Annotated in this window: 68 protein-coding genes and 2 pseudogenes (2 of these 70 running past the window's edge); 46 read left to right on the top strand and 24 right to left on the bottom strand. The window is 41.3% G+C overall.

Features of this window, described 5'->3' with window-relative positions; all coding sequences use genetic code 11:
* On the bottom strand, positions 1 to 232 hold the 5' portion of the coding sequence (locus AB3N61_RS09575; RefSeq protein WP_020771671.1) for a hypothetical protein. Its footprint begins 104 nt before the window's first position; the window shows 232 of its 336 coding nt (coding positions 1–232); its start codon is at positions 230 to 232; its stop codon lies beyond the left edge, outside the window.
* Complete coding sequence (gene lipA, locus AB3N61_RS09570; RefSeq protein ID WP_020771618.1) at positions 217 to 1,122, bottom strand: lipoyl synthase; 906 nt, start codon at positions 1,120 to 1,122, stop codon at positions 217 to 219. Before lipA ends, AB3N61_RS09575 begins: the two co-directional genes overlap by 16 nt.
* Positions 1,123 to 1,225: 103 nt before the next feature.
* Here lipA and AB3N61_RS09565 point away from each other — a divergent pair, with 103 nt between their 5' ends.
* Genes AB3N61_RS09565 through AB3N61_RS09555 form a run of 3 tightly spaced genes read left to right on the top strand, consistent with a single transcriptional unit; the run spans position 1,226 to position 4,430 of the window.
* Positions 1,226 to 1,981 (top strand): pseudouridine synthase, encoded by a 756-nt coding sequence (locus AB3N61_RS09565; RefSeq protein ID WP_367897456.1) that lies wholly within the window; start codon positions 1,226 to 1,228, stop codon positions 1,979 to 1,981.
* On the top strand, positions 1,978 to 3,387 hold the full coding sequence (locus AB3N61_RS09560; RefSeq protein ID WP_367897455.1) for an MBOAT family O-acyltransferase: 1,410 nt from the start codon (positions 1,978 to 1,980) through the stop codon (positions 3,385 to 3,387). The genes AB3N61_RS09565 and AB3N61_RS09560 overlap by 4 nt, the downstream gene beginning before the upstream one ends.
* 8 nt (positions 3,388 to 3,395) lie before the next feature.
* On the top strand, positions 3,396 to 4,430 hold the full coding sequence (locus AB3N61_RS09555) for a DUF1574 domain-containing protein (protein WP_367897454.1): 1,035 nt from the start codon (positions 3,396 to 3,398) through the stop codon (positions 4,428 to 4,430).
* A 106-nt stretch (positions 4,431 to 4,536) separates the two neighbouring features.
* On the opposite strand, the gene fsa is transcribed toward AB3N61_RS09555, so the two are convergent.
* The 5 genes from fsa to purN all read right to left on the bottom strand — a co-directional run bounded on the left by fsa (position 4,537) and on the right by purN (position 8,799).
* A complete protein-coding gene (fsa, locus tag AB3N61_RS09550) occupies positions 4,537 to 5,181 on the bottom strand; it encodes a fructose-6-phosphate aldolase (RefSeq protein ID WP_367897453.1) in 645 nt (214 codons plus the stop codon).
* Positions 5,182 to 5,250: 69 nt separating this feature from the next.
* Positions 5,251 to 5,961, bottom strand: coding sequence for a hypothetical protein (locus tag AB3N61_RS09545; protein ID WP_020771639.1), 711 nt, complete (start codon positions 5,959 to 5,961; stop codon positions 5,251 to 5,253).
* Positions 5,962 to 5,995: 34 nt separating this feature from the next.
* Complete coding sequence (locus AB3N61_RS09540) at positions 5,996 to 6,628, bottom strand: hypothetical protein (RefSeq protein WP_020771565.1); 633 nt, start codon at positions 6,626 to 6,628, stop codon at positions 5,996 to 5,998.
* Between the two features lies 1 nt (position 6,629).
* Positions 6,630 to 8,171 (bottom strand): bifunctional phosphoribosylaminoimidazolecarboxamide formyltransferase/IMP cyclohydrolase, encoded by a 1,542-nt coding sequence (gene purH, locus AB3N61_RS09535; RefSeq protein WP_020771547.1) that lies wholly within the window; start codon positions 8,169 to 8,171, stop codon positions 6,630 to 6,632.
* 1 nt (position 8,172) lies between these two features.
* A complete protein-coding gene (gene purN, locus AB3N61_RS09530; protein ID WP_367897452.1) occupies positions 8,173 to 8,799 on the bottom strand; it encodes a phosphoribosylglycinamide formyltransferase in 627 nt (208 codons plus the stop codon).
* A gap of 86 nt (positions 8,800 to 8,885) precedes the next feature.
* On the opposite strand from purN, the gene fliS reads away from it, so the two are divergent.
* Genes fliS through AB3N61_RS09515 form a run of 3 tightly spaced genes read left to right on the top strand, consistent with a single transcriptional unit; the run spans position 8,886 to position 10,240 of the window.
* Positions 8,886 to 9,338, top strand: a complete 453-nt coding sequence (fliS, locus tag AB3N61_RS09525) for a flagellar export chaperone FliS (RefSeq protein WP_036091165.1) — start codon at positions 8,886 to 8,888, stop codon at positions 9,336 to 9,338.
* Positions 9,339 to 9,344: 6 nt separating this feature from the next.
* On the top strand, positions 9,345 to 9,779 hold the full coding sequence (locus AB3N61_RS09520; protein WP_367897451.1) for a hypothetical protein: 435 nt from the start codon (positions 9,345 to 9,347) through the stop codon (positions 9,777 to 9,779).
* Complete coding sequence (locus AB3N61_RS09515; RefSeq protein ID WP_367897450.1) at positions 9,758 to 10,240, top strand: molecular chaperone DnaJ; 483 nt, start codon at positions 9,758 to 9,760, stop codon at positions 10,238 to 10,240. The genes AB3N61_RS09520 and AB3N61_RS09515 overlap by 22 nt, the downstream gene beginning before the upstream one ends.
* On the opposite strand, the gene AB3N61_RS09510 is transcribed toward AB3N61_RS09515, so the two are convergent.
* Genes AB3N61_RS09510 through AB3N61_RS09500 form a run of 3 tightly spaced genes read right to left on the bottom strand, consistent with a single transcriptional unit; the run spans position 10,237 to position 11,981 of the window.
* Positions 10,237 to 10,752: an LIC11661 family lipoprotein gene (locus AB3N61_RS09510; protein ID WP_020771574.1), complete on the bottom strand. Its 516-nt coding sequence runs from the start codon at positions 10,750 to 10,752 to the stop codon at positions 10,237 to 10,239. The two genes, AB3N61_RS09515 and AB3N61_RS09510, sit on opposite strands and share 4 nt — an antisense overlap.
* A complete protein-coding gene (locus tag AB3N61_RS09505) occupies positions 10,753 to 11,304 on the bottom strand; it encodes an HNH endonuclease (RefSeq protein WP_020771602.1) in 552 nt (183 codons plus the stop codon).
* Positions 11,305 to 11,351: 47 nt separating this feature from the next.
* Positions 11,352 to 11,981 (bottom strand): DedA family protein, encoded by a 630-nt coding sequence (locus AB3N61_RS09500; protein ID WP_020771566.1) that lies wholly within the window; start codon positions 11,979 to 11,981, stop codon positions 11,352 to 11,354.
* Positions 11,982 to 12,103: 122 nt separating this feature from the next.
* Between AB3N61_RS09500 and AB3N61_RS09495 the strand changes: the two genes are divergently transcribed.
* Positions 12,104 to 13,252 (top strand): deoxyguanosinetriphosphate triphosphohydrolase, encoded by a 1,149-nt coding sequence (locus AB3N61_RS09495; RefSeq protein WP_367897449.1) that lies wholly within the window; start codon positions 12,104 to 12,106, stop codon positions 13,250 to 13,252.
* Between the two features lie 157 nt (positions 13,253 to 13,409).
* Here AB3N61_RS09495 and AB3N61_RS09490 read toward each other — a convergent pair whose 3' ends face one another.
* Both AB3N61_RS09490 and AB3N61_RS09485 read right to left on the bottom strand, forming a co-directional pair.
* Complete coding sequence (locus AB3N61_RS09490; protein ID WP_367897448.1) at positions 13,410 to 14,522, bottom strand: cysteine desulfurase family protein; 1,113 nt, start codon at positions 14,520 to 14,522, stop codon at positions 13,410 to 13,412.
* The gene (locus tag AB3N61_RS09485; protein ID WP_367897447.1) at positions 14,509 to 15,957 is read right to left on the bottom strand and encodes a hypothetical protein; all 1,449 of its coding nucleotides are present in this window, start codon (positions 15,955 to 15,957) and stop codon (positions 14,509 to 14,511) included. The genes AB3N61_RS09490 and AB3N61_RS09485 overlap by 14 nt, the downstream gene beginning before the upstream one ends.
* A gap of 115 nt (positions 15,958 to 16,072) precedes the next feature.
* Between AB3N61_RS09485 and AB3N61_RS09480 the strand changes: the two genes are divergently transcribed.
* The 3 genes from AB3N61_RS09480 to AB3N61_RS09470 are packed head-to-tail and all read left to right on the top strand — an operon-like array spanning position 16,073 to position 19,697.
* Complete coding sequence (locus AB3N61_RS09480) at positions 16,073 to 18,088, top strand: tetratricopeptide repeat protein (RefSeq protein ID WP_367897446.1); 2,016 nt, start codon at positions 16,073 to 16,075, stop codon at positions 18,086 to 18,088.
* A gap of 17 nt (positions 18,089 to 18,105) precedes the next feature.
* Positions 18,106 to 18,915, top strand: a complete 810-nt coding sequence (locus AB3N61_RS09475; protein ID WP_367897445.1) for a hypothetical protein — start codon at positions 18,106 to 18,108, stop codon at positions 18,913 to 18,915.
* A gap of 17 nt (positions 18,916 to 18,932) precedes the next feature.
* Positions 18,933 to 19,697, top strand: a complete 765-nt coding sequence (locus AB3N61_RS09470) for an enoyl-CoA hydratase/isomerase family protein (RefSeq protein WP_367897444.1) — start codon at positions 18,933 to 18,935, stop codon at positions 19,695 to 19,697.
* Positions 19,698 to 19,759: 62 nt separating this feature from the next.
* Here AB3N61_RS09470 and AB3N61_RS09465 read toward each other — a convergent pair whose 3' ends face one another.
* Both AB3N61_RS09465 and AB3N61_RS09460 read right to left on the bottom strand, forming a co-directional pair.
* The gene (locus tag AB3N61_RS09465) at positions 19,760 to 21,454 is read right to left on the bottom strand and encodes an FAD-binding oxidoreductase (protein ID WP_367897443.1); all 1,695 of its coding nucleotides are present in this window, start codon (positions 21,452 to 21,454) and stop codon (positions 19,760 to 19,762) included.
* 132 nt (positions 21,455 to 21,586) lie between these two features.
* Positions 21,587 to 23,596, bottom strand: a complete 2,010-nt coding sequence (locus AB3N61_RS09460; protein WP_367897442.1) for a SpoIIE family protein phosphatase — start codon at positions 23,594 to 23,596, stop codon at positions 21,587 to 21,589.
* 157 nt (positions 23,597 to 23,753) lie between these two features.
* On the opposite strand from AB3N61_RS09460, the gene AB3N61_RS09455 reads away from it, so the two are divergent.
* The 3 genes from AB3N61_RS09455 to AB3N61_RS09445 all read left to right on the top strand — a co-directional run bounded on the left by AB3N61_RS09455 (position 23,754) and on the right by AB3N61_RS09445 (position 28,535).
* Positions 23,754 to 25,388 (top strand): glycerol-3-phosphate dehydrogenase/oxidase, encoded by a 1,635-nt coding sequence (locus AB3N61_RS09455; protein WP_367897441.1) that lies wholly within the window; start codon positions 23,754 to 23,756, stop codon positions 25,386 to 25,388.
* Positions 25,389 to 25,428: 40 nt separating this feature from the next.
* The gene (locus AB3N61_RS09450) at positions 25,429 to 26,541 is read left to right on the top strand and encodes an AraC family transcriptional regulator (protein ID WP_020771584.1); all 1,113 of its coding nucleotides are present in this window, start codon (positions 25,429 to 25,431) and stop codon (positions 26,539 to 26,541) included.
* 80 nt (positions 26,542 to 26,621) lie between these two features.
* Positions 26,622 to 28,535, top strand: coding sequence for an AMP-dependent synthetase/ligase (locus AB3N61_RS09445; protein WP_367897440.1), 1,914 nt, complete (start codon positions 26,622 to 26,624; stop codon positions 28,533 to 28,535).
* A 322-nt stretch (positions 28,536 to 28,857) separates the two neighbouring features.
* Here AB3N61_RS09445 and AB3N61_RS09440 read toward each other — a convergent pair whose 3' ends face one another.
* Positions 28,858 to 29,436: a TetR/AcrR family transcriptional regulator gene (locus AB3N61_RS09440; RefSeq protein ID WP_020771550.1), complete on the bottom strand. Its 579-nt coding sequence runs from the start codon at positions 29,434 to 29,436 to the stop codon at positions 28,858 to 28,860.
* Positions 29,437 to 29,544: 108 nt separating this feature from the next.
* Positions 29,545 to 30,552 (bottom strand): patatin-like phospholipase family protein, encoded by a 1,008-nt coding sequence (locus AB3N61_RS09435; RefSeq protein WP_020771615.1) that lies wholly within the window; start codon positions 30,550 to 30,552, stop codon positions 29,545 to 29,547.
* A gap of 95 nt (positions 30,553 to 30,647) precedes the next feature.
* Here AB3N61_RS09435 and AB3N61_RS09430 point away from each other — a divergent pair, with 95 nt between their 5' ends.
* The gene (locus tag AB3N61_RS09430; protein ID WP_367897439.1) at positions 30,648 to 31,109 is read left to right on the top strand and encodes a PaaI family thioesterase; all 462 of its coding nucleotides are present in this window, start codon (positions 30,648 to 30,650) and stop codon (positions 31,107 to 31,109) included.
* Positions 31,110 to 31,112: 3 nt separating this feature from the next.
* Here the strand turns inward: AB3N61_RS09430 and AB3N61_RS09425 are convergent, their stop codons facing one another.
* Complete coding sequence (locus AB3N61_RS09425) at positions 31,113 to 31,961, bottom strand: hypothetical protein (RefSeq protein WP_367897438.1); 849 nt, start codon at positions 31,959 to 31,961, stop codon at positions 31,113 to 31,115.
* A 74-nt stretch (positions 31,962 to 32,035) separates the two neighbouring features.
* Between AB3N61_RS09425 and AB3N61_RS09420 the strand changes: the two genes are divergently transcribed.
* From AB3N61_RS09420 to AB3N61_RS09410, 3 genes are read left to right on the top strand one after another with little or no spacing between them, the layout of a single operon-like run.
* Positions 32,036 to 32,527 carry an NYN domain-containing protein gene (locus tag AB3N61_RS09420; protein WP_020771628.1) on the top strand — a complete coding sequence of 164 codons (492 nt, stop codon included), beginning with the start codon at positions 32,036 to 32,038 and terminating at the stop codon, positions 32,525 to 32,527.
* Between the two features lie 4 nt (positions 32,528 to 32,531).
* Entirely contained in the window at positions 32,532 to 34,031 is a 1,500-nt protein-coding gene (locus AB3N61_RS09415; protein ID WP_020771562.1) for an MBOAT family O-acyltransferase, read from the top strand.
* A gap of 14 nt (positions 34,032 to 34,045) precedes the next feature.
* Positions 34,046 to 35,140 carry a DUF1574 domain-containing protein gene (locus tag AB3N61_RS09410; protein WP_367897437.1) on the top strand — a complete coding sequence of 365 codons (1,095 nt, stop codon included), beginning with the start codon at positions 34,046 to 34,048 and terminating at the stop codon, positions 35,138 to 35,140.
* Here the strand turns inward: AB3N61_RS09410 and AB3N61_RS09405 are convergent.
* The 3 genes from AB3N61_RS09405 to AB3N61_RS09395 all read right to left on the bottom strand — a co-directional run bounded on the left by AB3N61_RS09405 (position 35,128) and on the right by AB3N61_RS09395 (position 37,706).
* The gene (locus AB3N61_RS09405) at positions 35,128 to 35,856 is read right to left on the bottom strand and encodes an SIR2 family NAD-dependent protein deacylase (protein ID WP_020771621.1); all 729 of its coding nucleotides are present in this window, start codon (positions 35,854 to 35,856) and stop codon (positions 35,128 to 35,130) included. The two genes, AB3N61_RS09410 and AB3N61_RS09405, sit on opposite strands and share 13 nt — an antisense overlap.
* 1 nt (position 35,857) lies before the next feature.
* A complete protein-coding gene (locus AB3N61_RS09400) occupies positions 35,858 to 36,400 on the bottom strand; it encodes a DJ-1 family glyoxalase III (protein ID WP_367897436.1) in 543 nt (180 codons plus the stop codon).
* Between the two features lie 145 nt (positions 36,401 to 36,545).
* A complete protein-coding gene (locus AB3N61_RS09395) occupies positions 36,546 to 37,706 on the bottom strand; it encodes a glycosyltransferase (RefSeq protein ID WP_367897435.1) in 1,161 nt (386 codons plus the stop codon).
* A 293-nt stretch (positions 37,707 to 37,999) separates the two neighbouring features.
* Between AB3N61_RS09395 and AB3N61_RS09390 the strand changes: the two genes are divergently transcribed.
* On the top strand, positions 38,000 to 38,848 hold the full coding sequence (locus AB3N61_RS09390; protein WP_367897434.1) for a pectate lyase: 849 nt from the start codon (positions 38,000 to 38,002) through the stop codon (positions 38,846 to 38,848).
* A gap of 22 nt (positions 38,849 to 38,870) precedes the next feature.
* Here the strand turns inward: AB3N61_RS09390 and AB3N61_RS09385 are convergent.
* Positions 38,871 to 39,245 (bottom strand): annotated as a pseudogene (locus AB3N61_RS09385) (hypothetical protein); the annotation flags it as partial.
* On the opposite strand from AB3N61_RS09385, the pseudogene AB3N61_RS09380 reads away from it, so the two are divergent.
* From AB3N61_RS09380 to AB3N61_RS09245, 28 genes and pseudogenes are all read left to right on the top strand, one after another.
* Positions 39,178 to 39,720 (top strand): annotated as a pseudogene (locus AB3N61_RS09380) (pentapeptide repeat-containing protein); the annotation flags it as partial. The pseudogenes AB3N61_RS09385 and AB3N61_RS09380 overlap by 68 nt on opposite strands.
* Before the next feature lie 32 nt (positions 39,721 to 39,752).
* Complete coding sequence (locus AB3N61_RS09375) at positions 39,753 to 39,992, top strand: hypothetical protein (protein WP_367897433.1); 240 nt, start codon at positions 39,753 to 39,755, stop codon at positions 39,990 to 39,992.
* Complete coding sequence (locus AB3N61_RS09370; RefSeq protein WP_367897432.1) at positions 39,989 to 40,303, top strand: hypothetical protein; 315 nt, start codon at positions 39,989 to 39,991, stop codon at positions 40,301 to 40,303. Before AB3N61_RS09375 ends, AB3N61_RS09370 begins: the two co-directional genes overlap by 4 nt.
* 400 nt (positions 40,304 to 40,703) lie before the next feature.
* Positions 40,704 to 41,000, top strand: a complete 297-nt coding sequence (locus AB3N61_RS09365; protein WP_367897431.1) for a hypothetical protein — start codon at positions 40,704 to 40,706, stop codon at positions 40,998 to 41,000.
* Positions 40,997 to 41,227, top strand: a complete 231-nt coding sequence (locus AB3N61_RS09360; protein ID WP_367897430.1) for a hypothetical protein — start codon at positions 40,997 to 40,999, stop codon at positions 41,225 to 41,227. Before AB3N61_RS09365 ends, AB3N61_RS09360 begins: the two co-directional genes overlap by 4 nt.
* Positions 41,224 to 41,565 carry a hypothetical protein gene (locus tag AB3N61_RS09355; RefSeq protein ID WP_367897429.1) on the top strand — a complete coding sequence of 114 codons (342 nt, stop codon included), beginning with the start codon at positions 41,224 to 41,226 and terminating at the stop codon, positions 41,563 to 41,565. Before AB3N61_RS09360 ends, AB3N61_RS09355 begins: the two co-directional genes overlap by 4 nt.
* A gap of 165 nt (positions 41,566 to 41,730) precedes the next feature.
* A complete protein-coding gene (locus tag AB3N61_RS09350) occupies positions 41,731 to 42,009 on the top strand; it encodes a hypothetical protein (protein ID WP_367897428.1) in 279 nt (92 codons plus the stop codon).
* The gene (locus AB3N61_RS09345) at positions 42,006 to 42,218 is read left to right on the top strand and encodes a hypothetical protein (RefSeq protein WP_367897427.1); all 213 of its coding nucleotides are present in this window, start codon (positions 42,006 to 42,008) and stop codon (positions 42,216 to 42,218) included. Before AB3N61_RS09350 ends, AB3N61_RS09345 begins: the two co-directional genes overlap by 4 nt.
* Positions 42,218 to 42,529, top strand: a complete 312-nt coding sequence (locus AB3N61_RS09340) for a hypothetical protein (RefSeq protein ID WP_367897426.1) — start codon at positions 42,218 to 42,220, stop codon at positions 42,527 to 42,529. The genes AB3N61_RS09345 and AB3N61_RS09340 overlap by 1 nt, the downstream gene beginning before the upstream one ends.
* Positions 42,501 to 42,890 (top strand): hypothetical protein, encoded by a 390-nt coding sequence (locus tag AB3N61_RS09335; RefSeq protein ID WP_367897425.1) that lies wholly within the window; start codon positions 42,501 to 42,503, stop codon positions 42,888 to 42,890. The genes AB3N61_RS09340 and AB3N61_RS09335 overlap by 29 nt, the downstream gene beginning before the upstream one ends.
* Positions 42,891 to 42,928: 38 nt before the next feature.
* Positions 42,929 to 43,549 carry a hypothetical protein gene (locus tag AB3N61_RS09330; RefSeq protein WP_367897424.1) on the top strand — a complete coding sequence of 207 codons (621 nt, stop codon included), beginning with the start codon at positions 42,929 to 42,931 and terminating at the stop codon, positions 43,547 to 43,549.
* Positions 43,546 to 44,025 carry a hypothetical protein gene (locus AB3N61_RS09325; protein ID WP_367897423.1) on the top strand — a complete coding sequence of 160 codons (480 nt, stop codon included), beginning with the start codon at positions 43,546 to 43,548 and terminating at the stop codon, positions 44,023 to 44,025. Before AB3N61_RS09330 ends, AB3N61_RS09325 begins: the two co-directional genes overlap by 4 nt.
* A 145-nt stretch (positions 44,026 to 44,170) precedes the next feature.
* Positions 44,171 to 44,983 carry a hypothetical protein gene (locus tag AB3N61_RS09320; protein ID WP_367897422.1) on the top strand — a complete coding sequence of 271 codons (813 nt, stop codon included), beginning with the start codon at positions 44,171 to 44,173 and terminating at the stop codon, positions 44,981 to 44,983.
* Positions 44,980 to 45,243, top strand: coding sequence for a hypothetical protein (locus AB3N61_RS09315; RefSeq protein WP_367897421.1), 264 nt, complete (start codon positions 44,980 to 44,982; stop codon positions 45,241 to 45,243). Before AB3N61_RS09320 ends, AB3N61_RS09315 begins: the two co-directional genes overlap by 4 nt.
* Complete coding sequence (locus tag AB3N61_RS09310) at positions 45,197 to 45,556, top strand: hypothetical protein (protein WP_367897420.1); 360 nt, start codon at positions 45,197 to 45,199, stop codon at positions 45,554 to 45,556. Before AB3N61_RS09315 ends, AB3N61_RS09310 begins: the two co-directional genes overlap by 47 nt.
* Positions 45,557 to 45,560: 4 nt before the next feature.
* Positions 45,561 to 45,752, top strand: a complete 192-nt coding sequence (locus AB3N61_RS09305; RefSeq protein ID WP_367897419.1) for a hypothetical protein — start codon at positions 45,561 to 45,563, stop codon at positions 45,750 to 45,752.
* Positions 45,753 to 45,758: 6 nt separating this feature from the next.
* Positions 45,759 to 46,226, top strand: a complete 468-nt coding sequence (locus tag AB3N61_RS09300) for a hypothetical protein (RefSeq protein ID WP_367897418.1) — start codon at positions 45,759 to 45,761, stop codon at positions 46,224 to 46,226.
* Positions 46,227 to 46,261: 35 nt separating this feature from the next.
* Complete coding sequence (locus AB3N61_RS09295) at positions 46,262 to 46,738, top strand: hypothetical protein (protein ID WP_367897417.1); 477 nt, start codon at positions 46,262 to 46,264, stop codon at positions 46,736 to 46,738.
* 50 nt (positions 46,739 to 46,788) lie between these two features.
* Positions 46,789 to 47,451 carry a hypothetical protein gene (locus AB3N61_RS09290; RefSeq protein ID WP_367897416.1) on the top strand — a complete coding sequence of 221 codons (663 nt, stop codon included), beginning with the start codon at positions 46,789 to 46,791 and terminating at the stop codon, positions 47,449 to 47,451.
* 54 nt (positions 47,452 to 47,505) lie between these two features.
* Positions 47,506 to 47,925 (top strand): hypothetical protein, encoded by a 420-nt coding sequence (locus AB3N61_RS09285; protein ID WP_367897415.1) that lies wholly within the window; start codon positions 47,506 to 47,508, stop codon positions 47,923 to 47,925.
* On the top strand, positions 47,912 to 48,619 hold the full coding sequence (locus AB3N61_RS09280; RefSeq protein WP_367897414.1) for a hypothetical protein: 708 nt from the start codon (positions 47,912 to 47,914) through the stop codon (positions 48,617 to 48,619). The genes AB3N61_RS09285 and AB3N61_RS09280 overlap by 14 nt, the downstream gene beginning before the upstream one ends.
* The gene (locus tag AB3N61_RS09275; protein ID WP_367897413.1) at positions 48,616 to 49,092 is read left to right on the top strand and encodes a hypothetical protein; all 477 of its coding nucleotides are present in this window, start codon (positions 48,616 to 48,618) and stop codon (positions 49,090 to 49,092) included. The genes AB3N61_RS09280 and AB3N61_RS09275 overlap by 4 nt, the downstream gene beginning before the upstream one ends.
* Before the next feature lie 2 nt (positions 49,093 to 49,094).
* Positions 49,095 to 49,487 (top strand): M15 family metallopeptidase, encoded by a 393-nt coding sequence (locus AB3N61_RS09270; protein ID WP_367897412.1) that lies wholly within the window; start codon positions 49,095 to 49,097, stop codon positions 49,485 to 49,487.
* 175 nt (positions 49,488 to 49,662) lie between these two features.
* Complete coding sequence (locus AB3N61_RS09265; RefSeq protein ID WP_367897411.1) at positions 49,663 to 50,370, top strand: hypothetical protein; 708 nt, start codon at positions 49,663 to 49,665, stop codon at positions 50,368 to 50,370.
* Complete coding sequence (locus tag AB3N61_RS09260) at positions 50,371 to 50,619, top strand: hypothetical protein (protein WP_367897410.1); 249 nt, start codon at positions 50,371 to 50,373, stop codon at positions 50,617 to 50,619. It begins immediately after the preceding gene.
* Complete coding sequence (locus AB3N61_RS09255) at positions 50,619 to 50,825, top strand: hypothetical protein (RefSeq protein WP_367897409.1); 207 nt, start codon at positions 50,619 to 50,621, stop codon at positions 50,823 to 50,825. Before AB3N61_RS09260 ends, AB3N61_RS09255 begins: the two co-directional genes overlap by 1 nt.
* 59 nt (positions 50,826 to 50,884) lie before the next feature.
* Positions 50,885 to 51,076: a hypothetical protein gene (locus AB3N61_RS09250; protein ID WP_367897408.1), complete on the top strand. Its 192-nt coding sequence runs from the start codon at positions 50,885 to 50,887 to the stop codon at positions 51,074 to 51,076.
* 409 nt (positions 51,077 to 51,485) lie between these two features.
* A complete protein-coding gene (locus tag AB3N61_RS09245) occupies positions 51,486 to 52,148 on the top strand; it encodes a hypothetical protein (RefSeq protein ID WP_367897407.1) in 663 nt (220 codons plus the stop codon).
* A gap of 95 nt (positions 52,149 to 52,243) precedes the next feature.
* Here AB3N61_RS09245 and AB3N61_RS09240 read toward each other — a convergent pair whose 3' ends face one another.
* From AB3N61_RS09240 to AB3N61_RS09230, 3 genes are all read right to left on the bottom strand, one after another.
* A complete protein-coding gene (locus tag AB3N61_RS09240) occupies positions 52,244 to 52,525 on the bottom strand; it encodes a hypothetical protein (protein WP_020771569.1) in 282 nt (93 codons plus the stop codon).
* A gap of 126 nt (positions 52,526 to 52,651) precedes the next feature.
* Positions 52,652 to 54,199, bottom strand: a complete 1,548-nt coding sequence (locus AB3N61_RS09235) for a methyl-accepting chemotaxis protein (protein ID WP_367897406.1) — start codon at positions 54,197 to 54,199, stop codon at positions 52,652 to 52,654.
* 103 nt (positions 54,200 to 54,302) lie between these two features.
* On the bottom strand, positions 54,303 to 54,466 hold the end of the coding sequence (locus AB3N61_RS09230; RefSeq protein WP_020771555.1) for an SCO family protein. Its footprint extends 394 nt past the window's final position; the window shows 164 of its 558 coding nt (coding positions 395–558); the start codon falls outside the window, past its right edge; its stop codon occupies positions 54,303 to 54,305.

Below are 54,466 nucleotides of genomic sequence, written 5' to 3'. Positions count from 1 at the left end.
AATTCACTAACAGTTTACTTCTGCCGAATTTTTGGATCTCTCCCCATTCTACTCGGAAACCCGGGATCAAACTAATGGAATCGAATAGGATGTCTTTGATCTCCATTTTTGAAACATGGCCGTTTTGTTTGGAAAGATAAGAAAGTATAGAATGGAAGATGATCTTTTTCATCTCCGAAGATTCCGGAATATCCGGAAATTTATCTTTGAATCTTTTTAGTTTTCGAACCACGGCACTTGCTCGTCCGCGTGATAAGAACTTCTGACCAAAGGCCCTGAGAATACGGTTCGAAATCCCAATGCTTTTCCGAATTCTTTCAGATCTTTGAACACTTCCGGACGAATATATTCGCTGACAGGAAGATGTGTTGGAGTCGGCTGCAAATATTGTCCTAAGGTCACCATTTGTACTCCCACGGATCTGAGATCTTTCAGGGTCTGATGGACTTCTTCTAATGTTTCTCCAAGTCCTAGTATCAATCCACTTTTCGTTAAAAATCCTCTTTCTGATGCGTGATGGAGAACGTCCAAAGACCTTTCGTATTTTTTGGCGGGAGCCACAGTGGGAAATAATCTCTCCACAGTTTCTAGGTTATGATTGAATATATCAGGTCTGGAAGAATAGACGATCTCTAAATTTTCTTCCCTCATTTTGAAGTCCGGGACTAAAATTTCAATTTTACATTCCGGCAATCTTTCCCGGATCAACTCTATTGTTTTTTTGTAATGAGCTGCTCCACCGTCCGGCAAATCATCCCTGTTTACGGAAGTGATGACTATATGTTTGAGGCCTAAGGCCTTTGCGGATTCTGCCACTCGTAAGGGTTCTTCAGGATCTAATGCGAGCGGCTTTCCGAAGGCCACATCGCAGTAGGAGCAACGTCTTGTGCAGATATCTCCGGCAAGCATGTAAGTGGCGGTTTTTCTAGACCAACAATGATTCAGGTTGGGACAAGAAGCGCTTTCACAGACTGTATTGAGTTTTCCTCCCTCTACGGAACCACGGACAAAGTCGACCGGGTTCTCCTTTTCGCGGAAAGGAAGCCTTACTTTTAACCAATCCGGTTTTTCTGGTGCGGGTTGGTACGCGTTGGATCTGGGCTTCTTTTTGAGAGGATTCACCCTTAAAGCCTCCGTCTGAGTCTCCAAAGAGTCAAGTGTTTTGGGTAGCCGGAAATCGGTGGGTGTCCGAATCTGGAGGGATCGGTCGAGGCCGGGGGCAAGTTTGGGCGAAAAAAGCGCGAAAGAAAAAACGGGGAAAGAATCCTCCAAAGAGATCCGGATCAACCGATTCTTGGCAGATTGTGGCCTAGGTTCTCGCAGAAAGGTGGAAGAATTGATCCTCTCTGGCAAAGTGAAAGTCAACGGAGTCGTCGAAAAAAATCTAAGCACCAAGATCCGGGTAGATTCTGATATAGTTCAGGTGGGAAATAAAAAATTAGTTCCTCCTACAGGTGCAGTGTTCCTCGCTTTAAACAAACCGAAAGGTTTCCTTTGTTCCCATAGCGACCGTTTTCATTCCAATACTGTTTTCGAATTACTCCCTAAAAAGTACGGTAAACTTTTTATCGCAGGAAGATTGGACCTGGACTCTCGGGGACTTCTTCTTTTATCCGACCAAGGAAATTTGGTCCAAGAGATCACTCATCCCTCCGAAGGTTCCGAAAAAGAATACGAAGTGATTTTAGAAGAAGAATTAGATCCTAAAGAAGTGAAGGATAGATTCACTAAGGGATTTATGGACGAGGGAGAATTTTTAAAAGCGGAGAAGGTTCTATCCTTAACAAAAGGAGAAGCATCTTCCAAGTTCAGAGTGATCTTAAAACAGGGAAGAAAGCGCCAGATCCGTCGAATGTTCTCGATTCTCGGCGGAAGAGTAATCGATCTACAGAGAATTCGGATCGGAAAACTTTCATTGGAAAAATTGAAAATCGGAGAAGGTAAGTTTATCTTGCTGGATCCCAAAGTTTGGAGACCATGAATTTTACCAGTTTAGAATTTTTATTTTTTTTCTGCCTAGTATTTCTGGTGTATTGGAATCTTCCGGACGCTTTAAAGAAATATTTTCTTATATTAAGTTCCGCCTTCTTTTACGCGGTCTCCTCTTGGAAGTTTTTATTTCATCTGATCGTCGTTGTGAGCATCAACTGGATGTTCATACGATTTTTCCTGGCGAAAAAATGGTTTTTGCCGGTTTCCATAGGTTTTAATGTTCTTAATTTAGCGTTTTTTAAATATTTCTATTTTTTCGCGGATCTGGTTGGAATATTTTTAGGAATTCCGGAATTTCAAAACAAGATCAGCTTGGATGGAATTCTTTCTAAATCCTTGGACTGGGTCGGATTCGAAGTAATCCTTCCTTTAACCATCAGTTATTACACATTTCAATTCATTTCCCTTTTAGTGGATAAGAAGAAAGGAGTGATCACGGAAAAGATCGGATATTGGAAACTGACTTCTTATATTTTCCTTTTTCCCGTAATGATCGCCGGACCTATATTAAGATTTAACGATGTAGCGACTCAGTTCGATTCTCCAAAAATGGAAAAAGAGGATATGGTGGACGGCCTTTGGCTCGTGGTGATCGGACTTTTCAAAAAGTCGATCGTTTCCGTCTTAATGTCCGGATCTATCTTCCAAGTATTTGCGGAGACCTCCGCTTTTTCGGGAGCGGCACTTTTAAGTACCGTATATTTCTTTGCGATCTATCTATATTTGGATTTTTCGGGACTGACGGATCTTGCCAGAGGAATGGGAAAACTTTTAGGATTCACTCTACCTCAAAACTTCAGGGCGCCATTCTTCTTTAACGGATTCGGGGATTTTTGGAGAAGATGGCATTTAACCTTCTCCTTTTGGATCCGAGACTATTTATACATTCCGCTTGGCGGTTCCAGAAGTGGTACGTTACGCACCTGTTTTAATTATCTAGTTGCTTTCGGACTTGGTGGACTTTGGCACGGAGCCAATTTGAATTACCTTCTTTGGGGAGTTCTAACCGGATTGTATCTTTCCATAGAAAGAGTATTGAATGATTGGAATGTAAAAATCCTGCCTGAGATACCGTACGTGAAAAGGATTATTACGTATTTATTCGTTCTGAATATTTACAGTATTTCTTGGGTTTTATTCTTCACGCCTGATTTCGGTTCGGCAGTTGCGGCGGTCCAAAGAATATTCGTTTGGGCGAACGGGGTCTCTTTCCCGAATATGGAACCTTGTATTTTTGCACTTTTGGTCGCGATCCTGTTTCATTCAGCGGAAGAATGGCCTGAAAAATTTAAGGTTCGTTTCAAATGGAAAGTTGTACTTCTCCCCATCGTATGGATCTTGGTCTTACTTGCATTACCTAGCGGAAATGCGGATTTCTTTTACGGACAATTTTGAGAAATAGTATGAAAAAGAAGTATATCTATCTCCCTGTACTCTTTCTGGTCGTTTTATTCTTTGCGGATAAAATTTTTCTTTTGGACTTCTTCCAAACGTCTTTTTACCAAGAAGGGAATCCTGTCTATTATGCACAAAGAAGGCATTTGTTCGAAAAACTCCAGAAAGATAGTTCTCTTAAAGACAAAAATCTTCTTTTGGCGTTTGGGGATTCTAGGGCCTATCCGTATTCCATTAAAACACTTCCTCCTTCTTTTGCAAATGATTGGACCGTGTATAATTTTTCAGGACCACAAGCGGTTCCTGCGTATGGTTTTTATTGGTTCCGTAAAATACTAGGAGCTGGGATCAAACCCAAGGCCGTTTTTTACGTAGTTAGCCCGGAGGCGTTCGATGATTCGAAGGGTTTGTTCTACGAACCTTTTTTAAGATTGGGCGCAGACGAAGAATTCAAGAATATCTATTGGGAAAAGTTTTCCTTTTCCGACAAATTGGAAATTTGGAAGGAAAAAATCTTTAGCATTCGAAAGATCAAACCCGGTTTTAAACTTTTTTGGTCCCGATTGTCCGGTGGAAAATTAAAACAGTACAGAGCGGACCAAAACCACGAAAATCTGATTTTAGAACTCGGAAACGGAGAACAACTCGCGTATGCAAGTGCGAGCAATAATCCTAAAAAATTGGAAAAGGACGCACTCCGTTTAAAAAGTATTTATCTTTCGGGCTTCACTCTCGGCGAGACCGAATTTTTCTTTGTGGAAGAATTCTTAAAACTGGCGAAAGAAGAAGGGATCAAGACCTATTTGATCTGGCCCAAAGTATATCCCGGTTATAGAGAAGGGTATTACGAACTAGGTCTTGAAAAATCCTGGTGGCCACGCATCCGTGAACTGGCATTCAAATACGGTGCTTCAGCCGCCGATATGAATACTCTCAGTTCCTGCGATCTGTATTACGACGGTTCTCACCAAAGTGTATTTTGTATTTCAGAACAATCTGAAATTTTAATGAACGATTTTACAGGGAAGAAGAAGCTACCTTAAAGGAGTGGTTCGCACGGAGGCCACAAAGATCACTGAGGTGATTTGGATTATTTCTAACTCTGTGTGCTCCGTGAGCTCTGTGCGAAAAACTATAAGGATCTTTAGATCACCACTTTAACTTCTTAGCGTCTTCTAAGAATTTTTCCAAACCGATATCGGTGAGTGGGTGTTTGAATAACTGCTGGTAAGCGGAAATCGGCATAGTCGCACAATCCGCGCCACGAAGAGCTGATTCTTTCAAATGTATAGGTCCTCTGATAGAAGCAGCTAGAATCTTAGTTTCATAACCGTAATTATCGTAGATCTCTCTGATCTCGGAGATCAGTTCCATTCCGTCCCAAGATGTGTCATCCACACGGCCTATAAAAGGTGAAATATAAGTAGCACCTGCTTTTGCTGCAAGAAGTGCCTGAGGCGCGGAAAAACAAAGAGTTACATTTGTCGGAATTCCTTTTTCAGTCAGGTTTACCACGGTTTTTAATCCTTCCGGGATCAAAGGGACTTTGATGACAACGTTCGGAGCGATCTTTACCAGTTCGTCCGCTTCTTTCAGCATGTCTTCGTGTTTTGTAGCGAGTACTTCCGCGCTTACGGGACCTGGTACGATCGCGCAGATCTCCTTGATCACCTCTTTAAAATTGCGACCGGATTTTGCGATAAGAGACGGGTTTGTAGTAACTCCGTCCAAAAGACCGTAGGACGCGATCTCCTTGATCTCGTCCACATTGGCTGTATCTAAATATAATTCCACGTATTGCTCCGAAAGATTTTGGATCTCTCTGGATAGTGGCGGCCTTAAGCGCCTTCGGTCAAGGATTTCTTACGGGATTAGATCTCTTAAAGTTTTGATTTCTTCTGCGTTGAAGAACTCTTTGTATTCTTTCTCGATCTGAGACTTTACCTTGGAGCTGAAATAATCCACTCTTCTAGTAAACGGTTGTTTTTTATAAGCTTCCTTCCATTGGACAATAAATCCGCCTGCGGGAGGCGCCTGTCTTTCGTCGGTTAGTTCCCAAACCACAGCTCCCCCGATCTTCTTATCATCCAGGGTCTCTTTTTTGGGTTTTCCATATTTATTTTCCAGTTTGGACTGAACGTCTTTGCCTGGAAGATAACGGAAGGAAACCCCAACGGAGAATAATTTACCCGGCTCCAGATGTTCGTCTTCTTCCGGAGAAGTTTCCTTTTCCGGACGAGGTTGGTTTTTATCTTTAGGACGGGAATCCAATACTAATTTAGGAGTGGAATAAAAGCGATATAAATAGAAAATCCCGTTCCTTCTTACAAGTAGGGACTTCTCCTTATCTTCATGGACTACTTCTATTTTTTCGTCGCTCTGAGGATTAGAAGCTAAGGATAAAAATTTGTCTCTGACTTGGGAGTACGAGGCTTCCCATGAGACTTCGGCAAATCCGTCTAAGGTAGGTTTGGAGCCGTTATTTCTGGAATTATCTCCCGGAAACTGAGAAAATATAGAACTCCAAGGAAGGAGTAGGGAGAATAAGAACAGGAAGATGGATTGCCCTTTCATACTCTTTAAGTATCGGCAGAAGACCGAACAAGAATTAGGAATCTTCCCCTAAATCCTCTGCCTCTTCTTCCTCTCTGTCCACTCGAATTCCCCCGAATTTCACCTTTCCGTTCCATCTCAAGATAAGAAGAACGAGAAGGATCAAAACGTTCGGAAGAACGAATAAAAAGGAAATTTCATGATAAAGGCCGTAAACTGCCAGATTTGAGGCGATTACTGAGATAAATATCCCGGTAAGTAAAGGAACCTCCTGGTTAAGTAGCCTTGCGAGAAAGGTTCCGCTATTCCGAGAGATCCTAGCCGCTCTTAAAATTTCGGAAGAGATAAATGAGTAGAAGGCCAGCATAAGCACGGGCATGATACAGGAAAGAAAGAAATAATTTCCAAAGGAATCCGTATAATGAGGAGAACCGATTAGCCCTCCGGTTAAAGTCCAGACATACGCGAAAAAAGCGGAGAGTCCGAATGCGAGAAGTCCATATTGCAGACTCCCCGCAGATTCAAAAATGGAAACGATCTTTGAAGGAATAATTCTCGCCCAATCCGTAAGTTCCTGTTTTTCGAAAGTATCCTTTCCGCTTAAATAGATGAGTCGAAAATAATAATCTCCCAGGGAAACGACCACTAACGTGATCACTAAATAGATCAGGTAGAGAAAAAATTCCATCTTAATGCCTAAAATGCCTCATGCCGGTAAACACCATGATCAATCCGTGCTCGTCAGCCGCCTTGATCACTTCTTCGTCCCGGATAGAACCTCCGGGTTGGATGATTGCTTTCGCTCCTACTTTTGCGATTGCATCTATCCCATCTCTGAAAGGGAAGAAGGCATCGCTCGCCACATAAGAACCCACAACGGAAAGTCCTACATTTAGAGCCTTAGTCGCACCGAGTTGGACCGAATCCACTCTGGACATCTGTCCGGCACCGATCCCGAGCGTAGCGTTCTCTTCCGTATAAACAATCGCATTGGATTTGATAAATTTAACGGTAGACCAAGCGAACATCAGACCTCGGATATCTTCTTCCGTAGGTTGTTTTTTAGAAACGATCTTTAGATCTTTTTCGGTGATGGTCGCATAGTCTCTGTCTTGTAGAAGAATCCCGTGATGGATCGGTCTTAGATCCATTTCGTCCAATGCTTCTTGGAAATTTTGGATCTCGATCAGACGAACGTTCGGTTTTTTAGAGAAATAGTCCAGAGCGGCAGGTTCGAACTTTTGAGCGATCACACCTTCGACAAAAGTTTCGCCTATGAGAACCGCCAATTCTCCGGTTACGGTTCCCTTGATCCCTATGATCCCGCCGAAAGCGGAAATAGGATCCGTTCTTTTTGCTAGACGGAATGCTTCTAGAGTATCGTCCGCATAAGCGATCCCGCAAGGATTCAAATGTTTGATGATACAAACCGTATTATCCGGAAGAAGTGCGGAAATATGGAATGCCGCATCAAAATCCAACATATTATTAAAAGATAATTCTTTTCCTTGGAGAGGAGAAAATTCGCTCTTGGTAAATAAAGGTTCGTAGAAAGCGGCGCCCTGGTGTGGATTTTCTCCGTATCTTAGTTTTTGTTTTTTGGTAAAGGAAAGATTTAAGATATCCGGGAACTTCTCCCCTGCAAGCTTATTGAACCAAGAAGAGATCGCAGTATCGTACATCGCAGTATGAGAAAATGCTTTTCTCATAAGAAGGAAGGAAGTGTCAGCATCCACGGAGCCGTCATTGACCTTCATGGATTCTTCCACTGTTTTATAATCGTTCGGATCCGTTACTACTACAGTATGTCTGTAGTTTTTACTCGCGGAGCGGATCATAGAAGGTCCGCCGATATCAATATTCTCTATTGCTTCGTCCAGATGAACTCCCGGTTTCGAAACGGTCTGCACGAACGGATATAAGTTCACAACCACCAGATCGATCTTTGGAATTTTTAATTCTTCCATCTTCTGTTTGTGTTCGGGTTTGGAGATCACTCCCAATAGTCCGCCGTGGACTTTTGGGTGGAGAGTTTTTACTCTTCCGTCTAAAATTTCCGGAAACCCTGTATAATCGTCTATTGCAATGGCTTTGATTCCGTTTTCGGTGAGTGTTTTTAGGGTTCCGCCTGTGGAAATGATTTCCACTCCTTTGGATTCCAGGTACTTGGCAAATCCGATAAGTCCTGTTTTGTCGCTAACTGAAATGAGGGCGCGAGTGATTTTGATCATGCTAGAGGATTGAGACCTTCCTGTCTTTGATGGAGAGCCGATCTTCGCAGAAGTGTTGAACCGCGAGTGGCAGGATTTTATGTTCCTCTTTGAGAATGGCAAGAGTCAATTCTCTTTCGGTCATTCCTTCCTCGATTTTAACAACTCCTTGCAAAATGATAGGACCGGAATCCACACCTTCGTCCACAAAATGGGCCGTGCAGCCCGCAATCTTCACTCCATACTCGAATGCCTGATTCTGAGCATGTAGCCCCGGAAAGGAGGGAAGAAGAGAAGGATGAATATTGATGATCCTGTTTGGAAAGGCTCGGATAATTTCCGGCTTTAAAATTCTCATATAACCGCAGGCCACGATCAGATCCGGAGAGCTCTCTTGTAGGAACTCCAACAGTTCGCGATGATACTCTTCTTTTTTGGGATAAGACTTCCAATCCAGGATCTTGGCTGGAATATTTTGGCGGGCGGCAATCCGGATAGAAGGCGCCTCAGGGTTATCTGTGACTAAAAATGCGGGATTTGCGGGGATTTTGCCCTTTTGGATTGCCTGAAGGACAGCTTCCAGGTTGCTTCCCCGCCCAGAAGCCAAAAAGACAAGCTTTTTTCTGGGTTTGGGAATCAGACTTGCCAAGAATTTTCGCATCCAATACGCTAAGAATTACCAGTCCACGTTAAGGCGGTCCGGAATTTTGTCGAAAAGTATTTCAGGAGAGACACATGTCACTTGCTAGAAAATCGACGGCCTCCGTCGAACAGTATAAATCCAATGAAATTTCTACTGTGAGTCAGGGCCGGCTTATCGTGATGTTATATGAAGGAGCGATCCGCTTCCTAAACGTTGCCATCGAGAATAATACACCCCGCAAGTACGACGTGGTGAACAATCATATCCTGAAAGCCCAAGAGATCGTGACCGAGCTGATGCTCGCCCTGAACATGGAAAATGGGGGAGAGGTTGCAAACAATCTGCTTGGGATCTATGTTTATATTAAAAAGCGCTTACTCGAAGCGAATATGAAGAAGGACAGTGAGATCCTTTCCGAAATCATCAAATATCTGGAAGATCTAAAACTTGCTTGGGAAGAAATTGAAAAGAAGGAAAAAGCTTCTTCCGTGGTCCCATTGCCAACCGCCGGTTCAAGAGGAACCGGTCTTTCCCTCCAAGGTTAAACACAAATGGCGGGCAAGGTCTCTAAAAGTCTACACTCCATGGAAGAAAAACTTTCCTCACTCTATGGGGAGAAAATCTCCTTTTTGAACAAACTGATAGAACTTCAAAAACGCCAATTGCAAATTTTAGATTTTGAGGATGGAGAAGGTGCGGCGAAACTCGAGCTGCAAAATTCCGATCTGGTCGAAAAGATGAAACGACTGGACCGCAAGATCGAACAATTAGAAGAATCTTCCCCTCAGACCCTGGAAATTATTCGACTCTCCGATACGATTTTCCAAAAATTGGAAGAGTCCAGGGATTTGAATTCCCAAGTAGGGGAAAAGATGGAGATTATTCTGCAGGAATATCGTAAAGAGTTGAACTTGGTACAATCCAAGATCCAACTTAAAAAATTCCTAGCTCATAGGAAATTGGATTGGAAGACGGGGACCTGCTGAGCCGTGCCCTGGACTTTTACGGACTCCCCAAAAAATTCGACGCAAATTTAGTCCGGAGCAGGTTCCGGGAACTCTCTCGGAAATATCATCCGGATTCCGGAGAATATGAGACGGATCTTCTGTTTAAGGAGTTGGTCCAACTTAGGGACGTTCTTCTTGCTTCTCTCGGGAACGAATCGTCTTTAATTTTAGAAAATTCTAAAGAAGATCCGGAAGGATTCCAATTTTATAAACTAGCCAAACAAAAGGCCGCAAATGCGATCGAAAAATATTTCCAGTTCACCGACGGTAATCCGGTATACTTAAAAAAAGAAGACAATCCTGCACTTCTACGTTTAAGAGAAGAATTGGAAGAGGCTAAAAAAGAATTAGGAAAGTTTTTGGAAAAATATCCCAAAAGTATCTGGAAAGAAGATACGGAAACTACTCTTAAAAAAATAAACGTCTGGTTTAAAGATTAAGGAACCTGTAATGTATTCGAAGGCATGGAGAATACGTAAATGTCCTTTGTGCCGCTGTTCAAGTCCAAGGAGATCACGGAAGATCTTAGAGTTACGTAATCGCCTGAATTCAGTGTAGCGATAATCTTACAAACGCGGTTCGTGTTTTCTCCAGGGCCTGGGACCGCAAGAGGCCCATCCGTCGGATTTACTTCTATGGAATATTCTCTTGGCTGATTTGGAAGCATATTCAAGGGAAGTTCACATTCTTTTCCGGAGGAAAAATCGGAAGGATTCCTGGATGCGTCCGCAGTATTTCCCGAATACAAAGTATATCCGCTAAAAAAAGCTTCCGGGTTTCCTGCCCTTAACCTGAGTTCGTATACTCCTGTACCGATCAAAGTAATCCCAACCAAAGTAGGCGGTGTGGTTACAATCCGATTCGAGGAATAATTATAACAAGAAAATAAGAATAGAATTGGAAGTAAGAAAGGAAAGAATCGAAACATTCTTCCTGATAAAAAAAGATTCATTTAGATGCGTATATAGTCCGCCCAGCCGAACTTTTCGACCAATTGGGTGGATACTGAAAATTGTGGAAAACGTCTCTTGTTTGTCGATCGATTTTCCGGTACATCCCACTTGAGTTCCTGCAGAAGTTTGTTTCCTTTTTTGCTATTGCAATCCCTACATGCCGTGACCAGGTTTTCCCAAGTATGATAGTCTTTCGGTTTTTTTTCCCTGGGAATCTCTTCCCATCGACTTTTTGGGATCACATGATCCAGGGTGAGTTTAGAAGAAGGAAGTTTGCGTCGGCAATACACACATTCGTGATCGTCTCGGACAAATATGTTTTCTCTAGAAAGTTTATGCTTACGTTTCGGGACCTTATAATAGTCTGTGAGCAGAATGATCCTAGGAGTGGAAAGTTTCAGTTTTTCGGATCTGATAAAGTGGCTTTTTTCGTCTTTGATGAGTTCCGCTTTTTTAAGGATGAGAAGAATAACGGCGTCTTTGACCGTTCGGATCGCAACCGGGACATAGGTCGCGTTCAGCACCAACACAGGTTGGGTTAGAACATCCATATCTAACCAAACAGTATAGATTCATAAAATTATGTCGAGTAAAAGTATTAATTCTCGGACCGTTTCTTTTTGATCGTGAAATATAGAACCAAGACTAACACAAGAATCCCTAATAAAGCAAAAACGGTAATTTGCCCCTGGTGGACCCAAGATTTGAGCTGATCTAAATTTTTTGCGCCGTAATGTCCAAGATAAACCCAGATCGGGACGGAAATCGCCGCGGCAAACATATCCAAAAATAGAAATCTAAAGAAGGAGATACGATCAGAAGTCCCTGCCGTTAGATAGATCGGCATCCGAAGACCGGGCATAAATCTCGCCATAAATACGACCCAGTTCCCATATTTCGAAAATTTTTCTTGTACTTTGGAAAATCGTTCCGGGGTCAAAAATTTTGCGATGAAAGGAATTCGTAATACTTTCTCGCCGAAAATCCTTCCGAGTAAAAAAACGGAACCGTCTCCTACGAGAACTCCTGCCATTCCAACACCGAACATTACATGTTCGTTCGCATATCCTAAACCTGCTAAAACTCCACCGGAAACCAGGGAGATATCCTCAGGAACCGGAAGACCGAAACCACAGAGAATCAGAGTGGAGAAAACTGCTAAGTAAGCGAACTCATTCCCAAAGCGGGAAAAAAAATTTACTAAATCCGGGATATTGACTAGATCCATGAATGCTTCTATCTATTCCGAGTAGATTCCACCAGTGAAACTTTTCCAGGGCAAATGGGAATCGAAAAACTAGATTTGTTTGGCTTGCTTTTAAGTCTTTTTACGTTCCAAATTGGTTTCAGGTGCAAAAAGACAGAAACCAAATCATCCAAGCCGAAAATTCTCTATTAGCGGGTTATGCAGTTTTACACGACGAAACCGGTGGAAGAGAATACAAAGAAGAAGAACACCCGTACCGTATCCCGTTTCAAAGAGATAGGGATCGAGTCGTTCACTCTAGTGCATTCAAAAGACTACAATATAAGACCCAAGTTTTCGTTTATTCGGTAGGGGAAAATTATCGTAATCGTCTCACTCATACTTTGGAAGTCGCCGGAGTATCCAGAACGATCGCTTCCGCATTAGGACTCAACTCTTTACTTGCGGAAACGATAGCACTCGCTCACGATCTGGGACATACACCTTTCGGACACGCAGGACAGGATATGCTTTCCGATCTAATGGGAGAATTCGGCGGATTCGAACATAATAAACAATCCGTTCGTATCGTCACCATATTGGAAACACGTTATCCGGAATTTCCGGGTTTGAATCTTTCCAAAGAAACATTAAAAGGTATGATGAAACATGGAGCGGAATACGGCGGTTCCAATTTAGGAAAGGAAAGAAAGGATGAGGGCCCAAGTTTAGAAGCCCAATGTGCGGATGTAGCGGACGAGATCGCATACACAAGTCATGATATAGATGACGGTTTGGAAATGGGCTATTTAAAAGCGGAAGATCTAAACTCACTTTCTCTTTGGGCGGAAACCTCCAAAATGGTAAAAGGTAAATTCCCGAAACTGGAAGGAAAAGTATTCGTTCGAACTGTGATCCGAGAATTGACCAATAGTATGGTTTCTAATATGATCAGTACCGTTGAATCTAGGATCTCCGATTGGAAAATCCAGGATCGTTCCGATCTGAATACTGCCTACCAAGAAGGAAAAAGGATCGCAACGTACGAACCTTCTTATGGAGAGAAGGTCCGGGAATTAAAATCTTTTCTATACAAAACACTTTATAGACATCCTTCCGTTATAGTTACAAGCGATCGAGGAAGAGATATTATTGAAACATTATTCTTTCATTTTAGAAAGCAGCCCGATTCCATTCCGGAAACGTACAAAAGAAGGATCGAGAAAGAAGGCCTGGAAAGATGTGTATGCGACTATGTAGCCGGAATGACGGACCGTTACGCGGAAGAAATGGCATCTAGTCTAAGGAAGTGAGCGTTCCTAAAAACTGTTATAATTCCTGGAGTAAACTCTTTGCCTTCCCCTTCGCTTGCACATCCTGTGCAAACCTCCGGGTCGCTTCGCCATCCTGGCTTCGCTCTCAGGCAAAAAGTTCACTCCAGGTTATTTTAATGTAATTTAGATTACTTTCTTATCGAATAGAAAGGATCGTTTCTTCCAGAGCGATAAGAAGAGAATCGACTTCTTCTTCCGTTGTGTATAGACCGGTGGAGATACGGATCGCTCTCAAAGCTTCTTCCTCCGAATATCCCATTGCCAATAAAGAAGGCGCCGCTTCTCTGGACCTGGACTTGCAGGAAGATCCGGTGGAAAGTGCGAATCCTTTCTCTTCCATTCCCATCATAAAGAAGTCCAGATCGTCCAGAGGAAGTAGGGCAAACGTTGTGGAAAAAAGCCTGGGGGAATTCTCAGCTACAATTTCGGCTCCCATACTTTTGAGTTTGGACTCTATCTTATTTCTGTAATATTCCAGTCTATTATTCTTATTCTCCATTTCTGCGAATTGGATCTGGGCCGCTTCTGCCAGAGCTAGAATAGAAGGAGAATTTTCCGTGCCGGCCCTATGTCCATTCTCCTGATTCCCTCCTTGGAATACTCCTCCTTCCGGTAGATGTTTCGGATCGAACCATAAAACGGAAGATCCGAGTCCTCCGCCGATTTTATGACCGGAGAATGTAAATCCGTTTAAAACGGAAAACGGTACAGGGATTTTAGAGAAGGATTGGATAAGATCCGAATAAAAGGGCATTCCAAATTTAGCGGAAACTTCCGCAAGTTCCTCGATCGGTTGGATTACGCCTGTTTCATTACCCGCATGAAGTACAAATACGGGACCCGGCTCATCCTTCAGATAAGATTCTAATTCGGAAAGGGAAACAAGTCCGGATTTATCGGCGCTTAATACTTTATAAGGAATTCCTAAACTTCGAAAAGAAGAATACAGGGCGGCATGTTCGAAAGGAGAAAGATAAGCGGTAGTTTTGATAAATTGTTTCGCAAAGTATGCGAGGGAATAATCCGCTTCCGTTCCGGAAGATACGAATACGAATCCTTTCGGATCTTTTCCTGTGAGTTTTGCTAAAACTTTTCTCGCTTCCTCGATCTTGCCCTGTCTGGCTAAGGAAAATCGGGTAGGCCCGGAAGGGTTGAAAAAGTCTTCTTCGTATTCCTGTAAGACTTTAGTTAATAAACCTGGAATAGGAGGATGGGTCGCATTATAATCGAAGTATTTAATTCTTTTCATCGAAAATATCGTCTGCTTCTTCGTATCTTCCTTTTCGACGAAGAGTGTACTGCAATAGTTTCTTTTTATCTTCGATCAGTTCTTCGTAACCGGATTTATCGTTCCTGTAGTTCGGATCCACCGTATAAACTTCGGTATCCAAGGCATCCAATTCCTTTAAGGCGGTATCGAAATCGGATTCATGCAATAGGCATCGGACTCTCATAAGTTTTGCCTGGAATCTTACGCCTAAATCCGTCGCAGAAGAGCGATATACCGACTCGAACATATCTTTCGCTTTTTTTCTATAATTGGAATCCCTATCTCCCAATCTATAGAATAGCTGAGCATTTCTGTTCAAGTTGGAATAGAATACTTTGGCTCCTTCCGTATCGGTTGGCTCGCAAGGGATCGCTGCGATCGCACTTACTCCCCAATACTTTGCTTCCGCCGGTATATTTCTTTTGGAACAGGAGAAATATAATACTCTCGTAAATAAGGAAACGGATTCTTCCGGAGAAAGAGAAGGATGGGATTCGTCCGTTCTAAGTCTAAGCAATTCCAATGTTCTTAATAATAGAGTTTTGTATTTATTCGCGGTTAATGTAGTCGTATCCGGATAATCGGAGGAAAATACGATCGGGTCCGATTGGGACTCGCCGATCTTTTTCCAGATACGGATCTCTTTCGGAAGATCCTCCGTTATATTCTCTTCTTCTTCCTTATTACAACTGAAACTGAAAAAATTCAGGATCCGTTTCCACCAAGGAATGGAAACCGGTTTAGCCTCTTTCAATTTTTCGAATACGAGTTCTTCTATCCTTTGGATGGCTTGGAAATGTGCAAGTATCGCTTCTTCCGGACGACAAGACGCAAAAGAGGAAATTCGGATCTTCTCCAAAAGACTTTTGCCTGCGATTTCAGGTTTGTTTTTTCCAAGAGAAGCTTGGGCAGACGGAGAATTATAACCATCGAAAGGATTATAATTTAAGGCTCTTTTATAATAGTCTAATGCTTCCAGAGGGATTTTGTAGAATTTTTGCCAATAATCGTACGGATCCACAGGTTTTTCTCCCGTGGAAAATTTGCTCTCACTAGGATCTGCAAGTCTTTCTATGGTCCAGCCTTGGTTTTTTGCTTCCATCCAACTTGGGATCCTGAATATATCTCCTGTACCTTCCTTCCCTATTCTATAGGCACGTACGCAGGCTTTGGACAGTTGGTCCGTTCGGAGATAATGTTCAATTTGTCTATATTCAATTTTTTCAGATAATAGATCGTCTCCCTTGGACTGCAATTTTGCGGAAAGGGAAGGATTTAGGACGGTAGGTTCCAACCAAAGTGCGAAGGAACGTAAAATTTGAAATCTCCTGGGATAGATATAGATCGCTGCCAGGGTCCAAATCAACAAAAGTGTTAAGAATAACTTTTTCTTTTCTTTAAGAATGCTGAACAATTTCTTTCCTTAAGTTCCGGAAAATTCGTTAGACGAATAGAGTCCCTCGCTTGAGAGTAGAGAGAGTGAAGATTTCGCTTTTTTCGATTCCAAACCCTATACAAGTCCGGGGATTATGAAACACGCAAGCATTATTCCGATCCTTCTGGTATCCCTTCTGGATGCAGGTGCCTTACTTTCTTCTCCCCGTAATACAAACACCGTTTTCGTATGTAGGGACACCGATTCTTCCGGAAGGGCAAGAGCCGTGTGGCCGGCCTATTATTATTCTCTCGGATTAGAGAGTTTGAATAAGGCCAGGAATTCGGAAGGAAGAGAAAGAACGGAAGAGATCATAGAAGCTGTCCGAAATTTCCAGGATTATATCCGTTGTTCCGAATCCGTAGGATCTCCTGTTTCCGCGGTGTTTCGTTGGAATAAGGCGTTGGCGCATTATTATTTAGGACAGTGGAAGGACGCGGTTTCCGAACTGGACTTGGCGGAAAAGTCAGACCCATATTTTAGAGAATCCTATATTTTGAAAGGTACCATTCTTTTAAATAGCGGAGAATATGAAAAGGCTGCGACCTATTTAGAAACTCATCTGAGTAAGTTTTCGGAAGATCCTGATTTCTATTATTTATTGAGTTCTGCCGAGCTTGCTTTGAAGAATGATGCAAAATCCGTTCTGTATTTGAGTTCTCTCAGAGATCTGATCAAACAAAAAGATTCCAATCCTAAATATCCCGAATTCGTTTATTTATCTCTAGGAAAGACGTATTTTGCTTTAGGCCAAAATACGAAGGCACTCTTTTATATTTCCGGTTATTTGGAGATGAGACCTGAAAACTGGGAAATCCGATTTTTACTCGCGAAAATTTTGGACCAGCTAGGCAAGTTTTCTCAAGCAAAAAAACAACTGCAAAGAATTCTGCAGGAGATCCAAGGAAATTCTTCCGTGGAGCTGATGTTGGGGGAAATGTACTTTATAGAAAGTAGATCCATGGCGGCGGGTTATTTCGAGGATCTAAAAAAGAAAGGAAAGTTGAATAAGGACGGGGTCCTTTTCGGGCTTTATTCGGTACTAAATTCCAAATATTCGGATGCTAGACGTATTCTCTTTCCATTAAAAGAAAAATTTCCCAAACGATTATCCATACGCCTCGGGGTTTTGGAGATCCAAAAAAGAGATCCAAATATTAATAAAAAGGAATATATTAAAGAATTGGTAGAAGTCGCCTCCATTGCACTCCAATCCCAATTGACCACCCTTGCGGAAACTTTACTCCTTGAATCGATCAAGATCACGGAAGAAGAAAAACTAGATCCTCGCATTCTTGCGGAACAATACGACTTTTTAGCGGGCGTATACGAACAATCCGGTTCCGTATTTAGATCCATCATTTCGGTTCGTAAAGCGATCCAATATACTCCCTCACCGGAGGATTCTAAAAAATACGAATTACATTTGGCGTTTTTGCTAAGAGGAAATCCTCCCGGAAAGGTCCAGGAATCGGAAGAGATCATACAGAATATTCTCAAAAATGATCCGAACAATCATTATGCGTACTATCTTTTAGGGATCGTACTATTCCAATCCGATAAATTGGAGGAGAGTCGGGGGGCGTTCGAACAAGCGATCCGATTGGAACCTAAATCTTCCGTGTATCATTTTTATAGAGCTTCTGCATTGGAAAAATTAGGAAGGATCCCGGAGATGGAAGCGGACCTTCGTAAGTCTATGGAGTTAGATCCTGAAAATCCGATCGCATATAATTACTTAGGTTATCATTATTCCGAAAAGGGAATCCGTTTGGACGAGGCACTTGATCTCATCCGAAAAGCGGTGGAGCTTGCTCCCGATAACGAGGCTTACCAAGATAGTTTAGGCTGGATCTATTACAAAAAGGGAAGAGTGGATGAGGCTCTTTTACATTTGAATCTTGCATTTCAAATTTTACAGGATAAAAACGAATATGATCCTACTATCTGTGAACATTTAGGCGATGTTCATCATGAAAGAAGAGAATTTGCTGATGCCAGAAGATTCTGGGAAAAATCGGAAACTCTTTTTCAAAAGAAGGAAGACAAACTTCGAATTCGGGAAAAATTGGAGAGGTTAAGAACGAATCCGGTCTCAAATAAATCATAATGGCCGGGAGGACTGTTTTGAGAACAAACCATTTAAACCGGATCTTTGTATTCGGATCACTTTACTTTTTTATTCTATTGTTCCAATCCTGTGTGACGACGGATATAGAAGAGATCAATTTTCGTCAAAAGGGAAAAATAAAATTTTGGAGCGCAAAATCCAAGGAAGGTTCCAAATATCTAGAAGCGCTTCGTAAATTAGAAGAATCGAATACTTCTTATACGGGAGAGTTCGATATAAGGATACAGAATTTTTTTCCTAAGAAGGACGTATTCTCTTTGGCGGGAAAGATTTTTTACGATAAGCCGTCAGGCAAAATGCAGATAGAACTGACCGATCAATTATTCGGGATCAGCGTTTCTAAAGTGTTTAGCGACGGGCAAACGATCCGTATCAAAACGGTTTCCGTGGATAAGATACATGAACAGGCCATGGACGATATTATACTTTCCGATCCGAATACCAGAAAGCAGACAGTAGTTCCTTTTCCGGTGATCTATTATCTTCTATCCAATCGAAATGCGGAATTGTTCAAGCCACAATGGACGCTCGTTCAGCCGAACGATGGAATTGTGCTCGTCAGAAAACCGGGAGAAGAATGGACTTACTACACTGCGGAAAATGGTATTCGTTCCGTGGAATGGGATTCCAGCGGGAAGAACGTAAAAGCAGTCACGAGTGTCCAAGGACAAGTTGAATTTCCTCCTAAAACAACGATCACTCGTATCGTTTCCAGAGCGGATGGAGCCGATCAAAATCGTATCGAGATCAAGATGAAAAAAGTATCTCGCATTGATAAATTGAACGAAATGTTGTTCGGATTTTAATATTAAGGAAAGTGAATATGTTGGACGTGGAAAAAAACGGTCATATTTTAGAACTTTATATCAAAACAAACGAGACCAATTCTTTAGGCAGGGAATTTTTTCGAAAATTTAGGGAAGTCCTGGTACAAGCGGAAAACGATAGATCCGTAAAATCCATCATTCTTTCCGGAAGGAACGATAAGTTTTTTTCAAACGGATTCGATCCGGAAATTTTCGTGGGTAAAAACTTGGAAGAGATCAAGGAAGTACTTCGAGAAGCATTAGGTGCCTGCGGAAAAGTTTTATTCTCTCCTAAACCTGTGGTTTGTGCAATGAACGGTCACTCAATGGGAGTGGGAGCGGTGATTGCTATATTCTCCGATTATAGAATCCTTGTGGAAAAAAAAGGAAGATTAGGTTTTCCTGAATCTTTGATCGGTATCAATTTCCCGTCCACTGCCGGAACCGTTCTGAAAGATCTAGTCGGAATGAAAACCGCAAGAGACTTATTGTACAGCGGAAGAGGTTTAAAAGCTGATGAGGCTGTAGAGGTAGGACTGATCGAAGAATCTGCCACTCCGGAAGAAGTAATTCCTAAAGCCAGAAAATGGTGTTCTCAATTCCAAGACATGGCAATGGAATCCGTAGTTGGCGTGAAAATTGCTCTTAGGGATTCCCAACGTTTGCTTGCGGATACTTTAGAAAAAAGAGATGTAGAGCTTTTGGCACAAGCGATCGCTAGCGCCAACGGACAGGAAGGAATGAAATCCATTCTAGAAAGAAGACGCCCAGTCTTTACTTGAACTGAATTGCCTGGGATTTTTCCCAGGCTTGTCCGATATTGGGTCCCGGTATCGAAGTATTTTTAAGAATGGAATAATTTCCCAGGGTTCAAAATTTCCTTTTGATCCAATACTTTTTTTAATCCGTTTAGGGCTTCAATCCCGGGTTTACCTAAGCTAGATTCGTACCATTTTTTATGATCGAAACCGACTCCATGATGGTGACTGATCGGGACTTTAAAAGAAGTGAATGTATCCGAAACGGCTCTTTTCATTTTAAGCCATTGATCTTCCGGTTTTTTCGGATCCATCGGAAATAAGATCGTATAATACAAACAAGCTCCTTCGTGATAACTATGAGATAAATGGCACATAGCGATCGAACCGGGGATTGAATTTTGTAGGGACTCGATCCCCGCTTTATGCAGATCTTCCAGCTTATCGTACGTACTGGAAGTTTCCATCGTATCCACACCCATTCCGTGCTGCATGACATGATTTCTTAAAAACGGCATATTGTATCTGCTATGGATCCAATTTTGTCCCAGCTTTTCTCCCGCATAGATCGCTCCGCCTTTTTTCCAGAGTTTTTTAAGTCCACGGAAAGAAAGATCTACCTCTTGCCTTGATCCGTCTAGTCCCACTAAAATCACACATTTATTATCTCTTATTCCGGCCGCTCTCAGATAAGAATTTTGCAGGAATTTTTTGAATTTGCGGATGGGTGTATTCGTCTTTCCTAATTCTCCCAGATACTCATAGAGTCTTGTTTCATTCGCATCCGAAAGTCTCATCATAGAAGTTTTGATCTCTTCTTGATTTGTTTTTCTGATAAAATTGATGGAGGAAAGTAGGTCCGGAAATACTAAACCGAAATATTTTCTAGTCTCAGGGATCTTGTGGATCTTGACAGTAACTTCTGAAATGATCCCTAAAAGGCCTTCACTACCTGCTATGATCTGGTTCCAATCGGGTCCGATAGAAGATGCCGGCGCTCTTAGGGTCTCTACTGTTCCTTTTGGGCTGATCAGTTTTACTGCGCTCAGGATCTCTTCTATTTTTCCATATCGGTTGGATTGTTGTCCCGCACTTCTTGCTGCAACCCATCCACCCAATGTGGAATATTCGAAAGACTGAGGAAAATGGCCCAAAGTATAACCTTTTAAATTCAGGCCGTATTCTAATTTGGGTCCATAGATCCCGGCTTGGAATGTGGCCGTCATGCTGATCGGATCGAAGGATACCAACTCTTTCATTTCGGTCATATCCAAAGAAATTACAGCTTTTTGTCCTTTTCCCTTCAGGACTTCCACGCCGCCCACTACGGAAGATCCTCCGCCGAAAGGAATAACTGTGATCTTATTCTTGGAACAATATTCTAAAATTTTAATGATCTCCGAATCTTTTTTCGGGTAGACCACTCCATCCACGAAAGAATTGAGAGTATTAAAATGAAGTCTGAGAACGTCGTAGTAGCTACGGCCGGCAGAGTGGAAAACTCTTTCGTATCTATCGTTTTTAAAATTATTTTTACCTACGATTGCGCTTAGGTTTTTGATATCATTCGGACTTAATTTACTATTCGGAATTTTTATATCTTCTAAGGAAACGGAAGGTGTTTCGCGGATAGAATCTAACTTGAATTCCCTTTGAAGAAGTTTGAGAATTTCTGGCATCTGCGCCTTTCTACCGAAGTCCTGATCGTTTGCACCCCAGGCATTCCATCTAAGATTGGATCTGGAATAGTCGATTTTGGGATTGAGCTCGTGGTAGAACATAGGTCTTATCTCCGATTAATTAAAAACGTTTCCAATAAATACGAATCTTTCCAGAGGGCAAGGTAAAAAGGATATTCAATGTCGATCAAATATCACATGTAGGAACTCCTACACCGCTATTCTAACGTAAGCCTAAAGACGTTTTTTCAACTCTGCGATCCTTGGATCATCGGGAGAAAGAATGGATGCCTCTTCCAATAACTTTTTGGCCCGCAAAGAATTGCCGAGTAATCTATAAATATCCGACAGGTTGATCAAATTTTTAAAATGGTCCGGAGAACGGACTCTTAATTTTTCTCCTAACTCTGCTGCGGATTTCAAAGATTCAGTGTCTTTTTTTTGAGTATAAACCTTTTTCCAAAGGATAGAAGAATAGAATAAAAGTTCAGTTTCAGAAGGATCCCAGGCAAGGGACTTCTCCGCCCACTCGGCCGCTTTTTTGAATTCGGATATTTTATCGTACCATTTGGACAAAAGTTTGGCTACTTGAGGAAAATAACGTTCCCCAACTATCCCCGATCTATGTAAACTTTCTTCCAGGATACGTATTGCTTCCTTTGTATTTCCCTTTTGAAAAGCGGACTCCGCTTCCGAAATGGATTTTTTGTCCTCTAAATACGGGTTTACCGAGGGATTATAAGAAATAGATAATATACTTAGATCGTCCGAAAGTTTTCCTCTGCTGATCAGTGATCTTCGGATCGTTTTTAATTCTCCGCCGCTTTCTTCCACCGAGGTTAAAAACACCGTTTCGTCTTCGTTCATTACCCTTTTACCGGAAAAATCCTCTTCTAAGACTAGATCGTCCCTACCGTCGGATCCGCAGAAGATCGTATCTCCGGGGAGCATACGAAAAGTTTGGACGCGTATTTTGGACCCGAACATTTCAGAAATCCCTAATTTACGAATATTGGATTCCGATCCCAAAAACATGGCCTTTCCATCTCTGTAAAGAACAGGCCAAGGATGTTCCGCGTTGATATAATACATCGCTCCCGTGGAATGTTCGACGATCCCTAAAACGGCGGAGATGAGCATAAATCCGTCGAATGTTTCGAATACGTTTTGAAGATCTATGAATGCTTCTTTTAGCCAGCGTTCCGGAGACTTGGATTGGATCTCGGGAGAAAGTCTAGTTCGACTAATGATAGAATTGAATACGGAACCTAAAACCAAGGCGCCACCCGCACCTTGGATTGATTTTCCCATAGCATCCCCGTTGATGAATGCGGTATATTCCCTATCTTGGATATTAATTATGTAGGCGCTTAAGAAATCCCCGCCAAGTTCATATTCCTTTTCTTTGAAGGAGAATTTTTTGAACTGATCCAGTAGGAATTCCACTTTGACCGACGAATTTTCGGAATTATCCAGTTTGATCAGAGGAGAAAGAAGTAAAGCGGTTAAAAAATAATCTCCATCCTGCTTTTCCTTTAATGCTTGGATCTGTAACATTTTTTCGGAGATCTCTTTATTACTTTCCTGGATCTTAAATCTACTTACAAAACTTACGAATCTGTATCTTTCTAAAATGACGGAAAATACAAGTGTGAGAAGATATGCGATCCCCAGGTTTTGCATCGAATATGCGGCTTGAGGAGAGCTTAAATTGGGAGAATAGATCAGGATAGAACTTATAAAAGTTAGAATAGAAAGTATTAGGAAAATATAATACGACTTTTTGGGAAGTGGAACGAACGCGATAGTGATCAATGCTATTTGGAGGCCTGATACGTAATTCGGATCGTCCGCTATTCTGCCCGTAAAAAAGGATGTACAAAGTAATAGATAGGCGATATATACGTATGCCATTTCTAAACTATATTTGCGGGTAGGGATCCTAAATAAAGTGTCCAAAAGAAGAAAGATTAAACTAAGAACACCTATTAAGGAGAAGCCGATCCGAAAATAAAATAGTTCCGGAAATTCAGGATGTAATTTTTGGTCCGTTCCGAATGCGAAACCCAGCCAAACGAAGATGGCAAGTATTGCACCCGGATATTGGATGCTGCGCGTTTGTCGTTTTAGATCTTCCGCATATTGAGTCTCATATACGTCTCTATCCGGATCTTTTTTTAAAAAACCTAGAACAGAATTCCATTTGTTTGGAAGACTACCTGCCCGGGAGGAAGTAAGTGACATCTATTGAATCGAACTCCGTTCGGTTCAAGTCCCTTAAATAAGTGGGAATTAAGAACCGGGTCTAAGCAAAAAATATCATCTACTGATTTGGAGTAAAGAACTTGTATAATTTCTAATGTCTTGACCGACCGAGTTCTTGATTCCAAGCTGTGAATCTATGGCCAAAACGAAAGACGTTAAAACTCAATCTTTTCAGATTTCTTCCCAAGTTTTCGATACTCTAGTGGTGGGGGGAGGGATAACAGGTGCCACTACTTTGTGGGATGCCACCTTACGCGGGTTAAAGGCTCTTTTGGTGGAAAAAAATGATTTTGCTTCGGGGACCACTCAGGCCACTTCCAAATTGATCCATGGTGGTTTAAGATATTTAAAGAATGCAGAGTTCGGTTTGGTCCGAGAGTCCTTACGAGAAAGAAGGATACTCGCTAAGATCAGTCCTCACGCTCTCAAGACCCTAGGCTTTATTATTCCGGTTTATTCTAATCCTGAAAAGTGGATCACAAATATAGGTCTCAGGATGTACGATTATTTTTCGTACGATAGAAATCGAGATATTAGTTCGGATTCTTGGATCCCTAAATACAGATCCTTATCTCCGGAAGAAGTTGTGATGGAAGCGCCAAGTCTCCCTAGAAAAGGACTCAAAGGTGGATTTTTATATTACGATTATCAGAACATGAATCCGGAACGACATACATGTGAGTTCATCTTCTCCGCTGAAAAAAAAGGGGGAACTGCTCTCAATTATACGGAATTAGTCGCGATCTCGAAGCAAGGAGAAGTCTACCAGGCAATCTTAAAGGATAAAAGAAGCGGCAAAACCTATCCGGTATTTGCAAAAACTGTAGTGAATGCCGCAGGTCCTTGGGCGGATTTTGTGGAATCTTTGGCCGGGGTCGGAATGGACAAGGTGCTTGTCCGATCCAAGGGAATACATATCGTAACTCGGGCATTAACCGTTTCCAAGGCAATCGTTTTGAAAAAAAGGGACAAAACACATATGTTCGTTCTTCCTTGGAGAGGAAAGACGATTATCGGCACAACGGATACCGTATTCTCGGATTCTCCCGATAAATTTAAGGTCACCAGATCGGACATCCAAGGTCTATTAGAAGAAATTAATATTGCTTTCGGATATACCGATTTAACTGAATCGGACGTGGATTTTTACTACGGCGGTATGAGACCTTTGGTAGAAGATCCGAGCGAAAAATCGGACACTTACAATGCATCCCGTAAAACCGAAATTTTAGATCATAAAGAAAAAGGACTTCCCGGATTTTTCACAGCGTTGGGCGGAAAATATACGACAAGTAGACATTTAGCGGAGAATATCACGGATAAACTATGCGAGTATTTGCCAGGGAAATTTTTACCTTGCGAAACCGATCAAGTACCCCTAGTTTCCGGAGAATTTTCAGATCTTTCTTCTTTAATTAAAGGGCTTAGTAAAAAATATCCAAAACTTTCCGGAGAATACCTGGAAACTTTGGGCGCTCGATATGGAAGTTTAGCTTATGAAGTTCTTAAATACCAAAAAGCAAACGACGAGTCTCTTACCCTTCATAATGGAGAAAAATTCAGTACGGCAGAGATCCGTTATATTGCGTCCGAGGAAAAAATAGAGAAGGGGACCGATTTCTTCTTCCGTAGATCCGGAGTGGGAGTTCCTGGCGCACCTCCTATGGAATCTATGAATAGAATGATAGAAGAATTAGGAAAAATGCTGGGCTGGAACCCTGCTCGCAAAAAGGCGGAAACCTCGGAGATACTTTCAAGATATCATTTTTGACTTTTCATCTAGTTTCAATCTGATATCTCTAAGTAGTTCCATGGATTTAGAAACCGGTTATTTAGTTTTTGGAGCAGCCTTTGGCTGTATCTGGTCTTTAGGGATCTTACTTTCTCCGGCTTCTTTGGGGGAAAGGACGAGAGCCGCGCTAATCATGTTTTTTTCCTCTCTTTGGCTTGTGGGAGGTGCAACTTTTCTTTCCGGTTTAGTGCGCAAGTATCCGTTCCTATACGGGATCCATATTCCTTTTGCATTGGGAATAGCACCGCTTCTTTACATTCATTTTCAGATCACATTACTTGGACTCGAAGTTTCTAAAAGAGAGCTCTTTCTACACTTTCTACCCAATCTATTCTGTATAATTTTACTTTTACCGTTCTGGTTAGGTGGGGAAGAATTCCGTTTGCGCACATTACAAGAGATCACCCAAGCCCGAAGTTATTCCAGTATTCTCGCTTTTTTGCAGATCACTCCTAAAATTTCGATTTTATCCTACTTTCTACCGCTGCTTTGGATGTACAGAAGTTATCTATTTAGCTCCGAGCAGGATGAAAACGAAGAAAGAGCCAGAAGAATATTTTTACTCTTCATTTGTCTTGTTTGTTTTGTGATCTTCTGGGGACTTACCGGTTCTATTTTAAGAAGGATAGAATTTGTTAAAGAGAGTATTTTCAGTCTTCCTGTTCTTTTGGTGTTAGGCTTTTTACTTTCTCAACGTGAACCGAATTGGCTCGGATTCGTTGGGAAAAGTTTGCGAGAAGTCCGTTATAAAAAATCCAGACTGAAAGGAATGGATGAATCCAAGATCAAAGATCGTTTGGAATCATTGATGAAAAGGGAGAAGGTTTATGCGGATGAGGATCTTACACTTTCCCAACTCGCGGAAGAGTTGGGACTCACCAACCACCAACTTTCGGAATTTTTAAACCGACGTTTGGCCATGAAATTTTCGGATTATATCAATTCTTGGAGAGTGGAAGAAGCTAAGGTTCTACTTTTAGAAGATCCGGACCGTTCCATTTTAGCGATCTCTGAATCCGTCGGTTTTAATTCCAAATCCGCATTCAATGAAGCATTTAAGAAATTTGCGGATTCTACACCTAGCGAATTTAGAAAAACAGCCGTATTATACAAAGCATCTCTAAAATTTTAAAATCCACACGTCCTGAGTTATACGCCAGGACGACAAAGTTCAGAACGAGCACTATACTTTCCTCCACTCTAGGAGGTGGCATGAAAACTCTTGCCGATTTATATCAATCGTCCAAAAATAAATATGGGGAAAGACCTGCGTTTCTGACTAAAAATTCTTCGGGGGAATTCGACTCGGTAGGATTTTCGGAATTGTACGAGTTAGGATTACAACTCGGGACCGCACTTATAGAATTGGAATTTCCGTATAAGGGACATGCTGCCGTTCTTTCAGATAACCGTTTAGAATGGATTATCACCGATTATGCGATTGTGATGGCGGGTGGGGCAGACGTTCCGAGAGGAACGGATGTTACAGATTCGGATCTCAACCATATTCTTCCCCATAGCGGGTCCACGATCGTATTTGCAGAAAACGATTCGGTCCTTAAAAAACTTTATCAAAACCAAAGCGCCATCCAGAACGTAAATACAATTATTCTAATAGACAAAAATGCGAAGGGTACGGGCAAAGAACTTAGATTTTGGGATCTAGTCCAAAGGGGAAAAGAACTAAGAGATAAGGGCAACCGAGAAATGGAAAAAAGGATTTCTCAGATCCAGGAGGAAGATCTTTTTACTTTGATCTACACCGCCGGAACAACGGGTCGTCCTAAAGGAGTTCCTTTAACTCATAAAAATATCATGTCTCAGATCAATCGGATTCCGATCAAACTGTCTGCGGGAGAGAGGATACTTTCTATTCTTCCAGTTTGGCATAGTTTTGAAAGGATGTTCGAGATGGTATGTATCTATTTCGGAGCGGGTACGTATTATTCTTCCGTGAGAACGCTGAAAGAAGATCTAAAAAAAGTAAAACCTACGTTTATGGCTTCCGCACCGAGGCTTTGGGAAAGTGTATATCAAGGGATATATGCGACTATCGCTAAGTCTTCGAGTATAAAACAGAGTCTATTTCATGCGGCACTATTCTTCTCTTCGAATATTCAATCCGCGAAACGTTGGCTAGGTTTTCGAGAATTGGATCTGACCGGAAGAAATTCACTGATTTCTTTCTTCGTGGGAATATTGAAACTTCTACAATATATTTTGAATATACTGCCGGCTACTCTTTTGGATCTGATCGTTCTGAGTAAGATCCGACAAGCTACGGGCGGAGAATTGAAGGGGACTGTTTCCGGAGGAGGAGCTCTTCCTATCCATGTGGATAAATTTTTTAACGCGATAGGTATCCAGGTTTTAGAAGGATACGGCCTCACCGAAACTTCTCCCGTGATATCAGTTCGTATCTTGGATGAAGCAGTGATCGGAACGGTAGGGCCTCTGTATAAGGGAACTTCTCTCCGTGTTGTAGATCCGAATACTTCCAAGATACTCTGGACTACGGAAGAGGGAGGGCCTAAAGGATATGGAATCAAGGGAGAGATCCATGTAAAAGGGGATCAGGTCATGTCCGGATATTATCATGATGAGGAAAATACTCGTAAGGTGATGATCGACGGATGGTTCAATACCGGAGACCTAGGAATGATGACTTACAATAATTGTTTGAAAATTGTAGGTAGAACAAAAGAAACCATCGTTCTTCTCGGAGGGGAAAATGTGGAGCCTGTTCCGATCGAAAATATTCTGAGCCAGTCCGAATTCATATTACAATGTATGGTGATCGGTCAGGATCAAAAGTATCTTTCCGCATTGATCGTTCCGAATCCTGAATTTTTCCCGGATTTTAAACCGGGAGTTGGATTCAGCTCGGCGGAAGAGGAAAAAAAATGTGCAGTGAAGATCCAAGGAGTCATCAAAAGTGCCATCTCTGCTACGAACGGTTTTAAGTCTTTTGAAAGAGTAGTGGACTTTAGATTATTACCTAAACCTTTTGAGACCGGAGACGAACTTACGGCGAAACTTTCCGTAAAACGTCACGTAGTGACTGATAAATATGCGGGACTTATCGCCGATATATATTCCGGTAAAAAAGAAGAAGTTCTAAGATAGGATATCCTGTCGCTCACTCTAGGAGTTCCTACAGTGGTGAAAGAGCTGCCCCTACCCAATCCTCGCGACCCGTAAGAAGCGAGGATTCCCGAAGGGTAGCTGAGTATAGCGAAGCTAAAGTTTGAATCAAACAAGTTGTATCGTATTCGGCACCTAACTTTGGGTGGCGAGGAGTGGCTCGTGGGAGCGCTTCGCCCCTATATCATATATTTTTAATTTGTGGAACCAATTTTTTAAACGAAATCTTGTTGGAATTCCAACAAACAGTGAATTATTTATAATGTAGATACTTCTACAATCCCAACTGGTTCCTCTTTAGATCTTAAAAAGTGAACGTGTTCGCCAGCACCACTCCCATAAAATCTTTCACCACTTCTGCTACCTCATCCAGTTTGATGGATTCTTGGTCCACGATCCTTTGGCCCACGGTCCCTAAAATAATACTGATTAGAAGTCTGTTTAAGTTCGGATTCGTAATTCCTAAATGTTTTGTGATGATGGTTACGTATTCTTTCATCGCTTCTGCGATCAGTTGTTTTTCTTCTTCATGATTTTTTAATCTAGAAACGTCGCAGATGATATAAAGAAGATTTTGGAAATAGGTCTCTCTGTCCTTTACCATCGTGAAGAGCGCTTCTACTCTTTTTTCGATGGTTTGGTTATCTTCTCCTTTGGAATAGACCTGTAGTTCTTCGATGTCCTTATTCAGTACGAATTTTACAAGTTCCTTAAATATATCTTCCTTCGTGGAAAAGTAGTGGTAAAGGGTTCCGGTGGAAACATCTAATTCTGTGGCAATCTCCCTCATGGAAACAGCCGAATACCCTCGCCTGGCCAAAATATCCACACATTTAGAGAGAATCTCAGCTTTGTATTTTTCGTGGTTTACGATTTTGGGCATTTCCTTCTGTCCTGAAGAGTGTTTTCTATTTTTTCGTTTTCGCTAGTTCTAAGGTTCCTTGGAGAAGGAAAGGGGATCATCCCCATCTTCTTTTGAGGAGCAAGTTAATTATTTTATTTGTTCGAAAAAAGAATGCAAGTGTTTTTTCCAGTTTGGGTCTAGATGACCTAAGATCCTTTCCTTTTGTTCTTCCGCATCTTTCCGCCCTGTTTCAAATGCATACCTTACTAGGTTCGGGTTCGTATAATCAAATCCCTGTTCAATAAATGGTCCCCCCGGGGAAACAAGCAAGGTATCCGATAGGACGGAAGCGGATTTTCCAACTAAGGTTGTAGGTTCGTAAAATACTCCTATCTTCGGCAGTTCAGGGGAGAAGTCTTCCAGTAAAAGATTATTGGTTAATCCGCCATCCAGATAATAATTCCCATTAAAACTTTGTAGAGGCAAAACCGGGAAAGCCGAGCAGGAATTCATTACGATCTGGGTGGTCGTTTCCGGATCGGTTAGGTCCTTCTCCGTAAAAACTTTTTCTCTCCATCCCCAGTCTTTCATTCTTTTTAATACTTCGAAAGGTTGTTCTCCCTTTCTTCTTAAGGTTTCATCCTTAAAATAGGCGCGGATAACGGAAGCTGCCTTAGCAAAAAGTATCCTTTGTATCGGTTGGCCTTTTTTGTTTTTGTCCAGACTTTCTTTCGGGATTTCCACAGTATGGATCCTGATCCTTGCGGCTTTTGAGATGAGTTTGGAAAATCTGAGGCAATATTCTACGGTTCGTCTTGCTATACCATGATGAGGGAAGGGAGCGCTGATCCTAAGAAGTCTATTCCAATAAAAGTTTTTAGGATTTCGTTTGGTCAGTTCTTGGAAATAATTCGAACTGTCTTCTTCCGTTTCGGATAAGGTGCTGATGGCCATGGCGGCTCCCGCACTGACCCCAGATACTTCTTTAATTTTTATACCCCAGGTCCTTAGTGTATATGCAAAGCCGAGTCCATAAAACGCTTTAATCCCGCCGCCTGCGATTGCAAGTGCGATCTCCTTTTTGATCCCAAGTTCTTGCCATGCGGTCCGGATGCCGTTTTTCAGTTTAGTTTCGAGGAAAATGAAGGGGTTCATTTTCCTACATATTGGTTGTGTCACCAAATCATGGCAATTTTAATTTGCTCGAATCCAATTTCTTTACAAGATCGGAATATACTAGGAGATCCACCTTGGCGAATCAAAAAGATTTAGAAGATATGCAGAAAGAATGGGAGAAGTTTTCGAAGGCCGCACCGGGTTTAAAGGTACCTCCTCCCGCTTTCAAAGAATTATCCGGGGAATTTGTTTCTTATGTGCGTAAGAAGGAGATGGTCTGTAGTTTTTACGTGGAACCTCGATTCTCCAATCCGATGGGAGTTTTCCAAGGCGGATTTTTAGCGGCAGCATTCGACAATACCTTCGGTCCGTTATGCTATTTGGCTGCCGGCAAACCTACCACCACTTTGGAATTAAGTGTTAGTTATATTCGAATGGTAAAAGAGAATCAAAGGATCACTGTACATGCAAAGGTTGTCGCCAGAGGAAACCAACATATTTATTTAGAAGGAGAGGCCTTCGATGAGGAGGGCAAACTTCTTGCAAAATCGACGACTCAGGTTTTGATCTTAAGAATTCCGAGTGGGGTTGCTTGAGATTTACGTTTCCGGAATAGAAGGGGGAGAAGTTACTTCCTCTTTCGGTTCCGTGATCCTCTCTAGGGGGAGTTTTTTTACGTGTTCTGCCATTTCTTTTAAGATGTTCGCAGTGATATCTTTCATAATATCGCCGATCACTTCCGTTTCTAAAACTTCCGCGATCATTCTTCCGATATCTTCTCCTAATTTATGAGAGATCTGCGACATGAAAGGTATCTTGGATAATTCTTCCAATAAAAACTTAGATTGTAAGGATTCGTTTACCTTGGAATTTAGTTGATCATTATGTTTAGAAATGGCCTCTTTTGCGAGCTGACTATAATCCAGTCTTAGCATCACTTCTTCCACTCTTTCCAATGAATGTAAAAATACGGCATCCGCGATCGTATCTACGATCACATCCCTGAATCTGAATGTGATCTCGCGAGTTAGAACTTCGCTAACGTTCTGGCCCGATGTCCCGAACCTATAGAATGCAATCGCAAGTTTAACTCCTCTTAAAAGTAAAAACGACCTCAGGAAAAATAGAGGGATGATACCAATGAGTTCGTACCAGTTGGTTCTCAAATATTTTTTGATGTCTTTTTTTTGACGAATTTTAATCCAAACTTCTATTCCCCATAAAAATATGACGAATAAGTCGAACGCTAGAATATAAGCGGGAATGTCCTTGTGGATGAATTCTTTGTAAGAGTTTACGAATAGTAGAAAGAATACGTCGATTGCGGCCAAACCTAAAAGAAAATAATCTCTTGCAGTACCTGGCAAAACACTTCTCCAATATTTTACCCTTTGTATGAAGTTTCGGATTTTAGAGGATTTTGCCGGTTGGGAATTTGCTTCCGCCATGAGCCATTGTCCGATTCGGTTCGGTGTTTACAAGTTTTTCCAAAACATACATTCTGGTCACTAGTTTTAAAGGGATGCATTTAGTCGTAGACGGTTTCAACCTGATTTACAAAATTCCTGAATTGGAAGAGTATATGTATTCCAATCGATTGAGGGATGCCAGAGTCGGCCTCTTGCGGATTTTGGAATCTTATTCTTCTAAATTGAAAAGTTCTAAGGTCCATGTTTTCTTCGATGGTAAAAAAGAAAAAGGGAACGAGACCAAAGAAGATTCGTACGGAAAAATACACGTTTATTTCAGCCAGGACAGAAAGGCGGACGATTTGATCAAGGAATATATCAAGTTTGCTCCAAGGCCTGCGGATCTATTTGTTGTGACTTCCGATCAGGAAATTTTGGCTTTTGCAAAAAGACTAGGAACAAAACCTATACTATCCGAAGAGTTCGTAAAAAAAATAGAAAGCGCCTTAGCGGAAAAACCGACTCGGGAAGAAAAGGACTCCGGCGCAAAACTTTCTCCGGGAGAGATTCTCTACTGGAAGGAACTATTCAAGAAGGGAAAGTAAAAGAGTGCTCTACAATTCGATCTTATTTTTCGTTTTTTTCTCCGTCATATATTCAATCTATTGGCTTCTTCCGGAAAAGAGAAGATCCGATTTTTTACTCATTTCCAGTGCGATCTTTTACGTAATCGCTTCTTCTACCATCTTAAATGGGCTCTATTTCTTTTTTCATTTCTTAATTATCGTTTTATTCAATTATTTCGCATATTTTAAGATCAGGACTTCCGCAAAACCGAAGGTTTGGATGATCTTTGCCGTTCTTTTAAACGCGATTAATCTAGGATTCTTTAAATATTTTTACTTTATGAACAGGATACTTTTTGATCTTACTAAGTATCCGTTTTTTGACGAAGTGCCTAGAATATTACAGATCTCCCTTCCTTTGGCGGTGAGCTTTTACAGCTTCCAAATGATCGCTGCGGCTGTGGATGCCTATCGCAAACCGGAAGGTGATGTGATCGGATTGAAACAATATCTTAGTTTTGTAATATTCTTTCCGGTTTTGATTGTAGGGCCGATTTTAAGGACTAAGGATTATTTCGTAAATATCGGACATTTGAGCCCAGATAAGGATAAGGTTATTCGCGCCTCTTATCTGATGATCTCAGGTTTGATCAAAAAATTACTGATCGCGGACCCTGTGGCCGGAGTGATCGCTCCAGTGTTTTCGAATCCAGGACAGTACGATAATCTATCCTTGGTCTTAGCTGCTTTCGGATATGCAATCCAAGTATATTGTGATTTTTCGGGTCTTACGGATATGGCAAGAGGAGTCGGTCTATATTTCGGATTTGAACTTCCTGAAAACTTTAATGCACCTTTGTTTTCTCCTTCCGGAAGAGAATTATGGCAGAGATGGCACATGACTCTTTCTTTTTGGCTTAGGGATTATATTTATTTTCCTTTGGGTGGAAGTAAAAAAGGAGAATGGCGGACCTACCTCAATCTGATCATCACTATGACGGTGGGCGGGGTATGGCATGGCGCAGACTATACGTTTATAGCATGGGGATTCTATTGGGGAGTCATTCTCGCTTTCGAAAGGTTTTTAGTAGGCAAGTTCGGTTGGAACGACGAAGATTCCAAAAGTAAAATTCTGAACTTCTTGAGGATACAATTCGTATTCTGTTTATTCTCATTCAGCGCGATCTTATTTAGGGCAAACTCAGCAACTAAGATGCTTCAACACGTTGTGGGACTTGTTACGAATACTCCTAATTATTTATCTGCTTCTTTACAATCCTTAGGCTTTGGCTGGATAGAAAATTCTATTTCCCTGGTCACCGGACCTTCTCCTTTTATTTTAGAATCCATGAAGAATATTGAAAAGATCGGATATTCTTATTTGGGATTTATCGTTTTCCATTGGATCCAATCCAGAAAGGACTTATTGTTGAAATGGGGAAGAGGAAAGGATTGGCTGCTTGTGGCCTGCGGGGTAGGGACGGTATTTGCCATCGCATTATTATCGGAGGATTCCGGAGCCTGTATCTATTGTCAATTTTAGGCGATTAAATCACTATGAAAAAGAATACATTCTTACTTCTTCCTCTGCTTGTTCTTTTGATTTCCTTAGGCTTGGATCGACTGTTCACCTTAGAGTTTTTTCAATATTATTATTCCAATACGTTATCTCATTTGAATTTTATCAGCAAAGAGGATCTATATTCGGATCTGAAAGAGTATCTGAAGAAAGACCCGACTACACGTAAAAAAACTTTGGTGTTTTTCGGAAATTCCAGGGCGCTTCTGCTTCCTACGAAAGAATTGGAAAAAAAACATCCGGACTGGGTGCTTTATAATTTTTCTGTTCCGGGAGGATCTCCGGATTATTTTTTATACTGGGTGGAAAGATTTCATTCGGACGGCACAAGACCGGATTTTATTCTTCTGGACCAATCATTAGAAATATATAATAAAACTCCCGTTCTCGCATTGGACGAAGTCTTGATTTATGGCCTTTCCCCAGAGTTTATACTCAGGCATTGGACCAGGTATTCCAGAGAAGAATTATCGGTTTTTATCTCCAAGAATCTATTTCATACTTATAGAGATAGACCTAAACTCTGGCGGGTTTTGGAAAGAATGCAAAACTCCTCCGCTTTAGCCAAAGTGTATCAAACAGCGGTCCAAAAAGTGTTGACTATGCTTAAGGAAGAAAGGGGAAGCACTCCTAGAGAGCTTGTTAAACAGAAACATACGGATGAACAGCTTGTAAAGGTATCCGAAACGGATTTTTCCTCCTATTTAAAACCGTATACCTTTCATTCGAATATGTTCGAAATGCAGAAAGATTCCATCAGTATATTAAAAGAAAACAATATACCTTACGCGACTATCTGGGTGAAGGTGGCTCGTCCATATTTTAATCTATATATGACTAGGAAAGTGGAAACTTCCGAAGGTCTCAAAACTCCCATGGAAGTCTGGAAACCTATTGTGGAGAAGTTTAATCAAGAGACGGGGACCCCTTTCTGGAATATGAACGAGGATCCGAATTATAATTGTGAGGAATTTGCGGATCCAGGTCATATGTCCCCGAATTGTTTCCCCGTCTTCGGAGATTATATCTTTAGAAAGTTAGAAGAAACGTTTCCAAAGATTCATACGAAATAAGAAACAATTTCCGGTAGGATTTCTCCCGCCTTTCCTTGTAGGAATAGGTCCGCGTATCTGCTATAGCCGCTTGGATCGAGATTTATCTCTATCACAAAAGCTCCGTTTTCTTTTGCAATCCTGGCAAGTTCTACGGGAATTCCTACAGCGCCGGAAGAACCGATCACTAAAGCGAGTTCCGATCTTTCTGCAAGAGACACAGCTTGGTTTAATAGTTCCGTATCATAACTTTCTCCGAACCATAGAACATCCGGTCTTACCAAGTTTCCACAGTTTGCACATTCTATAGAAATTTTCAGTTTAGAAAGATCCGAATCATAAAAGTGAGCGCAGCTGATACATCTATTCCTAAAAATATTTCCGTGGATTTCCATGACCTTTTCGGAGCCTGACTTTTTATGAAGGCCGTCCACGTTTTGGGTGATTAGGTAAAAATCGGATCTTTTCTTTTCCAATTCTGCCAATGCAAAATGAGCAGGATTCGGAGACTTAGTAGAGATTAATTCCATTCTCCAGAGATACCATTCCCAAACGAGTTTCGGATCTTTACGAAATGCTTGAGGAGTTGCAAGGTCCTCCGCCCTATATTGTTTCCAAAGACCTTCTTTTCCTCTGAATGTAGGAACTCCGCTTTCCGCTGAAATTCCTGCCCCCGTGAGCGCTAGAATATTCTTGGAATTCTTAAATCTGTTTTTTAGCTGCGGCGATATTTGCATTTTATGCAGGAAGTTGTAAGTTTTTTTCCACTTCTTTTCTTTTTTCGACCCCGGAGAGAAGTTCCACAATTTTTAAAGAGAATTCGAATGCGGAGCCGGGACCGATACTAGTTAAAATTTTATCGGAAAGTTCTAATCTGCTTCCCGTATATTTTTCATTGGAGGGTACACTTCCGGGGAAGGCGGTAAATTTTTGGTCCTGAAGAATGTTGTGGGTTAAAAGAACGTTCGGTGCCGCACAGATAGCACCGATCCATCTGTCTTCCTTTTTAAATTTTTTTAATATTTCCGAGACGAAAGGATCCGCATTCAGATTTTTAGTTCCTTGGTTTCCTCCAGGCAAAACAATCATATCAAAATTAGAAGGATCGATTTCGGACAAAAGTGAATCTGAAACTAATTTTATTCCTCTGGAAGCTAAGATTATATTCGAGGAAATTCCGGCAGAGACAACCTCAATCCCGGCTCTTCTAAGCACGTCCACCACGATGACTGCTTCCATTTCTTCCATTCCGTCCGCAAAAGGAACGAGCACCTTAGGCATATTTTTCTCCGATCGATTGGGTTGGTTTAGAAGGTAGTGGACCTTCTCTTTATTGTCCGCATTTGCAGGCTTCAGTATCCTTGAAACTTGTCAAGGACAGGCTATCATTATATTGGGATCCTTGGAGAAGAAATCAATAAAAACTTTATCTATTTAGTTCCGCTTTCTTGGACCAAGTCAGATTGGAATTCAGGAAATAATTTGAGACCATAGCTGTCAGGATGGAAAGAATATCCGCGCTGAATTTTAAAGTAAGCTCGGAGACTCCACTCCATTGTTTGAAAATGGAATAATAGATAAAATGGAATGCTGACATTTGAACAAGTAGCCCTACCATACTTACGGAATGAAATATTAGAAATCCAATTCCTAAATTTTTGCCTGAATACCTTCTTTCATAAAATGTAAAGTAATTGTTCAAGAAGAAGTTGGATAGGATAGAAAGTTCTATACCGAAAAATACCGAAAGCGAAAAAGGATCCAAAAAGAATATCCCGGTTCGTACTTCCGGAAATTTACATAATTCGCCGATAAAAAACCCGATTAAGTTTACAAGCACTCCGCTTGCTCCCACGAGTGAATAGAGTAAGAAGGTGGGGGAGATCCATTTTCCGAAACGAATGTCCAAGATTGCCAAAAAGAAATTTTTGATTACCGAATTGTTTAACTTTGTTTCTCCGTATATTCTTGTTTGGAAAGTATATGGGATCTCTTCAATTTTCAGTTTTTCCTTACTTCTTCCCAAAAATTCCAGAAGGATCTTAAAACCTCTCGGGTTGATAGAGTTTTTAGTTTCAGAATACACGGAACGTTTGATCCCGAAGTACCCGCTCATAGGGTCTGAAACAGGAAGACCTAAAAGACCTTTTGCTAAAAAATTCGCAAATCTGCTGATACCAATTCTAGCCAAAGACCATTTCCCCGTAGATCCTCCTTTGGCATATCTGGTCCCGAGACAGAGATCCACATTTCTTTCATAAAAAGAACGGATCATCTCCGGAAGTATCTTTTCGTCGTGTTGCAGGTCGGAATCCATTACTACAAAAACTTCTCCTTCGGCAGCGCCCATTCCGGTTAAAACAGCGGAGGAGAGACCTTTTCCGGTCAACCTGCGGATTACTTTGAGTTGAGGTATTTTCTTTTGAAGATGTTCTGCGACTTCCCAGGTATGATCCGGACTGTCATCATCCACTACGATAATTTCATGACGATAATCGGATAGGGAGCGAGTAATTCTATCCGCTGCAATCGGTAGGTTTTTTCTTTCGTTGTATGTAGGAAGTATAACTGAAATAGATGGCCGCATGAAACCAAATTTCTACAAGCAAGTTTCTAATTCAATATTTTAAGTAATTAATTGATTACATACTAAATACAAATAAATTTCCAGACCAAAGTATTTAGAAAACGTAAATGATTTCGACCAAATTCTATTCTTTCTCGAACTAGGTATGCACTCGGATGATGTAAAAATTTGTATTCTACTTCGGTAGAAAATATATCGGGAATGCTCCATGTTTGAGGAGATATTTAACCGCTTGACTTTTGAAAGTGGAACGGATTTGATCTCGGGTCGAAAATCATCAGATAGGCAACAATATGACTCCCACCTTTAGAATGTTAGGTATTGCTAGTTTCTTTTATTTAGGCATTTTCGATCTCGGAACGAATATCATTTTGGAACAAGTTTTAGATCCTTCCTACCGAACAAAAAGCCAACTGGAAGCGAGTTCTTGTAATCCTCCTGGAACTTATGAATTTTTTCCAGGAACAGGTTATTATCCGAGCGGTTCTAGCGAGGTTTATACCTGGCAAACACCAGACGGAGTTTCGTTCGAAGGTTTTGAAACGTACGCGGATGGAACGGTGATAGAAGTAAGTTCTAATAAGGCTTTGCGATCTCATATTGAAGTTACTTCCGGAAGTCTGCTATCCAAACATCTTTCGGGTGGGCTTTATAAGAGGGCGAAAACGGAAGATTACAATTTTAGGATGTTAATCCAAGGTTTACATAATGGTTCTCGGGTAAAATGGACGGATCAAGCCGTTGAGACGAGGTTTTATATAGATTCTTGGCAGGAAGCAACGGACAATTGGCAGGGGATTCATTTATTCACGAGATACAGGACAGAAAATGATTTGTATGTGGCATCTCTCCGAAGTGATGGGACCGTTTATTTTAAGAAAAAACTCTGCGGGACTTACACAACCTTGGCAACCGGAACCCTAAAGGATCAGGCAGGAAATCCAAAATCTTTTCAAACAAAACGATGGTATAAGCTGACCTTAGTTGCGATTGGGAATCATATTGACTTTTATGTGGATAATGTTCTACAACTGTCCGTTACGGATGGGACCTTTAGCTGGGGAACATCCGGACTCCGGACAGATTATGCAAATGTCTATCTGGACGATCTGATTTTGTATGATGATTTGAGCGATTTTTGAAGAATGTAGGCGCTTCGACGAGTTAAAAAAGTAGACTTCCATACGACAAAGGAGCCGTCCATTTGTCTGCAGTCTCGGAATCTAAGCTTTTTATATCCAGAAAAGGCTGCAGAGTAACTTCGTTCCGATCTAAGTCAACTTCCGATAATAGGTAATATGTCTCATTGGCACTATGTAGCAAATGATTCGTGGAAGTAACAAAAGACGATTTAGCGTATATTTTAGAGCAACATAAGCTTTGGATTCGCGGTCGAATGACGAATGTCATCGAAGGAAAACGCGCAGACCTAAGCAGCGCAGACCTACGCCGCGCAAACCTAAGCGGCGCAGACCTAAGCAGCGCAGACCTAAGCCGCGCAGACCTAAGCCGCGCAAACCTAAGCGACGCAGACCTAAGCGACGCAGACCTAAGCCGCGCAAACCTAAGCGACGCAGACCTACGCCGCGCAAACCTAAGCGACGCATACCTACGCAGCGCAGACCTACGCAGCGCAGACCTACGCGACGCAGACCTACGCCGCGCAAACCTAAGCGACGCAGACCTAAGCCGCGCAAACCTAAGCGACGCAGACCTACGCCGCGCAAACCTAAGCGGCGCAAACCTAAGCGGCGCAGACCTAAGCGGCGCAAGATATTCTTTAGAAGTTCTTTCAATTATCCAGGTTGGTCCGATCGGATCTCGTAATGATTATACGAAATACGATTATAAAAAAGACGAAGTTATCTGCGGTTGTTTTAAAGGAACCTTAGATGAATTTGCACAGAGAGTTTCCGAGAAGTATTACGATCCGGATAATGAACATGGAAAGAATTACGTAAAAGCGATCGCCTTATTCGCTTCCTTCAAAGTTCCTGCGGAGATTGCGAAGTGATTTTTCAATTGACTATAGATATTGGCGAGAATATGAAATCTCGCTACTTTCTGAAAGATGATCAGAAATTCCAAATTTCAATTTGGGAAACAGATTTGCAACCCGCAGGAAAAGGAACTTATACGGATGTTCCGTACAAAGATAGAAAGGATGATTCGACTCGAAAATGCGCAGTCATCTCATTAACGGCGGAAGAGTTTTACGACTTTCTTTATAAAGGCGAAATCCCTTCTCTTCCTGAAAAGCCTATGGTCGCGGGAGAACCAGCATGAGCCGCAAGAAGAAGGAGATTATAGCTACTGCAAAACATATTCGAATATTTGAATATGTTTTGTTTGAAAGGGATCGTCAGGAAGAACTTTTAAAAAAAGGGAAATTTCAATATAATGCGGCGACTAAAGGCATCCGGGCTAAAGCAAAGCTTCCAATCTTAGTGGAAGAAGTTGGCGAAGTTGCGAAAGTTATAAACGAAATGTCTGATCAAGGGATTGCGAATGATCCAGCCGAGCTCAAAAAAGAACTGATCCAAATAGCTGCCGTTTGTTTTGCATGGATCGAATCTATAGAGGAAGATCCGACATGAATCATATTAGCAAAAATCTTCAAATTAAACTTTTAATCGAAAAGGCAAAATATCATGCACGGATTTCGCGCGCATATCTCGATGCCGCATATAAAGCAGGGGGCCGATATAGCTTGTCCTCCGGAGATGCGTATGCCTATTCCAAAAATTATATTGATTCATTGGAGTATGTTAAATGAGCCCAACTCAAAGAATTATCATGCTCGCAGTATTCGCTTTCGCAGTCTTCCTGTTTTGGATAGATCATAAAAAGGACCAAGGAGGAGTTTTATAATTTCGGATGGTATTCATTCGGCCATCCGGACCCTAAAGCTTTCTCGGCCTTCTCTACGAGAAACGAATCATCACTTGGAAGCTTTGGGACATCCGAAATTATAAAACTACAAAAAAGGAAAAGGTTATGGAGTTTAAAAGAGTAAATTTGCGCTGGATATACGATTTTATGATTACGCAAGAGGGATTCGTTCTTTCGCAGATCTTCCGCGTGATCTTTATCGTGGCTCTTGTAGTATTTGGAGTTTGGTTTAATTTTAAATTAAATCAGCAACCGATCCAGATCAAAAAGGATCTTCCAAATACTTGTGGAATGTGGAGAAAGACTCCGGTCATTTTCCTGGATGAAGTGAACGGCAAGCAGGTAAAAAATCCAACAGATATTTATACCTGCATAGAGCCAAGGATTCCAGTAGAAAAATGAATTATGGAGATATACAAATAAGGCAGAAAGCCTTAACGCGACGCAGAGATAGAGCTGCAACAATTCTTTCCGGATTAATTTCAGGACATCTTGCATCTCCCAATCAGGATAAAATCCATCCGGAAGATTTGGTAAGAGAATCACTTCTCATAACCGATATGCTTTATGAATGGAGCAAAAAAGATCCCAAAGAACTCCCGCGAGAATTATTCGAGGAAAAAAGATGACCGTCTTAAAGGCCGCTGACAATCCAGCAAGAGAATACGAAGCCGCTCGCCTGCCCGACCTTTCTGTTGTTAAAACGAAAGAGAAAGGCATAACGCGAGAAAGAATATCACGTCTCCTTAATGATCTCGACTGTATAGTCGGGCATCGCTTAAAAATGGAAGACTTGAGTTCTTACGGTATCCTTGTTCTCGATCTGGAGCGGATGCGCACTGGAATGAATTACTTCGAGGATAGTGACGAGGTGCTCAAAGGTGCCGAACGAATAGCGCGAGATCGAGCTCGCGCGGGACTTGCGAAGATCATAGACGATCTAACACTTGTTTTGCAAAAGCTATGAATCCACAAGAGTTACTAAGAGATTTAGAAGACGTTTTACAAAAACATAAAGTAGAACTCGATCTTTCTTGGAGATTCATAGGCTCCAAAGGAAAATCTCTTCTAAAACTCTACGTCCAGACTGGGACAGAAAAAAAAATGAAATCAATTAAGGATGGGCTGTTTAATGGAACCGGTAAAGGTTGAAACCGAAGGAGCTCCGAAGCGGATTATTTCTATAATCCTGGACCCAGAAAAGAATCACATCGATTTGCAGGCTCACGGTTGGCCTAAGGTGATTAGTCCTGGGAAAATGCTCTATGAGCAATTTGAAATGATCCGCACTGCCCTTTATGGAATTGAAGGACAGATGGTAAAAGAATTCGAGAATTTAGAAAATAAAATTCTAAAGAACCATCTCGGAGAATTGGATGATCGAAAGTTCGATTACAAGGCGGGACAATGAGCGAGAAAGTTGCGCCACAGAATTTCAGAAAAGGTGGAGTTATTGGATTAATAGAAGGCGTCCAAGAACGTTTACAGGAGGTTTCGTATTTTATAAAAACAGAAACTACTGATGACGAGAATTATAAAATCCTTCTGCAAGCGGAAAAAGAATTAAAAATCGCAGTGGCCTACTTACGATTAGTCGTCTGTATGGCAGGAGAAATATAATGTTAGAAAAGTATTTAGAATATCTATTTTGGATCTGGGTAGTTCCTACTGGGCTTTCTGTTTTTGTTTGCATGCGTGTTATAATGGAGGCAAAAGAAGATGCTCCAAAAGCACATTTCATTTTCTTCATATATTGGGTCTTCTGTTCTCTGTTTTGGCCTCTAATTCCAATCTGGGTTTATTTGATCCTGCCTAAGATCAGAAAGAAAAAGCAGGATGAATATTGGGGGCTCATAGAAATATTCCATACCTTAATGACTACTAAGGAAGAGAAAGAAAGAAATGCAAAATTTCAAACTTATAATAGTTAGTCTACTTTTTTTGTCTTGTTGTGGTTATCCAAGATATACGATTCAAACCTGTGAATCTATTTCAAAAGAAGATATCCCAAAAGTCAGAGAGATGGCTGAAAATCTTTCTAAAAATGTTACTGCAAATGGACTTGGAGGAGACTACGAAGATATTGACGACACAATCTATGCTGCGACAAAAAGTGCAATGCGTCTCTATACTTTGGATAGAGATTGTTTAAGGATTCAGTTCGGCCCAGACAGCGGATATAGATTCATAAATGAATCAGATCTTTCTGAACGACAAAAAGAAATTTTTTTAAGACTAAAAGAATATCCAGGCGAATACACAACAAAAAGCGATGGAACAGTAGGCCCGTAGGGGCCTGCATTTTTTTTGCCCACACAAAGAGACATATTATGGAATCAAGAACTACTCGGCTTTATGCCCCTGCCCAAATCATCTTACCAGAAGCCGTCTACTTAGACGAGAAGCTTAACGCAACTCAACTTCGTATATTCGGAATTATTCATATATTCACGAGCTCGCGCGGCTACTGTGAGCTCTACAATCCGCAAATTGCAATGTGGATAAAAAAAGATCAAACTACAGTAGGAAAAGGGATCGGAGTTTTAGAAAAACGTAATCATTTGAAATTAAAATTCATGCCGCACGATATAGATGGCACAAAACGCCTTATTTTTAATCCCTATATTTCCGGTCAAAAAGAAAATTTAGGGTCGCCGGAGAAGCGATCCGGGTCGCTCCACGCGCGAGGGGGGGTCGCCGGAGAAGCGAGGAAAGAGGGGTCGCTCCACGCGCGAGGGGGGGTCGCCGGAGAAGCGAGGAAAGAGCAAGAAGATAGATATACAATTAAATCCAAGAACGAGAAGGCATCGTGGAAACGGTTCGTTGAATATGCGGAGAATAAGCTGTCTAAAAGTTCAGCAGAACAAATTCGGAATGCAATGGGTGTCGATGAGCTCCCGGATAATTTGAAACTTGTTTGGCAACGTTGGTATGAGAAGGTGTCCGCATGATAACTCGTGTCGAAGAAGTTCCACTTAATGACTACAGACAAACTGTAAAACTTATATTCGAAAAATCTAAAGAATATACTGGCGACATCACTTCTCTTTTTTCCGAGATGAGTCCGATCCAATTTTTTGACTATGTTGCAAAGCTTCCGTATAAGAACGATCCGGAAACTCGGATAGTGAACGGCAAAGTCGTCGAAGGAATGGAGCTCGTGCATAGACCTTCTATTATTTTAGATCCAAAGTGGACCGGTTCTCGTGATTGCGATGATAAGACAAATGCAATTGCGACTTACTTAAGAAAAAAAGGATATACTTTTCGAATTCATGTAACCGGAAGAGGACAAGAGCCAAGGCATATTTTTCTTTCTGCAAAATTTATGGGAGTTTGGGTCCCAATGGATGCGACCTATCCCGGAAACAAGTTCGGAAAGCTTCCCTACACTCCTGTTTACCACAAAATTTTTTATGAAAAATAGTTGGATATCCAAATAAATAGTTTGACTTCCAAACTATTATTATGTCTAATCTGGTTAGATGGCAACACTCGGGTTCTTAGCAGGCGATGAACGCCCTACTTCCACTCTAATCCTTCCTTCACGCACCGGGGTGTCTGTTCCTGCTTTGAACCTTGCCAAACCGCTGCCTAAAGGAATGAAAGGAAGACAGAGAACTCTTGCTCTTCCTAAGATGGGAAACCGGACTCCAATGGGAGTCGGTCTGCAACCCAAGGTTGTATATGGCCCCAAAGATTGGGCAGATAATTTTTCTTTTCAAAAAATGCAAACCCTTGCCGGAGATGAGATTCAACTCGGCGAAGGATACGAGCTGGGATCCTGGCTCTCTGCTGCACTTAATTTAAAAAAACTAAATATGGCTGCGGGTTTGCTTGCATTAAAAAAAATACAACCTCTTAAGATTGCAGCGGCTACTTTGAGCAAGGCGACTGCTGCGGGCGGGGCATCCGCACTTGCAAAAAAAGTTGCCGATAAAACTGGAATTAACAAGGCGCTTGAATCAGTTAATCCTAAGTTAGTCATCTCTGATCCATTTTTCAAGGCTGCAGGGAATGTGTCTTCCGTATTTGGCCCTGGAATCGATGCTACAATAAATCAAGGTATTGATAAGGTTGCGGACGTTACCGCATTTGCGGCTTCTGTTTTACCCGGCACTTCCACTGCTGTAAATGCCGCTCAGCAAATAAACCAAGCAACACAAACTTTTGACAGCGGGTCCGAAGGATTCAACTCCGCAACTACCCCACCCTATCCGACTACTGCACCAACCATTGATACTGGACTTATAGGGCCTTCTGATGAAGAAATCGATAAGGCAAAAAAAGATCTTACTGGACTATTCGTTATAACAGGAATCGGAACTGCGATTCTTGCCGCTGCGTTCATTGCAAAAAATAAAAAGAAGAAAAAGAAAAAATGAGCGAATCGGTAATATTAGGAATTGTTTATGCGATTACCGAAGTGATAAAATTCGGTATAAAGTCATATTCTAATAAAAAAGATAAAAAAACTCGCGCTTCTGAGATCGAAGGATTCGAGGAAAAAGTTCGCTCAATAGTTAAAGAGTGTCTTGATGAAGCGGTCGAAACGATCCAAGGAATAAAAAAGCTTAAACTTATAAAAGGAGGTAAGAATGTTAACCGGAATTCTAAACAATCTAACATCCGTCGCCATTCCTAAGGTTTCCGCAGGAGTTACGACAGGAGTAAATACTGCAATTAATTCCGCGATAGAAAAGGGATTAAATTCTCTTTTTACTCCGAAGCCTCCTAAGAATAACTTAAATGATATTCTTTCTATAGCATCTGCACTTCGTCCGCCGGCTACTGTTGCAACTCCTATAAGGAAAGCAACTTCTACTCCTGCTCTTCCGCCTGAGATAAAACTTGGACAAGAAGCAAGCGCCGGAAATGACGATATTATGAAATACGCTCTTATTGGCGCCGGAGTTTTAGGCGCTGTGTTTATATTACCAAAACTTATAAAAGGGTAAAGAAATGGCAGGACCAGCAAAACCTAAAAAGCCGAGATATCCTAAGCAACCTTCCGCAAGAGAACCGATCTCTAAATGGAAGACCTGGCAAAAACAATGCCAGAAGATCAACGCAAAATACAATCGTGAAGTTCGAAGCTGGGAAGCTTTGAGAAATAGGATCAAGGCTCTAAGGTCTTCTAAGAAAAAGAGATAAGAATTCGTGAAGTATCGTTTCTTCATATATTTTTCTGGATCAAGAATTTCCAGTTTTTGGCCTCAGGGAGTTCCACAGGATAAATCAAATTATCCTTTTCTGTTCTTCCCTGAAAGGCTCTTAAATGCAGACAAAGAAAGAATGTCTTTCATTCTTCCTGGTCCGGAAAGTTCTGCTGATTCTCAATATATGATTGGGGCTTTTATAAACGCATTTAACCGAACCTTTGCAGGAAAAAATAAAATTGTAAAGACTTCTGTTCAGCAGATAGCCGAAACAACTACTCCTGCAAAAGTGGATACTACTCTTCCGCCAAATCCGGCGATGTATGTTCCACCAACTCAGACTACGGAGCTCACTCCGGATGAAGAGTTTATAACCACCGGAATGAACCTGACCCCTTTTGTAGTGATCGCTGGTTTATTCGGACTTGTGGCAGTTGCTGCAAGTAAGATGAAAAAAAAGAGGAAATAGTTTGATATCAAACAAACAGATCGGAGAGAATCACCATGGCTAAGAAAAGCAAAAGAAAAGGGTCCATGAGCACAGACGTTATTATTGGCGGTGTAATCGGATTCGCAAGCTACTTGTTAACCGGATTTACCGCAAAGCAAGTTACAAAATCAAAATCATTGAAAGAAGCAGGCCTTTTTGGCGTCGCTATTTGCGGACTCGGTGCAGTCGGTTCCTACTTCCTCCCTAAATGGGAATGGAAACTTGGCGGTATGATCGGATCTGGACTCATGGCGTTTAACGCAGCTCTTCAAACTGAGCTCATTCCTAATGCACAACAGATTAAGACAAGTTTAATGCTTGCTGGTAACGATAATATCTCTCCTGAGATGATCGCCTACCTCACAGCAAATGGCGCTTATAATTCCGGACAAAGTTTGAACGGATATACTCTTTCTGAGGGAACAGACGAAAGCCCTTTGGATGGATACACCCTATCGGGTGCGACGGATGCTAATCCGCTCGGAGCATAAAAAGAAATCGTAGTGAGAAAAACAAGAAAACACTAACGGAGAGAATCAACATGGCAAGACTTACAGAAATGGTCTTCGGAGGCCAAAAAGGAAACGTAGAATTCTACGAGTCCCACAAGTATTCTACTTGGGCCTTAGCAACAGGCGCAACCGCCTTTCAACCGTTCAATAACATAGAAGCCGCTAACCTGCGTAACTATGATAAAGGACAGAATATCTTTAAACAAAACCAAGGTAGGATTCTTGCTCTAAGAGTTTCCTTCCATGGTCCAGCATACGTTAACCCTACTTTGCAAACAGGCGCGACTTTCGCAACTCTGACTGCAACTCAGGATTATAATGCATTCATGGCTCAAGCAAGATTGAGTATCTTACAAGATTCTCAACTTGTGCATGAGGACCTTTTAAGTAGCTACCTGCCATATGCACCTTGGATCTACCAAGCACCAGATGCAGGATCTCCAACCGCCGCAACAAGACCGTTGACTTTCTTCGATCCAAACGACGGAAACGGAAATAACTACAAAGCGTCCAAGTGGGGAATTGTATTCAGACCTCCTCTTGTCGTAGGAGCAGGTCGTTCTGTGGACTTCCAAGTGACTACTCCTCCGGGATATTCCTTGCCGTCTACTTTAAACGGCTTCTATGTAAGATTCGAGCTCGTGACCGAGGAACTTCCTCAATCCAGCATCTCTCAGGTTCGTCCTGCGTAAGTAAAGGAAAACCTCCGGAGAAATCCGGAGGTATAAGGAATTTTTCATATGGAAATGATAGAAAAACTCCCGCCTCCTTTAAATACTCAAAAGGATGCGGAACAGCTTTACATCGGAAACGAAAATGCGTCCGCGATTTCTGCGTCTACAGGTTATTCTCTTGCATTAACTATTACGCATAATGCCGGATCTCCGATGCTTGTTACCGGTTTCCATTTAGTGTATTTGGATAATACCCTGGATAGAGTTCCGGTAATCATAAACGACGCGCAGAGAAATAGGCAGATCGTTACTGGAAATTCTCCGCTTTGCACAATCGGAGTAAGGAGAGGACAAACTGTTGTCGCTCCATTCCAAAAAATTAAACCTTTCATTCTTTATTCTGGACAAAGTGTTCAACTTTCCGTCCTAAATAACACGGGTGGAAACATAGCCATTGGAGCCTTGAGTTTAACTCTCTATGGATTTCAGTAAGCTACAAGACATCCGCCGAATAGTTCATTACGGCGTCTATCAGCAAGGAACAAACGGAGCCACTACATTTTATACTGTAGCGGTTCCGTTCCATGCAATAGATATTAATCCGTCTTTAAAATACCGAGTGAATCATTTACGGATCACTCCGGAATTTGGATACGATGCCGGCGGAAATTTTGAGAACTATGAAATTATTCCTCTACATATGAGGTTTTGGCTTACTAACGGAAATGTTGGTCAAGTAATCGCTCAATATTCATCCCAGATAACGTTTTCTTATAGTTATAAAAACATAGCTTCAAACCCTGCTTTAGAATTTGATAAATCAGATATTTATGATGCGGCAAACTTCACTTTGACGAATCAATTTCCATCTGTCACAAGTAATCCTAACTTTTTATACATGCAGTCCGGGGATATTAATATGTGCCTTAGGACAATGCGAGTTCCGACTATTTCCGACTTCCCTCTTAACTTTTCCCAAGTTTGGGAAAAAGGACCTACTCCAACACGAATTCAGAACTACGGAGTGATCGGAAATAATGATCTTTCTTTTGCGTTCAAAGCGCAAAATTATAATACCCTCCTGTTTACTCCGTATGGATTGAAGCAGAGAGATTTCGCCGCTCCTCCTGTAGATTATAAATTCTCTTATGCAGTCGAATTTGATTTAGAGGTTTATGATATATGACTTGGAGAGAGCAACCGGACGGAACTTACTTAAGCGATTCCGCTCCTTACGTAGCTACTCCTATAGGCGGAGGAGATTATTCTCTTTCTTGTCTTGATCCAAAAGAAGATAAAAGATTTCTATCGTTTTCGGAAATCTTGCAAGCACCATTTTTTCCGGTCCCAATTCAGTTTAGATTAGATGATGGGACTGCTTTTGCTATAAAGTTTATTTCTTTTACGCTTGGCATTGGGGTCACTAATTTAAATGTTCCACATGGAGTTCCTAATTTAATAAGCAATAATTTACTAATCGGTGCAACATTCATGAATATTACAAACTTGGGAGGGTCCTCTGATAGGGTAGATTATTCCATTGCAACTAACGTAGATACTCCATATAGATTGGCATTTTCAAATACAGATGCAACAGTAGTAAGAGGAACCGCTACTACTTCTGCAAACGCAAAAGCATTAATGTTCTATAAGGTATAATCATGGGTGAATGTGGGCCTTTAAGAATAGAAGGAGTGGATAGAAGACTTTTAGATTTTTTTCAGGATCTAAAAAAAGAACTTCCTACTGCCCATATCACTTCCGGATTTCGAACTAAAGAAGAACAAACTTGTTTATATAAAAAAATGCCTCCTGGTATGGCGGCAAAACCAGGAACCTCTTCTCATGAATCCGGAAGAGCTATAGACATCGGCGGAATAGATTATACCTCCAAAGAGCTCCGTAAAACTGTCACTAAGGTTCTTGGTAAGCATCCAGATGTCCTCTGGGGTTATTATTTTAAAGTTTCGGATCCCGTGCACTTCTACGTCCCCAAAACGTCTCCTGTATGGCCTGCGGCTCTAATCCTTGGTTCGCTTGGGCTTTTTTTTTAGCTAAACGTAAGAAAAAGAAATAACTCCTATACCTGAAAAAACCTAACTGCGAAAAGCCTTTAAGACCGGAATTCCAAGCTTCCGGTCTTTTTTTTGTTCTATATCAAACTAAAATAGTTTGACAGACAAACTAAAACGCGATAGAAATGCTTTAGCAAGTAAAGGAAAATACTATATGTCCTACATGAACGCGCTTAATACACTGAGAAGTCTCAAGATGCGCAAAGGGAGATTAGAACAAAAATATCCCGATTCTGCGATTACTTTGGCCTTTTCGTATGGCGAAAAGGAACAAAAATATACGGAAGCAGTTCCAGCGATTGGCCTAATTCATGAACAATTAGAAATTTTTGACGAGGAAATCGCAACCGCCAAGGTGCAATGGTTCTTATACCAAGATAAGAAACTTTTAGATAAAGGTTTCATGACTATTGCAGAAGAGGAATCAGATCAAAGGCAAAATGCGAATCCGGAAGCTGGCGCAATCCAAAGCATGGTTGTTTTAATGGGAGAATTCCAAAAGAATCTTACCAAAAGTGTTTCGGAAACCATGGCAGAGGTAAAAAAGGCCATGGATTACAGGCATGAATTCCAGGAGCAAATGCACGAATCCCGAATGAAGCAAATGGAAGAATTTAACAATAAGCTTCATGAGGCAAGGACCGAGCAAATGGAAGCCCGGATGCAACTCCAATTAGAAAAATTCAAAATGGAAAAAGAATTGGACCAGGAGCCGTCTGGATTCGAGAAGGCTGGCGAGTTTGCGACGAAGCTTATGGATAAACTGGAAGAGTCCCCTACTCTCCAAGCCATTGCGAAATCATTATTAGAAAAAGTAGCAAATCCGGGAAGACCGGTTGCCGGACAAGCAGAGAGGGTTTAGATGAATTGGAAAAATTGGATTATCGCCTACGGGTTAGATAAAAAACTCCATTCGTATTTATTTGCCGTGGGCAAATGTATTCATAAAGATAAGAAATTAAATAGAGCAACGGTCTCAACGGGAATTAGGTTCGAATTTTATTATTTGGTTCCTGTTCTAAATTGGGCAATTGAAATTAAGCCTTGGGGTTTTCTTTTTCAATTTAATATCGGTCTTTTTGGATTCAAAGCAGAGGCTAAGTGGGTATAATGGAAGCACAGGAAGCAGCACCGACAGCGGTTCTTATCATAGAGAACCAGAGACACATCACGAATATCTTAAACGGTATTTATCATATTTTCAATAATACGGTTTTTGCGGCACAACTTCGGAACACTCCTGAGTTTAGGCAGATGGAAGAGGATTTAAAGTCCCTCACGGAAAACGCGAAAAAACTTCTCGACTCGGTAAAATAATTCTTGCAATAATAAAAACGCAAGTGTTTCATAGGACCGTGAAAGGAGGAGTTGCATACATGCCAAAGACTGCCACTAAGGTAGTCCGCAAGGCTGAGGAAGCAGAAAGAGGCAAAGGATTAGGAATTCCGTTGCCTGCTGATCTCTCTGAAAGGCTTACCGCCTATTGTGAAGAGACAGGAGCTTCTAAGGCCAAGATCGCGCGGATTGCTTTAAAGCAGTTCTTAGATTCTAAGAAACCTAAGAACTAAATGAACGTGGCATAATATTTATATATCATGAGGGAAGTAAGAATAGAAGACTCAATAGATCCCTGCCCTAATTGTAGTTCGAGAAGAACTTCGATTCTTGGAAGAGGGAGCGCACTCAAAGCATCGTATTATTTTGTTCAATGCGGAGATTGCAAATTTGAAGGTCCACATTCTTATGTTTCTCCGATTGATGCTATAGCGCTTTGGAAAATAAATCCGAAAGCGACATAGCCTGGACTTCCGGATATAGGTATTATGTCGCATTAGATTCGGCGTCTGGTGATATATCATGAACCAAGGCTATCCCACGTTTCGCGCGCACTGTATGACTCTTAACGAACAAAATCAGATGATAATCTATTTACTATTCTTGACCGGATTGACTGAGCCCTATCCATAATGGCTGAATATGAAAGCTCCTATCTTTTCTATTTTGATCATTGGGTTATTAACTAGTACAGGTTTCCATTGTCTTTACTATCATTCCGTAGATCCGGTTCTTTCCAAAAACAATTTGGAACCTTCTTCCTGTCTGAGTGTTGTTGCCTTTAAAACCCTGATCAATGGACTTCCTCCCGATATTACGACCGAGCAATCTGCAGATGGCAATCGTACGAATGTAAAGGTTTCGGAGGATAAATACAATGGCAAATCTCACCCGGCTTTGGATGTCATGGCAAAGGAGGTTTTTAATGAATCCGGGATCCTTTCATCGAACGATAAACAAGGAACGGAGGTCCAAAAGGGAGTATTTATCCAGATCAATAACAAGATCAGTTTTTCCCCACTCGCATACGCAGGAAGGACGTTTTCCATGATGACTTTGACTCTTTTGCCTAGCAGATTAACTGCGTTTGAAAGTTTCGATGTTTCGGCATTTGAGGACCAAAAACTGCTATTTAAGAAAACCTATCTGCATGAGGTTCGGTCTTGGCTCTGGCTACCTTTGGTTTTCTTTTTTTGGGCAGGAGAAGATCAGAAAGAAGGACAGTATTACTATAAAGATGTGCTCAAAGATGTGATCTCGAATATTATCGCGAAAAAAAAAGAACTGAAAAAATGTCCTAGGTAAAACGTCTAGTTTTTTTAAAGTTTTAGGACATAATCCCGACTTCTCCGCAGCTCTACATCGAACGTTAAGAAAGACCGGGACCTACTAAGGAAGGATTAATACCCTTGCCAAAGAGAAATGGTAACGATCGTTTTTCCGTTATCGGATTTGTTATCACATTGGCATTTGATTTTAGCGGATTGGCTATAATAACCTTGTCCGAGTGAGAATCCTGGGGCCGGCTTACAGCTTTTATACAATCCCCCATCTACCAAACGGTTACAAGCTGCTTGGATTGCTGCTTCAATGTCCCCACTTTGTGAGCTGATTGTGCCTGGAATTGCTAAGAAGACCGCAACGGCTAATGCGGAAGCGGAGATAAATAGAAACTTTTTCATGGTAATGTCCGAAAACAAATAGGAACATTCCTCTCGGAAAGAAAATATTTCAAACGAAAAATTTTGGGGATTGGAAAATTCTTTCCGTGCTTTCGGATAAATTTCCGGTTTAAGTATTGAAGTTTGTTATGCCTTAAATTCGTGGACCTGCTTTTGTAAAGAACCGCTTAATTCTTCACATTTTCTTGCCTGGTCCGCAGCCTCAACAGCTTTCGTTGCAATGATCGCATTCGAATTTTGGATCCGATCTAGAAAGTTTCGGATCTCTTCCAGACTTTTCTTTTCCGCTTCCGTTGCTTGGTGAACGTTTTGGGAAATTTTTCCCGCATTGAACAGAGCACCGGCCACAGTAACCCTGATATTCGTTTGTTTTTCCAAAAGTAAAAAGAATGAATCTAGGCTTTCTTTGATAGAATCCACGTCACCCAAGATCAAGGAGATGGTTTTTGTTCCTGTCTGAACTATATCCGTGTTTTTGGTCATCTCTTCTTTTCCATCGCGGATCAGTCTAGAAATTTCCTTTATGGTGCTTGCTGTTTGGTCCGCTAATTTTGAGATCTCGTCTGCGACCACTGCAAAACCTCTTCCATGTTCTCCTGCTCTTGCCGCCTCTATGGATGCGTTTAACGCAAGAAGGTTTACTTTATCGGCAATATCCGTAATCGTCCCTAATTTTGCAGTAGTACTAGAAGAGCTGGATTCAATTCTTTTGATGGATTTTTCGATCGCCATTAGACTTTCTTCCGATTCTCGAGCGTGTTTCCATGCCGTCTCGAATAAAGCCTTTGTGGAAACAAGTCCGGCTTCCATTTCCTGGAAACTGACTTCTAAATTTTGAAAAGAATTTTCCAGAGTCCCTGTTGCTTCTAACTGCTTTTTTGCGGAATCGGATACGTCTGAGATTGCATCAGCGATCTGATTCATACTTACATTAATTTCTTTCAAACTATTTGCTTGGTCAGTCGTTTTATCTGCTACTGTCGAAGAACTCTGGACCAAACTTTCTAAAATTCCGTTTACAGATTCCGATTTTTCCCTGACTTCTCCCTGGATAGAAACGTTATATTTTCGGACTTCTTCCAATTCCGCCAAGTTGATTTCCTGATTCAAAAATTCCTTTTTGAAGGTTATTGAAAAGTATATTAGTATTCCGGTCTCAAAAATCACGAAAATTGCATGTAACAGAACGATATCCCAGCCGTTCCCATAATTGAATATAATGATAGGAGTTTCGGAAATTTTGTACCCTATACTCTGGCAGAAGGAGAATAAACCATGGTGTACAGCGATATATAATGCTCCAGGTAGCAGTGTTTTCCAATCTCTATAATAGAGAAGAAAAGCCAATGCAACGAACACATGAAAATGCATCTCTATCCTTCCAAACTGGGATTGGATCAGTATCCCGGACCAAGCCATAATGAGTACGGCGTTTAAGATCCTTAATATATATAACCCCCTTAAGAACAAAAAACCGATGGTGGAAAGTATCGCGATTATTATGGAAGACTTTAGGACGAACTTCCAGGTTCCATATTCCACGGATAATAAGAATGCAAAAGGAATATGGGCTAAGAGAAGAATGTAAAAGAAACGATCTACTTTTGTAGTCTCTTCCTTGAATTTCAGCCTGGCTAAATCTTGTATACTTTGTTTGTGATGGAGCGGATTCATATTTTTTTCCCGGAGGATTTATTTTTTGGTTCGATTTTCGGGCTTTTTGAGATTAGATCTTTCGAACGATCCCCGGTTGGTATTTTCGTTTATTATGAATCGCTTAATTAAGTTGGGGCTTTTGTTCTTTTTTATCGCTTATGAATTTAATAAGTTCATTTGGATTCTGGTCCCAATGTTTATCGAATTCGAAAATTAATCCTTTAATCCTTCCTTGAGAATTGACCCAAAGGACGGAATCCGGATGTTCTATATCCCCATTTTTAT

Origin of the sequence: Leptospira sp. WS58.C1 (assembly GCF_040833995.1) — a bacterium.
Lineage (GTDB): Bacteria > Spirochaetota > Leptospiria > Leptospirales > Leptospiraceae > Leptospira_B > Leptospira_B cinconiae.
Note: the sequence above shows the minus strand (reverse complement) of the source record. Positions and strands in the feature narration are given on the sequence as shown.

Coding starts and splice junctions, on each gene's coding strand:
- AB3N61_RS09450 (WP_020771584.1), top strand. CDS start 25,429: ATGGATTTAGAAACCGGTTATTTAGTTTTTGGAGCAGCCTTTGGCTGT.
- AB3N61_RS09395 (WP_367897435.1), bottom strand. CDS start 37,706: ATGCGGCCATCTATTTCAGTTATACTTCCTACATACAACGAAAGAAAA.
- AB3N61_RS09250 (WP_367897408.1), top strand. CDS start 50,885: ATGCCAAAGACTGCCACTAAGGTAGTCCGCAAGGCTGAGGAAGCAGAA.
- AB3N61_RS09330 (WP_367897424.1), top strand. CDS start 42,929: ATGGAATCAAGAACTACTCGGCTTTATGCCCCTGCCCAAATCATCTTA.
- AB3N61_RS09270 (WP_367897412.1), top strand. CDS start 49,095: ATGGGTGAATGTGGGCCTTTAAGAATAGAAGGAGTGGATAGAAGACTT.
- AB3N61_RS09375 (WP_367897433.1), top strand. CDS start 39,753: ATGAAATCTCGCTACTTTCTGAAAGATGATCAGAAATTCCAAATTTCA.
- AB3N61_RS09500 (WP_020771566.1), bottom strand. CDS start 11,981: ATGGATCTAGTCAATATCCCGGATTTAGTAAATTTTTTTTCCCGCTTT.
- AB3N61_RS09440 (WP_020771550.1), bottom strand. CDS start 29,436: ATGCCCAAAATCGTAAACCACGAAAAATACAAAGCTGAGATTCTCTCT.
- AB3N61_RS09545 (WP_020771639.1), bottom strand. CDS start 5,961: ATGAAAGGGCAATCCATCTTCCTGTTCTTATTCTCCCTACTCCTTCCT.
- AB3N61_RS09490 (WP_367897448.1), bottom strand. CDS start 14,522: ATGAAAAGAATTAAATACTTCGATTATAATGCGACCCATCCTCCTATT.
- AB3N61_RS09285 (WP_367897415.1), top strand. CDS start 47,506: ATGATAGAAAAACTCCCGCCTCCTTTAAATACTCAAAAGGATGCGGAA.
- AB3N61_RS09455 (WP_367897441.1), top strand. CDS start 23,754: ATGGCCAAAACGAAAGACGTTAAAACTCAATCTTTTCAGATTTCTTCC.
- AB3N61_RS09310 (WP_367897420.1), top strand. CDS start 45,197: ATGTTAACCGGAATTCTAAACAATCTAACATCCGTCGCCATTCCTAAG.
- AB3N61_RS09355 (WP_367897429.1), top strand. CDS start 41,224: ATGACCGTCTTAAAGGCCGCTGACAATCCAGCAAGAGAATACGAAGCC.
- AB3N61_RS09510 (WP_020771574.1), bottom strand. CDS start 10,752: ATGAATCTTTTTTTATCAGGAAGAATGTTTCGATTCTTTCCTTTCTTA.
- AB3N61_RS09435 (WP_020771615.1), bottom strand. CDS start 30,552: ATGAACCCCTTCATTTTCCTCGAAACTAAACTGAAAAACGGCATCCGG.
- AB3N61_RS09345 (WP_367897427.1), top strand. CDS start 42,006: ATGAGCGAGAAAGTTGCGCCACAGAATTTCAGAAAAGGTGGAGTTATT.
- AB3N61_RS09390 (WP_367897434.1), top strand. CDS start 38,000: ATGACTCCCACCTTTAGAATGTTAGGTATTGCTAGTTTCTTTTATTTA.
- AB3N61_RS09370 (WP_367897432.1), top strand. CDS start 39,989: ATGAGCCGCAAGAAGAAGGAGATTATAGCTACTGCAAAACATATTCGA.
- AB3N61_RS09520 (WP_367897451.1), top strand. CDS start 9,345: ATGGCGGGCAAGGTCTCTAAAAGTCTACACTCCATGGAAGAAAAACTT.
- AB3N61_RS09480 (WP_367897446.1), top strand. CDS start 16,073: ATGAAACACGCAAGCATTATTCCGATCCTTCTGGTATCCCTTCTGGAT.
- AB3N61_RS09405 (WP_020771621.1), bottom strand. CDS start 35,856: ATGCAAATATCGCCGCAGCTAAAAAACAGATTTAAGAATTCCAAGAAT.
- AB3N61_RS09290 (WP_367897416.1), top strand. CDS start 46,789: ATGGCAAGACTTACAGAAATGGTCTTCGGAGGCCAAAAAGGAAACGTA.
- AB3N61_RS09505 (WP_020771602.1), bottom strand. CDS start 11,304: ATGGATGTTCTAACCCAACCTGTGTTGGTGCTGAACGCGACCTATGTC.
- AB3N61_RS09305 (WP_367897419.1), top strand. CDS start 45,561: ATGGCAGGACCAGCAAAACCTAAAAAGCCGAGATATCCTAAGCAACCT.
- purH (WP_020771547.1), bottom strand. CDS start 8,171: ATGATCAAAATCACTCGCGCCCTCATTTCAGTTAGCGACAAAACAGGA.
- AB3N61_RS09410 (WP_367897437.1), top strand. CDS start 34,046: ATGAAAAAGAATACATTCTTACTTCTTCCTCTGCTTGTTCTTTTGATT.
- AB3N61_RS09275 (WP_367897413.1), top strand. CDS start 48,616: ATGACTTGGAGAGAGCAACCGGACGGAACTTACTTAAGCGATTCCGCT.
- AB3N61_RS09460 (WP_367897442.1), bottom strand. CDS start 23,596: ATGTCACTTACTTCCTCCCGGGCAGGTAGTCTTCCAAACAAATGGAAT.
- AB3N61_RS09400 (WP_367897436.1), bottom strand. CDS start 36,400: ATGCCTAAGGTGCTCGTTCCTTTTGCGGACGGAATGGAAGAAATGGAA.
- AB3N61_RS09350 (WP_367897428.1), top strand. CDS start 41,731: ATGGAACCGGTAAAGGTTGAAACCGAAGGAGCTCCGAAGCGGATTATT.
- AB3N61_RS09255 (WP_367897409.1), top strand. CDS start 50,619: ATGGAAGCACAGGAAGCAGCACCGACAGCGGTTCTTATCATAGAGAAC.
- AB3N61_RS09325 (WP_367897423.1), top strand. CDS start 43,546: ATGATAACTCGTGTCGAAGAAGTTCCACTTAATGACTACAGACAAACT.
- AB3N61_RS09260 (WP_367897410.1), top strand. CDS start 50,371: ATGAATTGGAAAAATTGGATTATCGCCTACGGGTTAGATAAAAAACTC.
- AB3N61_RS09235 (WP_367897406.1), bottom strand. CDS start 54,199: ATGAATCCGCTCCATCACAAACAAAGTATACAAGATTTAGCCAGGCTG.
- AB3N61_RS09265 (WP_367897411.1), top strand. CDS start 49,663: ATGTCCTACATGAACGCGCTTAATACACTGAGAAGTCTCAAGATGCGC.
- AB3N61_RS09425 (WP_367897438.1), bottom strand. CDS start 31,961: ATGGCGGAAGCAAATTCCCAACCGGCAAAATCCTCTAAAATCCGAAAC.
- AB3N61_RS09280 (WP_367897414.1), top strand. CDS start 47,912: ATGGATTTCAGTAAGCTACAAGACATCCGCCGAATAGTTCATTACGGC.
- AB3N61_RS09315 (WP_367897421.1), top strand. CDS start 44,980: ATGAGCGAATCGGTAATATTAGGAATTGTTTATGCGATTACCGAAGTG.
- AB3N61_RS09560 (WP_367897455.1), top strand. CDS start 1,978: ATGAATTTTACCAGTTTAGAATTTTTATTTTTTTTCTGCCTAGTATTT.
- AB3N61_RS09420 (WP_020771628.1), top strand. CDS start 32,036: ATGCATTTAGTCGTAGACGGTTTCAACCTGATTTACAAAATTCCTGAA.
- AB3N61_RS09360 (WP_367897430.1), top strand. CDS start 40,997: ATGAATTATGGAGATATACAAATAAGGCAGAAAGCCTTAACGCGACGC.
- AB3N61_RS09340 (WP_367897426.1), top strand. CDS start 42,218: ATGTTAGAAAAGTATTTAGAATATCTATTTTGGATCTGGGTAGTTCCT.
- AB3N61_RS09365 (WP_367897431.1), top strand. CDS start 40,704: ATGGAGTTTAAAAGAGTAAATTTGCGCTGGATATACGATTTTATGATT.
- AB3N61_RS09245 (WP_367897407.1), top strand. CDS start 51,486: ATGAAAGCTCCTATCTTTTCTATTTTGATCATTGGGTTATTAACTAGT.
- AB3N61_RS09465 (WP_367897443.1), bottom strand. CDS start 21,454: ATGTTCTACCACGAGCTCAATCCCAAAATCGACTATTCCAGATCCAAT.
- AB3N61_RS09555 (WP_367897454.1), top strand. CDS start 3,396: ATGAAAAAGAAGTATATCTATCTCCCTGTACTCTTTCTGGTCGTTTTA.
- AB3N61_RS09540 (WP_020771565.1), bottom strand. CDS start 6,628: ATGGAATTTTTTCTCTACCTGATCTATTTAGTGATCACGTTAGTGGTC.
- AB3N61_RS09240 (WP_020771569.1), bottom strand. CDS start 52,525: ATGAAAAAGTTTCTATTTATCTCCGCTTCCGCATTAGCCGTTGCGGTC.
- fliS (WP_036091165.1), top strand. CDS start 8,886: ATGTCACTTGCTAGAAAATCGACGGCCTCCGTCGAACAGTATAAATCC.
- AB3N61_RS09295 (WP_367897417.1), top strand. CDS start 46,262: ATGGCTAAGAAAAGCAAAAGAAAAGGGTCCATGAGCACAGACGTTATT.
- AB3N61_RS09445 (WP_367897440.1), top strand. CDS start 26,622: ATGAAAACTCTTGCCGATTTATATCAATCGTCCAAAAATAAATATGGG.
- AB3N61_RS09470 (WP_367897444.1), top strand. CDS start 18,933: ATGTTGGACGTGGAAAAAAACGGTCATATTTTAGAACTTTATATCAAA.
- AB3N61_RS09335 (WP_367897425.1), top strand. CDS start 42,501: ATGCAAAATTTCAAACTTATAATAGTTAGTCTACTTTTTTTGTCTTGT.